The organism is Ruegeria sp. BK1 (assembly GCF_056535645.1).
In genome coordinates, this window is the sequence record NZ_JBQFIS010000001.1 from 57,446 (window position 1) to 113,789 (window position 56,344).

The following is a 56,344-nucleotide window of genomic DNA, read 5'->3' on the forward strand; positions in this document are numbered from 1 at the left end:
GTTCGCCGATTTCACCGGCCCCTTCGTCAGCTTCATCTTCGCACCGTTTCCGGGAACCGGTTTCCCGTGGATCGTAGGTTGGTTGGTGATCGCCGCCACGGTGTTCACAGTTTATTTTGCCTTCGTGCAATTGCGCTTCTTCAGCCACGCGATCAGCCTTGTCAAAGGCGACTACTCCGACCCCAACGATGCAGGCGAGGTCAGCCACTTTCAGGCGCTTGCAACGGCGCTGTCGGGTACAGTCGGCCTTGGAAACATCGCCGGCGTGGCGGTGGCCATCGGTATCGGCGGGCCGGGTGCTACGTTCTGGATGATCGTCGCAGGTCTGCTGGGAATGGCCTCGAAATTCACCGAATGTACGCTGGGTGTGAAGTACCGCAACGAATACGAGGACGGTACCGTTTCGGGCGGTCCGATGTATTACATGTCCAAGGGGTTCAGTGAACTGGGCTTGCCGGGCGGTAAGATTCTGGCCGTTCTGTTCTCGATCTTCTGTATTCTTGGCGCGCTGGGTGGGGGCAATATGTTCCAGGCCAATCAGGCGCACCAGCAGATCGCGGGCATTGTCGGAGACTATCCGGGTTGGATCACAGGTCTGGTCTTTGCGGGTATCGTCTTTGCCGTGATCGTAGGCGGCCTGAAATCCATCGCCAGCGTAACCGAGAAGGTCGTGCCCTTCATGGGTGTCATGTATGTATTGGCCGCGTTGGTCATCATCATCATGCACGCGGATCAGATCGGCTGGGCTTTTGGTCAGATCTTCGCAGGTGCCTTCACCGGTCTCGGCGTGGCTGGCGGCATGGTCGGCGCGCTGATCCAGGGCTTCCGGCGTGCGGCGTTCTCGAACGAAGCAGGCGTGGGTTCTGCGGCGATTGCGCACTCGGCTGTGCGGACCAAGGAACCGATCACAGAGGGCTTTGTGTCACTGCTCGAGCCATTCATCGATACAGTCGTGATCTGTACCATGACTGCGCTTGTGATCATTATCACTCAGCAGCTGATCGTCGATCCGGCAACCGGCAACTACATGCTGAACGAAGCGGGCAATGCGATTGCCACGGTCGATGGCAATACCGGCGTCAGCCTGACCTCAGCGGCGTTCGGCAGTGCGTTTGGCTGGTTCCCGTTCATTCTGGCTATTGCCGTGGTACTGTTTGCCTTCTCGACCATGATCAGCTGGTCCTATTACGGCCTCAAGGCCTGGACCTACCTGTTTGGTGAAGGTCACACCAAAGAGCTGGTCTTCAAGATCATCTTCTGTGTGTTCGTAGTGATCGGTGCGGCGGCCAACCTTGGCCCGGTCATCGACTTCTCGGATGCGGCGATCTTTGCCATGGCGGTTGTGAACGTCTTCGCGCTGTATTTCCTGATGAAGATTGTACGTCAGGAGCTGGCGAGCTATGCGGCCCGGTTGAAAAGCGGCGAAATCCGCAAGTTCGGTCACTAAAACCTTTCACCGGGGCGGCCCGCGTCGCCCCGGTGCCTGACCAGCCGCAAAATAAGCAGATTCTGGTCCAAACCCCCTTGCCAGTATGATCGAACTTGCGTAAACGGCGCTTCTGATCGCGTGACCGGCCGAGATGGCATGCCGAGTCGCGTCTGAAACCGAACCCGAGAATAGGAGACGGAAATGCCTAAGATGAAGACCAAGTCGAGCGCCAAGAAGCGCTTTAAGGTGACTGCGACCGGTAAGGTCCTTGCTGGCCAGGCCGGCAAACGGCACGGAATGATCAAGCGGACCAAGAAATTCATCCGCGACGCCCGTGGCAACACCACCCTGTCCGCCCCCGACGCCAAGATCGTCAAGGGCTACATGCCCTACGACCGCTAAGAGGAGATACCAACATGTCCCGCGTTAAAGGTGGAACCGTAACTCACGCCCGTCACAAGAAGGTCATCAAGGCCGCCAAAGGTTACTATGGCCGCCGCAAGAGCACCTTCAAGGTTGCCCGTCAGGCCGTCGACAAGGCCAACCAGTACGCAACCCGCGACCGTAAGAACCGCAAGCGCAACTTCCGCGCGCTGTGGATCCAGCGCATCAACGCTGCTGTCCGTTCGCACGACGAGGCTCTGACCTATTCCCGCTTCATCAACGGCCTGAACCTGGCCGGTATCGAAGTGGACCGCAAAGTTCTGGCCGACCTGGCCGTGCACGAACCGGAAGCGTTCGGCGCGATCGTCGCCAAAGCTCAGGCCGCTCTGGCTGCCTGATCCTCTGCTACAGAGACAGTGAATGAAAGGCCGTCCCGTTTTGGGGCGGCTTTTTTGTTTGTGCAATTGTCCGAAAGTTGGCTCTGCCCTTCCGGCAGACTTCTTTGTCGGAAAATGCTAGATGTTGAACCACTGTTTAAATTGACAAGTTCGGTGTCGGTAACATGCTTGAGTTTGATGAAGAGACAACCCGCCTTTTAGATAGTGTTTATGAAGGCGCCGACGTAACGCGTCGACGTCGAGGGTCATTTGATGCGCTGAAGCCTGCCCCCGGTGAGGTCATTGCGGACATAGGATGCGGCAACGGCCTATTAACGGCAGAGCTTGCTCGGGCAGTTGGCAGAACCGGTCACGTCACAGGAATTGATCCCAGTTATGCTATGCGGCTTTCGGCCAAAAACAGGTGTCAGACCTATGACTGGATCGAGATCGTTGAAGGTGAAGCCGGGCAACTTCCCGTCAAAGATGTCTCGCTTGATAAGGCCGTTTCAGTACAGGTGTATGAATACCTGGACGATATTCCGGCAGCGGTGGCCGAAGCCTATCGGTGCTTAAAACAAGGGGGACTGCTGGTTATCGGCGATATTCATTTCGACAGTTTGATATGGTTCAGCGAAGATCCCGCTCGGATGGCGCGGATGGTAAGAGCTTGGGATGAGCATTTTGTGGAGAGAGAAGTACCTGCCCTATTGCCTCCAATTCTGACGGATGCTGGTTTTGCAGTAGAGGGCGTGGCGCCAGTCACCATTTGTGATACTCACCTCCGGCCCGATGGGCTGGCCAATATGATGATTGTCCTGATGGAAAAGTTCGCTAAGTCCAAGCGGCTCGTGCCAGAGGCGGAAGCAACTGCCTGGGCGGATGAACAGAGAGCGCTGGCCGTGCAAGGAAAGTTCTTCTTTTCGCTAACTCATTTCGTCGTCAGCAGCCGAAAGCTATAGCGACTTAGCAGTGGAACTGTACTCAGTTGGCTTTATCTCGAGGTGACCACAAAAAAAACCGGTGCCATAGGCACCGGTTTCTGGGCTGTAATCAACTATTAGTCTACCCAAACACACGCCCCAGCGCACCATCGACGGCATCGGTGATCTGGTCGATATCGTCCGGCGTCGCGATCAGCGCAGGCGAGAAACACAGCGTGTTGTTCCGGCCCGGAACCGAGCGGTTGGTGACGCCGATGATCACGCCCTGCGCCATACAGTCGGCGACCACGGCCTGCGCCATCTTTTCGTTCACCGGCTCGCGGCTTGCGCGGTCCGAGACCAGCTCAGCACCAAGGAACAGGCCCTTGCCGCGCACGTCGCCGATGACCTTATGCTTTTCCATCAGCCCCTGCAGGTTGCCCATCATACGCGCGCCCATGTCGGTGCAGTTCTGCAGAAGGTTCTCATCCTCGATGATCCGCATGTTTTCGATCGCTGCCGCCGGGCCTGCGGTGCAGCCGCCAAAGGTCGAGATATCGCGGAAATAGTTCATCGGGTCGTCGGCATTGTCCTTGAACATGTCAAAGATTTCCTCGGTCGTGACCATACAGGCAATCGCCGCATAGCCCGAGGCGACACCCTTGGCCATGGTCACAAAGTCCGGCTTCACGCCATATTGCTGATAGCCGAACCATGTGCCGGTGCGGCCAACACCACAGACAACTTCGTCGATATGCAACAGGATGTCATACTTGTCGCAGATCTCCTGCACGCGCTGCCAATACCCTTCGGGGGCCTCAATCACGCCGCCGCCGGCGGTCACAGGCTCAAGGCACAGGGCACCCACAGTGTCGGGGCCTTCGCGCAGGATGACCTCTTCGATCTGGTCGGCGGCCCATTCGCCGAAATTCTCTTCGGGTGCGCCGTCCAGCTCGTGCTTGCGGTATTCCATGCAATGGGGCACACGCACGAAATCCGGCGCAAAGGGGCCGTATTGCGCGTTGCGCTCGTCCTGACCGCCCGCCGACATCGCCGCCAGGGTCGAGCCGTGATAGTCGCGGTCGCGATACAGAATCTTGGTCTTCTTGCCGCCGTATTTCTTGTGGGCGATCTGACGGACCATTTTGAAGGCTTTCTCATTCGCCTCAGAACCCGAGTTCATATAGTAGACACGGCTCATTCCCGGCATCTTGCTGATCAGTTTTTCCGCAAAGATCGAGCCCGGAATCGACCCGGCCGAGTTGGCGAAATAGCACAGCTTCATCAGCTGGTCGTAGACCGCCTTGCAGATCGATTCGCGGCCATAGCCCACGTTGACCGTCCAGACCCCGCCGGATACGGCATCCAGATGTTCCTTGCCGTTCTGGTCCCAAACGCGCATCCCCTTGCCCTCGACAATGATGCGCGGGTCGTTGGTTTCAAACGGTTTATGCTGGATCAGGTGGTGCCAGATATGGGCGCGGTCGGCCTCGACCACGCGGGAAAGATCGTTTTCGTTGAACGTGCCGTCCATGACATGTCCTTTCGCAAAGTGTGGGTGCGTAAGCGGCGGAGCAGAAGCCCCGGCCCTTGACTATTCGATGGCTCAGATCACCGCGAAAGACCATCGGTAGATAGGGCCAGATTGCACTATCGCGTATTGCCAGTCTATGTCGTATTCATACGGGTTTGTCAGGCGCGCGTCTTTGTGATCAAGTCGCGCGACAGATACTGAGGGAGGATGCGCTGATGACCGCGGCAAATATCTATGAGCGTCATTTGGACAAGGGCAGGGCGAACTACACGCCCCTGTCACCGCTGAGCTTCATCGACCGCACGGCTCAGATCTACCCAGACTACCCGTCCGTCGTTTACGGCGCGCGACGTTATAGCTGGGCGGAAACCTACGCGCGCTGTCGCCGAATGGCCGGTGCTTTGGTTGCGCGGGGGATTGGCAAGGGCGACACCGTATCAATCATCGCGGCTAACATCCCGGAGATGTACGAGGCGCATTTCGGTGTCCCCATGACCGGCGCCGTTCTGAACGCCATCAACACAAGGCTGGATGCCCCGATCATTGCCTTCATCCTGAACCACGCGGAATCCAAAGTACTGCTGGTCGATCCCGAGTTCTCGGGCGTCGTGAAAGAGGCGCTGACGCAGGTCGATCACGATCTGCTGATCATTGATATCGAAGATGACAGCTATGAGGGGGGCGAGAAGCTGGGTGCGCTGACCTATGACGCTCTGCTGGCCGAGGGGGATCTCGAATACGCGTGGTCTCTGCCGGGTGACGAATGGGACGCGATCACGCTGAACTATACCTCTGGTACCACGGGCAACCCCAAGGGGGTTGTCTATCACCACAGGGGTGCGGCCCTGAACGCACAGTCGGACCTGCTGGATTGGGATATGCCCAAGCATTCGACCTATCTGTGGACGTTGCCGATGTTCCACTGCAACGGCTGGTGTTTCCCTTGGGCGATGGCGGCCAATGCAGGCGTCTCGGTCTGTTTGCGCGCGGTGCGGGCCGAGCCGATCTATGCCGCTTTCCGCGACGAAAAAGTCACTCATTTCTGCGGCGCACCCATCGTGCTGAACATGCTGGCCAACGCACCCGAGGCACTCAAGGATTTCGACCAGAAGATCAAGGTGATGACCGCAGGGGCCCCGCCCCCTGCCGCCGTGATTGCGAATATGGAAGGGATGGGGATCGAGGTTACACATGTCTACGGCCTGACCGAAACCTACGGTCCATCGGTCGTCTGCGCCTGGAAAGATGAGTGGAACGAAAAACCGGCCGATGAGCGCGCTGCGCTGAAGGTCCGGCAGGGGGTGCGCTACACGGCACTGTCCGGTCTGATGGTGGCCGACCCTGAAACGCTGGAGCCGGTCCCTTCCGACGGGGAGACCATGGGCGAGATCTTCATGCAGGGCAATGTGGTGATGAAGGGCTATCTCAAGAACCCCGATGCCACCGACAAGGCGTTTAACGGCGGCTGGTTTGCCTCGGGTGACCTGGGGGTGATGCACCCCGACGGCTATATCGCGCTCAAGGACCGGTCCAAGGACATCATTATTTCGGGAGGCGAGAATATCTCATCGGTCGAGGTCGAGGATATCCTCTACAAACACCCCGCTGTGATGGAGGCTGCCGTGGTTGCCCGCCCCGACGAGAAATGGGGTGAGACACCGTGCGCATTTGTCGAACTCAAACCCGATGCACAGACGACTGACGCAGACATCATCGCCTTTTGCCGCGATCACATGGCCCATTTCAAGGCACCCAAAACGGTGGTGTTCGGGCCGCTGCCCAAGACTTCGACGGGAAAGGTGCAAAAGTTCAAGCTGCGCGATCAGGCCAAGGCTCTGGGCTAAGTGCCCGTTCGATCAAAGATCGTCAGGTCCAACGTCAGCATTTCGCCCATCCAGATGGCACGATCCCGGTGATCCTCAAGATGCTGGCCAGTTTCGGGATGCGTAAAGATGGTGAGCCCTTGTCGGTTCAGCATCAGCCATGGAATAACCTGATCAAACGCGTCGGGCGCAAATGCCAGCTGACAGCTCCAGCGCGGATGTGGGCCAACGTTCTTGGCGTGCATTCGGCCGACCTCAACAGGGAACAAGCGGCCCGCCTTTTCGCAAAGCTGTTGCGCGACTGTTTGAGAATGAGCATCGAAATAGACATGGGCGTGATAGCCGGTGATTTCGGGCATAGGGGTCTCCATCATTGCTGAGACGATCTTAATAAACCAGCGTCGCGTCTTTCCCTATCCGCATGGGTACACAGACCCTGTGCAGTCAGTCAGGCGCGTGCCGGTCCGGGTGAGCCTGCGCAAAAGCGGGCAGGTCTGCGCAGGTAGCGTCGACACTCAGGATACGGGGTAGCCCGGTCAGATCGACCTGCCAGCGACGTGCATTATACATCTGCGGGATTAGACACAGATCGGCCAAACCGGGCTGAGTGCCGGTACAATAGGGGGCTTGTTCGAAACCGTTCAGCAATGCTTCGAACGCCAGTAGGCCGGGACGGATGAAATGGCGCATCCAATCGCCCGGCATGCCTTCGGCGCTGCCACTTAATGTCGTTGCGTGGCGTGCGACCGACAGGTTGCAGACCGGATGCAGATCTACGGCGATGGATTGCGCCAATGCCAAAGCCTGCGCGCGAGCCGCTGGCTCGGCAGGCAGCAAGCCCATACCGCGGGTCTGGTCCAGATAGTCGATGATCGCCAACGACTGGGTCAGACGCAGCCCGTCTATCTCAAGAACAGGCACCAGGCCTTGCGGATTGCGGGCCAGATGCACGTCGGACCTGTGATCGCCCGCCACCAGGTCGACCGAAACTGCCTGATACGAAATCCCGGCGAGGTTCAGCGCGATACGCACCCGATAACTGGCCGAGGACCGCCAATAATCATATAGGATCACACTCATCCGGATCTCCCTACTAGATCAATCCCCAGGCAGCGTGGCCGTTTTCAAAGCTTGTGACAACACCTCGGCATCACCGATGTGGTTGGCCAGAACCAAGATCAGCCGCGCATTCAACGCGTCGCTTTCGTCCTTTCCCAGCCCTTCATGCGAGGCTAGCAACTGCGCATAGAAGTCGTCTGCGCTGTCGAAATTGGGGGTGAGGATCAGATCAGCCATCCTGCTTACTCCTTTCCTGTGGCCCGGCGGATCGCCTGCCGGAACGCGTTTTCTTCGAAATTGTCCCGCCGCGCCGCCACATGTTGGTCTGGGCGGATCAGATAGACGGCACTGGTCGCATCGCCCAGATAGCGGCGCTTCAGCTCAAGCGTCAGGTCATCCTTGACCGAAAGTGCGAGTCGTGTGGCCTCGACTCCGTCTTCTTCGATCCGGTCGGGAGCGTCAGCGTCGATGGTCAGCAAAGTGAATTTGCCCGCCAGTTTTGACAACAAGAATTCGTCGCCCAATGGCGCATCAGGGCAGGCCGCGCCGGGGCAGGTCGGGTCCGGCCCGCTAAGCGCATCAGCCGAACTGAGCGACGATCCCTCGTAGGTACACGGCGTACTCAGCCGCCCGGAATTGACCAGCGGGCGTGCGAATTCGTAGTGCTCGCTCAGGTCTAGAACTGCATCGCGCATCAGGCGCGACATCTCGGATTTCGGCGTGATGAAATCGGTCGAGCGGGTAGAGTTCTGGATATTCTCATCCGCTGCCTGCACGCGCTCGCGGCTATAGCTGTCCAGCAGCAGTTCGGGTGCCTGTCCGTCGATGACTAGCTTCAACTTCCAGCACAGATTGTCGGTGTCCTGAATTCCCGAATTCGCCCCGCGCGCGCCAAACGGGCTGACCTGATGGGCGCTGTCCCCTGCAAAGAGCACACGGCCATAGCGGAACCGTTCCAGCCGACGGCATTGGAACGTGTAGATCGAGACCCATTCAAGCTCAAACACCACATCTTCACCCAGCATTGCCTTGAGGCGCGGGATGACGTTTTCGGGGCGTTTCTCGCGCTCTTTGTCGATGTCCCACCCCAGTTGCAGATCGATGCGCCAGACATTGTCGGGCTGTTTGTGCAGCAGTGCAGACTGACCCCGGTTGAAGGGGGGGTCGAACCAGAACCAGCGCTCGGTGGGGAAGTTGGCCTCCATCACCACATCCGCGATCAGGAAATTGTCTTCGAATACCCGCCCGTCAAAATCCAGCCCCAGCATCCGGCGGGTGGGAGAATGCGCGCCATCGCACGCAATCAGCCAGTCGGCTTCGACGTTATAGGGGCCTTCTGGCGTTTCGACCTCAAGTTTAACATGGTCGTCATGGGTGCCGATGGCTTCGACCTTGTTGCGGCCCCGGATTTCGATCGGGGCACCTTCGGCCTGCAAGGCGCGAACGCGGTCGACCAGAATATTCTCAAGATGATATTGTTGCAGGTTCACGAAGGCAGGGTTGGCAAAGCCTTTTTCGGGCAGCAAGTCGAACTCATAAACTTTGCGGTCGTCGAAAAAGACCTTGCCTGCTTCCCATTGAACCCCGGTTTCTGCCATCGGTTTGCCACAGCCCAGCCGGTCGGCAATATCCAATGTACGTTGTGAAAAGCAGATCGCGCGGCTGCCGAAACTGACCTTGTCATTGTCATCCAGCACCACGACCTCGACCCCTTGCTGCGCCAGATCGATGGCGGCGCTCAGGCCAACGGGACCGGCGCCCACAACGATCACCTTGTGGCGCACAGGCGTTGCAGTGTCCTGATCCGGGCTGCGATCATACGCATAAAGGGGTGTTTCGAAGATCTTGTTCATAGGCTCTCTCCCCGGTGCCTTGGCGCGAAACTCCGTGTCTCTGGCGGGACTGGGCCAGAGGGTCTTCCCGAATGGTTCCATCGAAACTCCGGCCGCAAAACGATCTGGATCAAATGCGACGCTATGTCCCTAGGCTTGCAGGGCCTCCCACATCTCCAGATCCCGTTGGGCGGTCCATATGCGCGGCGTGTCAATACCTCGGGCTTCGTCATAGGCGCGGGCGACGTTGAAGGGCAGGCAGTGTTCATAAATCGCGTAATCGGCAAATTTCGGATCACACTCGGCACGTACGGCGTCCCACGCTTCTTTAAGCGATCCTCCACGCGCCGCGACCTTTGCAGCAGGAAGGTAGGTGCTTCCGACGAAATCGCGGGTGTTTTCGATGGCGGCATTGACCATGTTCTTGCCGATCAGAGCGTCACCGCGTCCCGGCGCGATGGCGTCCACGTCGAACCATTTGATCGCATCCAGCGTATCGCCCCAGTCGCCGAAGTGCCCGTCGCCGCAATAGCAGGCCGAGTGGTATTCGACGATGTCGCCTGTGAACATGACATTCTGATCAGCCACATGGATGACGATATCACCCGCCGTATGGGCGCGGCCCAGATGCATCAGGTCGACCCGGCGGTTGCCCAGATAGACCGTCATCGTATCGCTGAAGGTGGTGGTGGGCCACGTCAGGCCGGGGATGCTTTCATGCCCCTCAAAAAGGCGGGGAAAGCGTTGGAATTCGCTGTCCCAATCCTCTTGTCCGCGTTCCACGACCATAGCGCGGGCCATATCCGACATCAGGATTTGCTGCGCTCCGAAGGCGCTGGCCCCAAGCACGCGCACGGCGTGGTAGTGGGTCAACGCCACATGGGTGATCGGTTTGTCGGTGACCGAGCGGACGCAGTCGATGACCTTCTGCGCCAGACGGGGGGTGGCCTGGGCCTCGATGATCATGACGCTGTCATCGCCGATGATGACGCCGGAATTGGGATCGCCCTCGGCGGTGAAGGCATAGAGCCCTTCGCCGATTTCCGTGAAGCTGATCTTTTTTTCGGACATGTCCCCTTGGGACGCGAAAGCCTTGGCCATGTTGGGTTCCTTTTTCCGAGCCGTGTGCGGATTGTGGTGTTGCACCGCCTCCGGCGGCCGTATTTTTGACGAGAAGAAGGGCTGGGTTCACCTTTTATAGGGGTCGTCCAATGCGGGCAGCAGGGTGCCGGTGCAATCTCCGAAGCCGATTGTGTAACCGTCGCCTTTGGCGGATCCGGTTAGGGTCAGAGTGTCGCCGTCCTCGATAAAGCTACGGGTCTCGCCAGTGTCGAGGGTCAGGGGTTCCTTACCGCCCCAGCTGAGTTCCAGAAGTGAGCCGCGCTCGGGTTTTGTGGGGCCAGATATCGTGCCCGATCCCAGTAGGTCGCCGGTGTTCATCGGGCAGCCCGAGGTCGTGTGATGGGCCAGTTGTTGGGCTGCAGAATAGTACATCTGGTTGTAATTCGTACGCGCGATCGTAGTGGCGGGCTTGCCAGCGGGGGCCATCGTAACGGACAGGTCGATGTCATAGAGCATGGGTCCACAATCTTTGAGGTGATCCAGCAGCTCATGTTGGCGGGCTGGGGTGTCACAGCGGAATGGCTCCAGCGCGGCTTTGGTCACGATCCAGGGGCTGATCGAGGTGGCCGTGGCCTTGGCCTGGAAGGGACCCAATGGCTGATATTCCCAGGCCTGGATATCGCGGGCGGACCAATCGTTTAGCAGAACATAACCAAAGATGTTGTCGTCCGCCTCCTGCACCGAGATCGGGCCTTCCGACGGTGTGCCCACAATGGCGCCCATCTCAAGCTCAATGTCAAAGCGGCGGCTGGGCAGGAAGGCCGGGCGGTCATGATCGGGAGACTTCAATTGGCCCCACGGACGACGGATATCCGTGCCCGACACAACAACGGACGAGGCGCGGCCGTTGTAGCCGATGGGAATGTGCAGCCAATTGGGTGGTAGCGCATTTTCGGGCCCGCGGAACATGGTGCCAACATTCTGTGCGTGGTGGCGGCCTGCGTAGAAGTCGGTGTATTCGCTGACTGCGAAAGGCAGGTGCATCTCGGCATCACTTTGAGCCACGAGCAGGGGTTCGACTTGCCCTTGTTCTTCCGATCCGTCGGCCAAAAGACTGTTCAGGCGCGCGCGCAGGGCAGCCCAGACGGCCGGGCCTTGCTCCATCAGTGGGTTCCAAAAGGGCAGGTCAAACAAGGGCTCATCCGTCAGGACGATCAGGCCTTTGGCCTCGGCCGTGGTGATGTCGAGGATCATGTCTCCAATCGCCACTCCGCAGCGCGGTTCACCGTCTTCGGTGGAAAACACACCGTAAGGCAAGTTGTTCAATGGGAACGGATGGTTGGCGGCGTTGGCCGAAGCCACCCAGGAATTCATCAAGGACATTCTTTCTCCAGACCTTTTGTGCAGGTCGAGATTTTTCGTCGAAAAATCTTGGACCCGCGAGGTGTTTATTTTTTGCCGGGTGTTCCGTCGAACTTTTTCTCAAGCGAGGTCCAGCAGTCAATGTAATCATCCTGCAAGGGGGCCTCATTGGCGGCGAATGCCGTTAGGTGCTGCGGAAAACGGGTTTCAAACATGAAGGACATGGTGTTGTCCAACTTGTCCGGGCCGAGGTTGGAATTTGACGCTTTGTCAAACGCTTCGCGGTCCGGCCCGTGGGGCAGCATCATATTGTGCAGGCTCATCCCTCCGGGAACAAATCCCTGTGGCTTGGCGTCATACTGGCCGTAGATATTGCCCATCAGCTCGGACATGACGTTTTTGTGGTACCAGGGCGGGCGGAACGTGTCTTCTGCCACCATCCAGCGTTCGCGGAACAGGACGAAGTCGATATTGGCCGTGCCGGGCTGGCCCGAAGGCGCTGTTAAGACAGTAAAGATCGACGGATCGGGGTGGTCGAACAGGATCGCGCCGACCGGGCAATAGGTGCGCAGGTCATATTTGTAAGGCGCGTAGTTGCCATGCCAGGCGACCACATCCAGCGGGCTTTGCCCGATCTTGGTGGTATGAAACTGGCCGCACCACTTTACGGTGACAGTCGAGGGGACCTCGCGGTCTTCGAACGCCGCCACGGGCGCCTTGAAGTCGCGCGGGTTGGCCATGCAGTTCGCGCCGATCGGACCTCGGCCCGGCAGTTCGAATTTCTGCCCGTAGTTTTCACAGACGAAGCCGCGCGCAGGGCCTTCCAGAACCTCGACCCGGTAGACCAGACCGCGTGGGATGATGGCGATCTCTTTGGGTTCAACGTCAATGATCCCAAGCTCGGTGGCAAAGCGTAGACGGCCTTCCTGAGGGACCACCAACAGCTCGGAATCGGCCGAGAAGAAATAGTCATCCACCATGGAGTCCGTCACCAGATAGATATGGCTGGCCATGCCCACCTGCGTATTGACATCCCCCGCCGTGGTCATGGTGCGCATGCCAGTCAGCCAGGTCAGGCCGTCACCGGAATGGGCAACCGCGTCCCAGCGGTATTGACCCAAGCTGATGACATCCGGGTCAACGCAGGGGGCCGATTTCCAATAGGGCAGGTCGATTTTCTCATATCGATGCGAATGCTTGACCGAGGGGCGAATGCGATAGCACCACGTCCGTTCCGGCGGATTGGCGGTGAATGCCGTACCGCTCAGCTGTTCGCCATAGAGGCCATAATTGCAGCGTTGCGGGCTGTTCATCCCTTGCGGCAGCGCGCCTGGCAAGGCTTCGGTTTCAAAGTCGTTCGCCCAGCCAGGCATATAGCCTTCGTGTGTGCCAACAGAGCTGCTGGCCTGGGTCATCTGATGCGGATCAGCCGGACGGTTCATCCCGTACTCCTCCTGTTTTGCTGCTTGTGGGATAATAGTTGATTTTGTAACTAACAAGCATGACAAAGACAGACACCGCAAAAAATGATGCGTTTGATTTGCAGGATTTCCTGCCCTATCTGCTGAACCGCGCAGCCGAGGAAAGCTCGTTGGAATTTCAGCGTGCCTACAAGGACCGCTACGGGATGTTGCGCACGGAATGGCGTGTGCTGTTTCATCTGGGAAATTATGGTGAGATAACCGCGAAAGAGATCGGGGAAAGAGCGCGTATCCACAAGACCAAGATCAGTCGGGCGGTCAGCAAGCTTGAACTCCGCCGATTCCTGACACGCACGCCCAACGAAAGCGACCGCCGGGTCGAGCATCTGAAACTGACCCCAACGGGCAAGGCTGCCTACCGAGAGCTCTGCGGCATAGCCCGGCAATATGATGCCAAACTGGCCGCAATGTTTGATGAGGATGAAGCCGCCCTGCTGCGCAAGATGCTGCAGAAACTGGCCGAGATGAGGTGAACTCTGGTAATTGTCATCCATTGACCCCAGATGACGTTCAGAGCGGACATAGGAAACAAAGAATGACAGCCCCGGAAAAGAACGCGGCGAAATCAACGGATTTGATCAACTGGATTGTTGCCCGCGGCCTTGAAGGCGCGGACAAAGAAGAATTGCTGGACGGGTATTGTACCCGACTGGTTGAACTTGGCGTGCCTTTGATGCGGTTTCATGCTGCCCAATCGGCCCTGCACCCGGTCTATGGCGGAACCGGCTATAGCTGGTATCAGGGGCAGGGCGGCGACTATCAGAAATTCAAATACTCTGAAGATGTCAGTGAGGATTGGCAGAACAGCCCTTTATACGCGATCCTCAACGAAGACCTCGATTTCGTGCATGAACGGATCGTCGATCAGAACGAACCCAGCCGATATCCTCTGATCAACGACCTGCGCGAGGTCGGTGCGACCGACTATTACGCCACCAGTGTGCCCTTTGACATGCCGACCAACAACATCCCACTCGATGCGAAAAAGGCGGTAGATGGGGTCTTGCTGTCCTGGACCAGCAACGCGCCTGACGGGTTTCAGGACAGCGATCTGGACCTGATCAATACGGCCTTGCCGCATCTGGGGTTGGCGTTGAAATCAGCCTCGAACGCGCGGATATCCAAGGACCTGATGCGCGTCTATCTGGGCCGCGATGCGGGCCGTCGTGTGTTGTCGGGCGAGATCCGACGCGGGTCGTTGCAGCAGATCGACGCGGTGATCTGGAACTTCGATCTTGAGGGATTTACCAGCCTGTCCGAAGAGCTGCCCGGCAACGAGATCATCGACATGCTGAACGACTATCTGGCAGTGGCGGTTGGCGTGGTCCATGACAATGACGGGAATATCCTGAAATTCATGGGCGACGGGCTGATGGCCATGTTCGATGTCGGGGATATTGATGAGGATGCAAGGGCCGCGCTGAAGGCCGTTCCGATGCTGCAATCGCGTATTGAAGAGCTGAACGCTGCGCGAAAAGCCGACGGTCTACCCGTGGCGAATTTCACGCTGGCGCTGCATTCGGGGGAAATCCTCTATGGCAATATCGGGTCCGAAAGCCGTTTGGATTTCACCGTCATCGGCCCAGCGGTAAACCAGACCGCGCGGATCGCAGGGATGCACCGGTCATTGGGCCAGCGTATCCTGATCTCGGACGATGTTGCGCAGGCAGCGCAGCCTTGTGGGCAAGACCTGATCTCGGTCGGGCGCTACATGCTGCGCGGTGTGCCCGAACCGAAAGAGTTGTTTACGGTCTATCGGGCGGGGGGTTAGGTATTGGGGTGCGGCAATACACCTGTCCTTGCTCGTAAGTCGTCGCAGTGATAACCCAGTTGCACGCTCGGCATGCTCGCAGGGCGATGGAGATTTTATGTTTGCGATTGCGGGAAACCGCTGAGTCCTGAACGGAAGGACGACTAAGCCAAATAAAGCCTGTTTATAATTTCTCAGGCTTCCAATGACGTATGGCTCGTGAACAGTCGAAACGACCATAACTGTGAATGACAATGGCACGGGTTCTGCGTCCGCCATATCGATAGCTTTTGCTCGTTTGGCGATACAACGAAAGACGAAGGACCAATGAAAATACGACCAACAATGCGCGACGATGTCGCCGCTTTACAGGAAGTACTTAACGGCACCGAACTTTTCCCAAGTGAGATGCTGCCTGACATGGTGAACAGTTTTCTATCCGATGAAGAAAGCTCTGAAATTTGGCTAACATGCGAAGTGGACGGAAACCCAGTGGGTTTTTGCTACGCAGTCCCAGAAGAGCTTGCAGAAGGGGCATGGAATATGCTCGCCATTGCAGTTTTGCCCACGCAGCAAGGAGGCGGTTTAGGTAGTGCAATCTCAATGCATCTGGAGACCGAGCTTATAGAGCGTGGGCAGCGCATCCTAATAGTTGACACGTCAGGCACGGAAGAGTTCAAGCAGACTCGCGAATTCTACCGAAAGAATGGCTACACCGAGGAAGCCCGTATCAGGGATTTTTGGGCGACAGGAGATGACAAAATCGTCTTCTGGAAGTCCTTAAACTGACTTATCAGGCTGCTGGCCTGTCTTCGGACGGGCCAGTTTCTCTCAGTTGCCTTGACGGAAAAATCAGCTTCGTCCCGCATAGCGGACTTGCGACGGCGACCTAAAAGTCGATCTCAACACCCGGCAGGTTCAACTCTTTCATCATGTCGCGCAATTCCTGTCGCGCAGCGATGTTCGAGATGTTGAGTTGTTTGACCCCGATATCCTTTAGGTCCAGCAGGGTCAGGCCACGGGGGAACAGCTCGCGGAAGATCACACGCTCGGAAAATCCCGAAGCGACGCGGAACCCGATGCGCTGCGACAGCATCTCGATCGCGCGCTGCATCTTTTCCTTGTTGACCATGCGCTGCGTACCGACACGGTTGCGCACGACGACCCAGTCGATCGGTTTCAACCCGGCCTGCGCGCGCAACTGGCGGGCATTCCAGACCATCTCGGAATAGACCGAAGGACCAAGGATTTTCTCACCCTTGGAATCGATCCGCGCCAGCAGGTCAAAGTCGATGAAACTGTCGTTCAGTGGCGTGACAAGCGTATCGGCCAGCGAATGTGCCACCTGGCTGAGGCGGGTATGCGAGCCGGGGCAGTCGATCAGGATGAAGTCACTATCGCTTTCCAATTCGGCCACCGCGGCCGAGAGGCGATGGTCATAGATATTCTCGCCGGGCTTCAGCTTGCTTGCGTCAATCTCGGGCAGGTCGTGGTGGCGCGGGGTCGGCAGGGTCAGGTCCGAATTCTTCAAGAAGTTGGCCCGGTTTTCGAAATACCGTCCCAGACTGCGCTGTCGCAGGTCCAGATCCAGCGTGCTGACTTTGTGTCCCAGTCGGGCCAATGCAGTGGCCACATGCATCGAGACGGTCGATTTGCCTGCGCCGCCCTTCTCGTTCCCCACTACGATAATATGTGCCATGCCTGTATTCCCAAGTCCCGCCGTGTTTGACCACAGTTTGTTGCGTGCCACTATATGTTGTGGAGCGAAGGAAGGGAAGGACCCGAAACGCCATTCTAGGGCGCTGTTGCGAAAACTCAGACCCTGGGCCGAGGGGGCGGTTGCCAAAAGCGGTCCTCTATTTCACTCTTGCTTGAAGAGCTACGCTGGAAGGGCGTGAATTGGAGCAACTTTTCCTGAATGTCCTGAACGTGGTCCTGCCGGTTCTGATCTGCGCCGGGATCGGGTACGTGTTGGCGCTGACAAAAGCACCCTTTGACAATAAGGTCATCGGAGGGGTGGTTTCGCGCGTTGGGTATCCGACCCTGATCATCTCGCATCTTTCGACGACCCAGATCGCGGTTGGCACCTTTCTGGACGTCATGGCCGCCGCAGCGTTGGCGATTGCGGCGTTTGGCATGTTGGGCTTTGTCGCGCTGAAGGCGATGCGCCTGCCGGTTCGGGCGTTCTTGACGCCATTGATGCATGGGAATGTAGGCAATATCGGCCTGCCGATTACTCTGCTGGCGTTGGGCGATGCCGGGATGGCCTATACGATGGGTTTTGTGGTCGTCGTTTTGATCAGCGTTTTTACCCTTGGAATGTGGATCCCGGCCGGAGAGTTCTCGGCCAGAAAGCTTCTCACCTCTCCGGTTATTTATGCTGTCGTCATCTCTCTGATCCTGATGACGACCGGGTACAGCCTGCCGCAACCCGTGGCCAAGTCCTTTGACATCCTCGGTGGGCTGTCGATCCCGCTGATGCTGCTGACGCTGGGCCACACGCTAGCCAGCCTAAGGGTGCAAAGTCTGGGGCGTGCGGTGAGCCTGACCGCATTGCATCTGGGTATGGCATTTGCCATCTCAACGAGCCTCGTCTGGGTCTTTGGGTTTACGGGGGCCGAGCGTGGCGCGGTGATCCTGTGCTGCCTGATGCCGTCCTCGGTGGCGACCTATTTGTTTGTCGACCAGCATCTGCCGGAATACGGCCCTGACGTGGCTGGTTTCATTCTTGTCTCGACCCTGGCAACCATTCTGGTTCTGCCTGTGGCGCTATCCTATTGGATCTGATTGCGCCAGCCCAAAGAAAAAGGCCGCCCCAAGGGACGGCCTTTCGGATCTGATCCGGGTCAGGCTTAGAAGCCCAGACCTTCGTATTTCTTCTTGAACTTCGACACGCGGCCGCCGGCGTCCATCAGGCGCGCGCCGCCACCGGTCCATGCGGGGTGCACGGAGGGGTCGATCTCCAGGGCCAACTGGTCGCCTTCGCTGCCCCAGGTGGATTTCATCTGAATCACGGTGCCATCGGTCAGTTTGACGTCGATGAAGTGGTAGTCGGGATGGATGTCTTTTTTCATCTTTCCGCTCCTTACGCCTCGGCGCCTGCCTTGGGCTTGTAGTTGGTGACTTCGGCGATACGCGCGGATTTACCACGGCGCGAGCGCAGATAGTACAGTTTGGCGCGACGGACGCGGCCACGGCGGACAACGGTGATGCTGTCGATGTTGGTCGAATGCAGCGGGAACACACGCTCCACGCCTTCGCCGAACGAGATTTTGCGGACGGTGAACGAACCGGCGATGCCGCTGCCACCTTTGCGCGCGATGCAGACACCTTCGTAGTTCTGCACACGGGTACGCGACCCTTCGGTCACTTTAAAGCCGACACGGATGGTGTCACCGGCTTTGAAATCGGGGATGTCTTTCCCCAGGGCGGCAATCTGTTCCGCCTCAAGCTGTGCGATCAGGTCCATCGCATTCACTCCTATCTGCTCGTGGTTGGTCCACGAAGTTTGGGCACGGGCTGAGAGCTCTTGGTCTTCACCGGGTTCTGCATGCAGCCCGCCAGAGGTCAGATCGAATGTTCCTTAGTCCGGTTTGTTCGGCCGCGCCCAGACCGAAGAAAGCCAGGCGTCACGACATGGACCAAACCAAAACACCGGAGTCGCATGACGCGGCACCGGATTGCGGTCGTTTAAGGGCATTATGTGCAGGGATCAAGCCCAAAATGCTGTGAAGCGGTGGGATTCCGCCGCCTCAAAACAGCATCGTTGCTTTGATCCGTCGATCAGGCATTCTGAGGGTAATTACAAGAGCAGTCATTTCAAACAGGAACAGAACATGCGCATTGCATTGATGCTTGCTGTCGTGGCTTTTGCCATCCTGTCCTGCGGTCGCAGCAGCCCGCCGCCGCAAGAGGTTGAGGCCAACGCGTTTCTGGGCACGACCTCACCTTCGGTGATCTTCCCGGCTTTTGGCGATGCTGATCCGCACCCGTGGGAGGGGCGCCATCCTGGCCACTATCCGGTGCACGGTCTGGACGTGTCGCGTTGGCAAGGGCCGATTGACTGGCACAAGGCCAAGGCTTCGGGGGTTAGCTTTGTCTTCATCAAGGCGACTGAGGGTGGTGATGTAGCTGATCCGATGTTTGCAAGTCACAGCAGCGGAGCAAAGGCCGCCGGGGTGCCTTGGGGTGCCTATCACTATTTTTATTTCTGCCGCCCAGCTCGCGAGCAGGCGCGGTGGTTCATCCAGAACGTTCCCAAAGGGTCGGACCTGCCGCATGTTCTGGATATGGAGTGGACGCCGCATTCCAAGACCTGCACCCTACGCCCCGATGGCGCGACCGTCCGGGCTGAGGCGAAGAGGTTTCTGGATATTCTCGAACGTCACTACGGGCGGCGTCCGATTGTCTACACCACCGTGGATTTCTACGGCGACACCGACATAGGGCGCCTGCCCAAGACAGAGTTCTGGCTGAGGTCAGTGGCAGGCCACCCCCGCAAGGTCTATCCCAAGGCGGTTTGGCGGTTCTGGCAATATACCGGCACTGGTTTGGTGCCCGGCGTGCAGGGACCCGTGGACATCAACACCTTCAACGGCCCACCCGAGATTTGGGCGCGGTGGAAGAACGGCTAGTCTTCGGACTTTGCTTTGGAGTAGGCGTCCCACAGGTCGGGGCGGCGTTCCTGTGTGATCCGCTCGGACATCTCATGCCGCCAGTTGGCAATACGGCCGTGATGGCCCGACATCAGAATGTCCGGGATCGGACGGCCCTTCCATTCGGCAGGGCGAGTGTATTGCGGGTGTTCCAGCAGGCCCGAGGAGAAGCTCTCTTCCTCAGCCGAGGCCTGATTGCCCAAAACGCCGGGGATCAGCCGCACAGTCGCGTCGATCAGAGCCTGCGCGGCAATCTCACCGCCGGTCATGACGAAATCGCCCAAGGAGACCTCTTGCACGCCGTAATGCTCCAACACCCGCTCATCGACGCCTTCGAACCGGCCACACAGCAGGGTCATACCGTCACAGCGCGCCAGATTCTGCATCATGCGCTGATCCATCCGGCGGCCACGCGGGCTGAGGTAGATCAGCGGCCAATTACCCCGCACCCCCGCCATCGTGTGTTCAATCGCCTCGCCCAGTACATCGGCGCGCAGCACCATGCCAGCGCCGCCACCGGCAGGCGTGTCGTCCACATTGCGGTGCTTTCCGACGCCGAATTGGCGCAGATCGACGGTTTCCAACTGCCAGAGGCCCTCTTGCAGTGCCTTACCCGTCAGGCTCTCGCCCAACACACCGGGAAAAGCTGAAGGGAACAGAGTGATGATCTTAGCCTTCCACACTCCGTGCAGGTCGGGCGTTGGGGTCAGCAACTCACGCGGTTTCAGGGTCGGGCGGATCGCCTTGCGCCCATGAGATTTCGACGGTTTTTCGGTCATGTCGCACCCATCAGCGCCTGCTGCGCCCGTTCAACTACGGCGGCCTTTTGCGCGACCAAGGCGGCTTCGTCCAAACGTGATCTGTTCAGGTTCAGCAATTCCGCCAAAACGTTCTCGGGCAACCGAGTGTTAGATTTGGAGGGCGGAACCAACCGTTGCGCCTTGTCATAGGGTAAGTCCAGATACTCGGCAAAGGGCGCACCCGGCCCGAATTGACGCAATTGCAGTTCCTCCAGCCATTCCGTGGTCACGGTGACCGAGGGCAGTTTCTCACGGATCTGGTCAACGGTCTCTTGCAACGAGGGCAAATGGTCGATGCTGTCGCGGAACGTGTCGAAATCTTGCACCTGCCGCATCCGCTGCAAATCATGCGCCCACAGGCTGCGCAGCCAACCGCCCCGTTGGCGCAAAGACAGGTAAAGCGTGATCTCTACCTCCTGCCCTGAAAACCTCTGGTGGATCGAATCTACCAGACAGGCGGCCAGATCGGGAGCCGCCGCGTAGCCCTGTTCCAGATTGCGACTGGGGCGGAGACCCGCGAAGTTTTCCTCGCTAAGGATCAAGCCGCGCTTTTCTCCAAAATCCAGCGTATCGAGGAAGTCGCGCATCTGGCGACCGAATTCGGACAAAGTGCCAACGGTGCCATAAACGGAATGGTTAGTTGCTGCCCGCGACAATCCCGAATTGCGCGTGCGATAAGGCAGAACCAGCGCGAAATGCGGCCAGATCAATTCGCGGTTGTCGTAGAGGAAGGATTGCGCCGCAGTGGTGCCGGTCTTGTGCAGGCCCAAATGCAGCAGGACGCGGCGCATCAGATCAGCCCTTCGGGCGGGTCGGCGATGATGCGGCCTTGGTCCAGATCGACCGTGGGGACGGCCTCAAGCGTGAAGGGCAGCAGAACGGTGGCCTTCAGCCCCGGCCCGTGCAGTTCCAGCAGGTCGGCAGCGCCGTGGTTTTGCACCGATTTTACCCGGCCCAGCAGGGTGCCGCCGGTGTCATAGACCTCAAGCCCGATCAGGTCGGTGTGATAGAATTCATCATCGGGCAACGAGGGCAGTTGATCACGCCGCGCAAACAGACGCAGACCTTTAAGCGCATCGGCTTGTTCCTTGGTTTCAACTCCGCCCAGACGCGCCGCAAAGCCATTCTTGATCGACCGGGTCAGGACCAGTGGATAGCGTTCTCCACCGGCCTCATCAGTCAGGGGGGAATAGGCTTCGATATCCTCGGGGATGGCGCAATAGCTTTTCAGCCGCACCTCACCGCGCACGCCATATGATCCCGCAATGCTGCCGACGCAGATCAGATCACTCATTTGCCCCATCCGTCATACAAATTCCGTCATCCCATTGCCCGATGCCTTCGCAGGCTTCGCGCTGGTTTGAGCGTTCGAAGAACACGCCGACAATAAAGGCGATCATCAGCAGGATGGGAAGGCGTAATAACCCGAACATGCGCCTATCGCACCTCAATGAGCAGGCTGTCGTCGCGGCATTCCCAGCCGACCTGTTCCAGTTCAGGCGTGTCCGATTGCGTTTCTGGCAGGCCAACGCAGAAATAACCGATCAGGCGCCAATCCTCGGGCACGTCCAGATCGCGCGCCATCTGGTCGGGGTCCAGAATGGACACCCAGCCCAGCCCCAGACCCTCGGCCCGCAAGGCCAGCCAGAACAGGGTGATGGCCGAGACCACGGAATAGCGCCGCATCTCGGGCATCGTGCCTGCGCCCAGACCTTGCCCCTTGTCGGTGGTGTCGTCGCAGAACACGGCCAGTTGCACCGGGGCCTCTTGCATCCCCGACAGTTTCAGGCGGCTGTAGAGCTGCGCCTTTTCGTCGGAATACCCGTCTAATGCCTGCGCATTGGCGGTTTGAAAATTTCGCAGCGCCGCGTCGCGCGCGGGCTGGCTTTTGACGCGGATCACGCGCCAGGGTTCGCTGAGCCCCACCGAAGGGGCCAGCCGAAACGCGTCGAGGCAGCGCGTCAGCACTGCCTCGTCAATCGCGTCGGTGCGAAACCGACGCACATCGCGCCGGAGTCGCAGCAACAGGTCAAACTGCGCGCGAAAATCGTCGGTGAAAGTCTGATCCCGCACGCGCTTTCCTGCTTATTCTTCTGCAGCCGCTTCTTCAGCCGGAGCAGCAGCAGCTTCTGCCGCCTCAGCAGCCTTGGCTGCTTTTTCTTCGGCGCGTTCCTGGGCTTTCTTGCCCGGGGTGCCCTTGTTGGGGTTGTTGCGCTCGGCCTTGTCGCGGGCGCCAGCAGCTTCCAGCATACGAGCGATCCGATCGGTGGGCTGAGCGCCCTGATCCAGCCAGTACTGGATGCGCTCCATGTTCATTTTCACGCGCTCTTCGCTGTCTTTGGGCAGCAGCGGGTTGTAGGTGCCCAGTTTCTCGATGAAACGGCCATCGCGGGGCATACGGCTGTCAGCCGCAACGATGCGATAGAACGGACGTTTTTTCGAGCCGCCGCGGGCGAGACGAATTTTCATTGCCATGGTGGTATCTCCTTAAGATGGCGTGACCGGTCAAGGACCGGGTATTCTATGGGTGGAAACGACGGGTCATTCCTGATGTTTCCGGTGGTGTCGGATGACTTCCTGAATGATGAAATTCAGGAAAGCCTTGGCGAAGTCGGGGTCCAGATCGGCCTCTTTCGCCAGGTCTTCAAGCCGAGCGATCTGCGCAGCCTCGCGCGAGGGATCGGACGGGGGAAGGTCGTGTTGCGCCTTGAGCTTGCCAACGGCCTGCGTGTGCTTGAACCGCTCGCCCAGCGTGTAGACAAGGATCGCGTCCAGCCGGTCGATGCTTTCGCGATGCTCTTTCAGCAGCGTGGCAGCCTGTGCTACGGGATCGGTCATGCGTATGCCTCCATGCCGCCATTCACCAGATCGGCTGGGGCGGGGTGCCGCCAGACCTCGGAAGGGCCGAATTTCGGGTGCTCAAAGTGGTAGTCAAATGCTGCGCCCAGACGTTTGGCGACTGCCTTGCTAGCGTGGTTTTCCGGGTCGATCAGCGAAATCGCCGTGTCCCAGCCCAGCACGTCATAAGCGTGAGTACGTGCGGCCATTGCGGCCTCGGTCGCATAGCCTTTGCCGGTGGCGTGGTTCATTAGCGTCCAACCGACTTCGCGTTCGGGCCAGCTGTGAGGATACCACAGGCCGACATGTCCCACATAGATCCCGGTGTTCTTTTCCTCAACACCCCAAAAGCCATAGCCGCGCATCGCCCAATGGCCCAAAAGCTGCGCAATGAAGCGCCATGTCTCATCAGGTCTTTTGCGGCCACCGAGAATCTTGGCTGCGTCTGATGCGAAAAACTCAGCCTCGGCCTCGAAATCAGCCTCGGACGGCGCGCGGAGGATAAGGCGCTCGGTTTCAAGCCGGGGGATATGATTGGCGATCAGATTCACTTTTTCTTCCCGAACCCGCTAAGCCCCGGAGGCAGGGCCATGCCGCCGCCCATGCCGGGCAGGCCGCCGCGTCCGCCCATGGCCTTGGCCGCCTGTTCCAGCGCCTTGGGGTCCATGCCTGCGGCCATGTCTTCGGGCGAGGGGCCGCCTTTGCCGAACATGCCCTTCATGGCTTGTTTCAGCATCTTGCCTTTGCCCATCTTGCCCATCTTCTTCATCATGTCCGACATCTGCCGGTGCATCTTGAGCAGCTTATTGAGGTCGCTGACCTCCATCCCAGAACCCGCAGCGATCCGTTTCTTGCGGCTGGCTTGCAACAACTGAGGGTTGGCGCGTTCGCGTTTGGTCATCGACTGGATCATGGCGATCTGTTGGCGCAGGATCTTGTCGTCCAGACCGGCCTGATCCATCTGCTTGGCCATTTTACCCATGCCGGGCATCATACCCATCATGCCCTGCATACCGCCCATCTGGATCATCTGTTCCAGCTGCATCTTCAGGTCGTTCATATTGAACTGACCTTTTACCATGCGCTTCATCATGCGCTCGGTCTGTTCGATCTCCATCGTTTCCTGGGCTTTTTCGACCAGGGCAACAATGTCGCCCATGCCCAGAATACGACCGGCGATCCGGTCCGGCTCGAAGGTCTCAAGCGCGTCCATCTTCTCGCCCAGACCGACAAAGCGAATGGGCTTGCCAGTGACCGCGCGCATCGACAGCGCCGCACCGCCACGTCCGTCGCCGTCCATCCGGGTCAGAACTACGCCGGAAATGCCGACCTTGGCGTCGAATTCTTCGGCTACTTCAACAGCGACCTGACCAGTCAGGCCGTCGACCACCAGCAGGGTTTCGCGCGGATCGACCACGTTGCGAACCTGCTCGACCTCATCCATCAGGACTTCGTCGATGTGCAGACGGCCCGCGGTGTCGAGCATGTAGACGTCATAGCCGCCCAAAGTCGCCTGCTGTTTGGCGCGCTTGGCGATATCAACCGGCTTCTGACCGGGCACGATCGGCAGCGTGTCGACGCCTACCTGCGTCCCCAGAACGGCCAGCTGATCCATCGCCGCCGGGCGATAGACGTCCAGCGAGGCCATGAGGACCTTCTTGCCCTCTTTCTCTTTCAGGCGTTTCGCCAGCTTACCGGTCGTGGTCGTCTTACCCGAGCCTTGCAGACCGACCATCAGGATCGGCGCAGGCGGGTTGTCGATCTTCAGCTTGCCGGGGTCTTCTTCACCGCGCAGCGTGTCAACCAGCGCGTCATGCACAATCTTGACGACCTGCTGGCCGGGGGTGATCGACTTGGTGACGGCCTGACCGGTCGCCTGTTCCTGCACCTTCTTGACGAAAGCACGGGCGACGGGCAGCGAGACGTCGGCCTCAAGCAGGGCCACGCGAACCTCACGCAGGGCGGTTTTCACGTCTTCTTCGGACAGCGCGCCCTGTTTGGTCAGCCGGTCAAAGACGCCGGAAAGGCGTTCGGATAGATTTTCAAACATGCCTTCGGCCTCCTTAGCCGGTTATCTGGTGGCGCCTCCTAGATAGGATGCGTCGGTTAAATGCACAAACGCCCCCACGGGCGAAACTCGCTGGTGGGGGGCGATCCCTGAACGACTCAAGGGACCGGAAGATCAGACGCTTCCGGATGTTGCGGCGGGTGTTATCCGAGACGCTGCCGACTGTCAACTCGGGCTTGGGTTCGCAGGGGTGCAGAACGGATGAATGGCTCGAAAACACAAGGATCTGACCCGAGGCGATTCGCGCGCCCTATTTGGTTTTGTTGCGATTTTCGCGACAACATTAACGCAAACTGAACAATGTATTTGCTGTGTGTTCAACAGAAATCTGCATAATCGCGGCATCGATTCTTAACGAAAGTGAGCATTTACCCGAATTCATGCAAAGGGGAAACGCATGACAAAGTCTGCCATCCTGATTGCCGGACCTCGGACCACCGCTGCTAATCGGTCCCGGAATTTGGTTCAGCGTGACGGAAAAACACCGTGCGATAAGACGCGCGGAAACCGCTTTCCTCCGATTAACATTACACTGTCTTCTATCATCGATGAGATGCGGCTTATCGAGGCAAAAAGAAGCGTTCCGGCAAAGTAGAACGCATCAGGACAAGACATACGGAATAGGTACGGTGAAAAAGGGAAAGCCCGCTCAAAATAGAGCGGGCTTTTATCGCGGCTAGAGTGAGAAAAGGTGCGCGATACCTGGTACTGGGCAGAACGTCGTGGGGTTCTGTGAATTTGTTCCGGGCCAGCCAAAGGCTCATGTAGGTGGATGAAATGGCTGGCCCGGCCCCCCATGCCTCCGTGAGTGTAAGGGCACCGAGATCGGTGATTGGTTCTTATTCGACTTCGGATACCTCTTCTTCTTCAAAAGGTTCCTCAACCGGGTCGAGACCCAACATCGCCCTTACGGTCGCTTCGACCTCATCCGTGACGGGTTTGTTCGCCGCGGCCTCCAACGCTTCACGTTCCAGTTCGGGCTGAGCCTCGACCTGTTCCGTCAGGGTGTCGACCGTTTCGACGGCTTCTTCATATTCCTCGGCGTCTGCGAGTTCTGTTTCAAATTCGGACGCGGCCATCTGCGAGGCTTCAAGCGCTTCTTCTGCTTCCATAAGCTCTTGTTCAAGAGCCTCCTTTTCCTCGTCCGGAGCATTTTCAAGTTGCTCAGTCAGATCATCCACAAGCGCTTGATCTTCCACAACTTGTTGCTGAGCATCGGTCAGGTCGTTCTCAATGTCTTCGGTGGGACGAGCAGGAGGTTCCAAGCCATCCAGGAATTCCTGGGCTTCTTCCAGTTCCTCGCTCAGTGCCTGACCGGCCAGAACCGTGTCACGGTAGGTGGCGATGCGACCCACACGTGAATTCGGCGATGCGTTTTGCAGGGCCGTCTCACTGGCGTTGGCGGCGTTCAACGCGCCCAACTCCGACGGGTGCGCACCAAATTCAGCCGAAGCCTTGTTGCCCTTCTTGCGGCCCTTTGGTCGGACGGATTCCTCTACCTCGGTGGTTGAGGTCGTCGTGCTGGCCACGCGGGCGGATTTCTTTTTCGACTTGTTCCCGTTGAACAACTCTTTCAGGGAAAAACCGCCACCGGATTTTTTCCCGGAGCTGTCGGACTTAGTTTTGCCGCGACCGGCATTGCCTTTGGCTTTTGCGCCATCACCTTTGTTGGCGTTGCCATTGCCGCCTTTATCGCCACCATTCCCGTTGCCGCCACCATTCCCGTTGCCGCCGCCATTCCCGTTGCCGCCACCATTCCCGTTGCCGCCACCATTGCCATTTTTGGCATAGGCCGCGTCAGGGACAGCAAGTGTCGTCACGATTGCGGTGGAGCCGACCAAAGCGACTGCGACTGCCGTAGCTTTCAGCAAGATGTTGGTTTTGGTCTTCATATCAGTCCTCACGGGTCATGTGTTTGCATCCATGTTTTCCGGCACGGCAAACGCGCGACAGAATCACCCCACGACCTCATTTGAACTGATGCACCCTGAACACACGAAAAACCGTTTGTTCATCACTGGTTCACATAGAATAAATTAGGCTTTAGACCGTTTCGCGCGAGAACGAGTTGACAGTGATGAGACAGCTTTTGGCGACGGCATTTGTGGCGTCCCTTCTCCTGACCGGAGAAGGGCATTCTGCTGTGCGCGAACTCAAGCAGTCCGAATTGCGGCAAGCGACGCTTGTGGGCGGGGCGATTCGCCTGAAGAAAGTCATAAAGGGCGTTGAGAAAGTTTTTGGCGGCACCCCTGTGGATGCCCGCGCATTTAAGGATGACAAGGTTTACTACCGCATTCTGATGAAAAAACCGAACGGCCGGATCATTAGCGTGATCGTCGATGCTCAGACAGGCGCGGTTATTTCAAACGGGTCCAGTATCGGGCGGCAGATCAAAGAGGCAGCGAAGACTTCACCGGGCAATTCTGCAACGGCCAAGTCCAACGGTGCATCCAATGCCAAGTCCAATAACGGTAACAATAGCAATAACGGCAACCGCGGAAATTCCGGCAACAATGGTGGCGGCAACGGGAATGGTGGCGGCAACGGTGGCGGAAATGGCGGCGGCAACGGTGGCGGAAATGGCGGCGGCAACGGTGGCGGAAATGGCGGCGGCAACGGAAACGGTGGCGGCAAGAAAAACTAGATGAATACGCAACTGAATAGCTGTAAATTCGCGTTATGAGAGTACTTCTGGCAGAAGATGAGCCGCATCTGAGCGCTCAAATCAAGAGATTGCTGAATGCTGAAGGGCGGGTCGTGGACACCGCTCAAAACGGCTTGGAGGCCCTGCATCTGGGGTCGACCGAGCCTTACGATATGATCATTCTCGATATCGGCCTGCCTGAACGCGATGGTATCACAGTTTTGCGGGAATGGCGTGAGGCCGGGGTTTCGACGCCGGTCCTGATCCTGACCGCGCGCGATGGGTGGAGCGATCGGGTCGACGGGCTGGATGCAGGCGCGGATGACTATATGATCAAGCCCTTCCATATGCCTGAACTGGCCGCGCGGGTGCGCGCGATATTGCGCCGGCAAAGCGGACAGCTGAGCGCTGTCATCGAAATGGGCGATGTGGCGTTGGACACAAAGACCGGGCGGGTGACGGTCAAGGATGTGCCGGTGGACCTGACCGCGCAGGAAATCGCGGTTCTGACATATCTGTCGCACAATCGCGGACGGCTGATCTCACGCACCGAACTCTCTGAGCATATCTATGAATATGACGGCGATCGGGATTCAAACACCATTGCGGTTTTCATTACACGCCTGCGCAAAAAGCTGGGATCGGACCTAATCAAGACGGTACGAGGACGCGGCTATATGATTGACACGGACTGATGCTTTCCCTGCGTCAGCGCGCATTGCTGGGGGGGATCGCTTCTGGGGCGGTGTCGGTTGGCGTGGGGACCCTGGCAGTGTTTTCCTACATCAACTCAAGGGTCTCGGACCAGTTTGACACCGCGTTGCGGGATCGCCATACCCAGCTTGTGGTAGGGTTGAGCGTCACGACAGACAATCCCGATGCGCTTGGCAACCTAATGTTCGACCCGGCATATGGCACACCGTTTTCCGGGCGCTATTGGCAGGTCACCGGTAGTGATGGGTCGGTATTTACCTCGGCCTCGTTGTTCGATGAAACGCTGGCCGAGCCCCGGGGCCTTCCCAACGCGCCTACCTTTTGGAACACGCAAGGCCCTGAAGATGAGGCCGTGCGCAGTATCTACCAGGAAATATCTTACGAAGACGGAACGGTCTGGGGTGTCAGCGTGGCTGAAAGCCGCGAGGAATTGATGGGCGAACGCCGCGCGGCCCAGCGGAACCTTCTGCCGGTCTTTACGCTTGTCGGTCTCATCGGGGTGGCTGGGTCGCTTTTCCTGATGTCGGCTATTCTGGGGCCGCTGCGCAAACTACGCACAGATGTGTCCCATCGCTGGGACTCGGATGAGGGGTTGAAGCCGGATGATTACCCCGAAGAAGTCTCGCCGCTGGTTGAAGACCTTAATCAATTGTCGCGACGCAACCGGGACATCGTCTTCGGGTCCCGACGGCAGACCGCTGATCTGGCTCATGCCCTCAAGACCCCGACGGCCATATTGCGCAATGAACTAACCAGTCTTTCCGAACAAGGTGCCACGACAGACACGGCGCAAGAGGCACTGGACCGGATCGATGCGCAGCTCAGCCGCTCACTGGCGCGGATGCGTGCGATGAATACGGCCGAACTGACCCATTCCCGTACGGATCTTTCAAATTCGGTCGACCGTCTTGCGCGCTTGTTCTCGAGAATGACCGAACGGGAAGGCAAACAATTTCAAGTCACTCGCGAAACCGGATTATGGGTGCGCATGGACCCTCAGGATATCGAAGAGGTTCTGGGCAACCTGATGGATAACGCCGTTAAATGGTGTCAGAAGACTGTTCGGGTTGTGGCGCAGGTTAGAAAAGGCAACGTCGAGGTTCTAATCGAGGATGATGGGCCCGGCATCCCCGAGGACAACCGGCGCGAGGCCCTGCGCTCGGGCGGGCGGTTGGACACATCGGTTGCCGGCAGCGGGCTTGGTCTTGCGATTGCGGTCGATCTGCTGAACGCGTATGGGGCAAAACTCGACCTTGGCCGTTCAACGAGCCTGGGCGGGCTGGAGTGTCGTATCGTTATTCCGACGGGCTGGAAAAGACCTTAGATTGCGTCGGTTGGGTGCAATTAGGGCAAACGGCTTTTCTTAAGTAATCTTGGCTCATTCTGATAGCTTGGAGTGGGGCATATGCGGATAACTTTGGACATCATTGAAAAAGGCACGGTCATAGGCGCGGCAATTGCTGCGGTCCTGCCGCTTTATCAATGGTATGATGAACGGTCCGGTCGAGAGTTGGAGCGTGTCTCCAGCTTGGTCATCGGGGGGCAGGCCTGTGCAGAATGGGTTATTTCTCATGATGTGCGGGCCACCGTGGATGTCCTAGAAAATGCGCCTGAGGATGTTGTGACGGCGGCGGTCAACCGCGCGGATTTTGCGTTGAATATGTCAATTTTGTGCGGAAAGCTTCTGGATCATTTGCACATGGGGATGGAGAAACTGGACCTTTCTCGGGCCGAGGAAGAAGCCATGCGCTGGTCCGGTTTTCCGTATGAAGACGAGTACTGAGAGGCCAATTTTCACGGTATTTTTAGGCGTGTGTGTGGGCCGAGTGGAACCGTTGGGCGGCAAGGCCTGACGTGAGGTGTCCGCGATGAAATTTCCAGGCTCGCGACTCGGAGGCCTAAAAATAAGGGAATGTGGCAAGGTTACCCATGGTCACTCGGTCTGTTAATTTTCGGTCAGTGGTCCTCGTGTAAAGCGCCGTTTTCACGGATGTGTGATATCATATTGATTTTAAATATTTTTATTCGAATTCGTGGCAGTTCCGTGTTTTCCACGTCACCCGCGCGTTCATTTTGAGTTAAAAATGGGTTCACCTCCGGTAACCCAAATAGCAACATTACGGCAAAATAGAGACAACTTCTTTGGGCATCTTATTCGCGAATAAGGATGTCTGGAGAAAGAAATGTTTAATCTGAATTCACGGAAGAAAGCCGTTTCAAAAACTCTCCGAAATTCGGTTGCGGATGTTGGTTGGTTTGCGAAACGCGAAGAAGGTGGTTTGACGATTTTCGCGTTGTTTGCCTTTTTTCTATTATTGGCTGCGGCGGGTATTGCCGTCGATGTAATGAATTACGAGCGCGACCGTGCGAAATTGCAGTGGGCTCTGGACAACGCTGTCCTCTCTGCCGCGAGCCTTGAGCAAACGCTCGATCCTGCGCAAGTTGTCGAAGCACATCTGGCGGCATCCGGTTTGGGCGAGTACGCGAGTTCGATTTCTGTCGAAGACAAATATCTGGACCGCACCGTCCGTGCCAGCCTGACATCTGGTTTTGACACCAATTTCATGCGGTTGAGCGGTGTTGAGACGATTTCATTGGGCGTGAATTCCGCCGCGCATGAGGCGGCACCGTGCACCGAGATTTCCATGGTTTTGGACATCTCGGGTAGTATGGGCAACAACGAACGCCTGACCCAAATGCAAACCGCTGCCAAAGCATTTGTCACAAAAACTCTGGAGCATAACGACGACCCAGGCACCGAGTGTGCGACCTCGGTCAGCGTTATCCCGTTTGCGGGTCAAACGAACCCTGGCTCGGTTATGTTCGAATATTTGGGTGGCGAGCGGTTTGGCACGACCACCGACGACGATTTCTTCCCGGAATGGAAGCAGGATATCTCGAACGTCGTGTTCTGGTTTGATACAGACGGCAATGCTGACCCCGATTTTTCCGTCAAGATCGACAGCTTCCCGGACAACGAAACCGATCTGTTCAACAAGGATGACGTCGACACGTACTATCACTATGTCCGGGACTTTATCATCAACAACTCGTCCCAGCTGCCTGAGAGTGCCGAACTGGTGGGTGCATCCATCAAGGGCGGGAAGCAGGAGACGATGTATTACAGCATTGACCGGACAACGACGGTCTATGATGAGGCTTCGGGCCCAACCAAGTTCAATAACGTCGACATCGAGCTTCAGTATTCGGATTTCCACAGCTATGTGGGCAACATTCCGAACAATACCTCGTCTTGCCTGGAAATGACCTATTCGGATTTCCTGAATACAAGCCTGCCTTCAGGTTCGATCGATCAGACGCCCTATTTCGTGAACTGGGAATATGATGAGACGACCCAGAATTGGGGTTGGTGCCCGGAAGACGAAATGAGCATCCAATACGCCCAGAACGATGAAACCAAACTGCACAATTTCATCGACGGTCTGCGCCTGTTCGATGGAACCGGCACCAACTACAGCCTGAAATACGCGCTGGCCCTGCTGGACCCGTCAAGTCAGGATGAGTTTGCCTATCTCAGCAAAGCCGGGGAAGTTCCCTCCGAGTTCGCAGACCGCCCGCTGAGCTGGGATCACGAAAACAGCTCAAAGATCATTGTGATCATGACCGATGGACAAACCACCCCGCAGGTTCGCCCCGCCGATGAGATGGAAGAGGAAAACGGCCTGACGGAGCTGACTGCGCGTCCAAGTGAAGACTCGACCATCGCCTCGTCGCAGCTGACCAACCTGCAACTGTTCCAAGAACAGTGTGAATTGGCCAAAACGAAAGGTGCCGTTGTTTATACCGTCGCGTTCGAAACCACGGAGCAGGCCGCATCCGAGATCAGAACCTGTGCTTCGTCCTGGTCGCACTACTATGAAGTGACCGGTGAAGAGATCATCGACTCCTTCGTGTCGATTGCAGGCTCGATCCAGAAGCTGCGTCTGATCCAATAACCCAATGTGGTCGAGAACGAGAAAGGGCGCCAATACGGCGCCCTTTTTTCGTTCCGCAGGCGGTGCGCGGCGTTAGGTCAGGATAGCCTCGATCTTGTCCAAGGTCGCCTTGTTGACCGCGACGCCTTCGGTTTCGGCGGCAATGCGTTTTGCGCGCCGTCCGTCGCCCGGCAGATGCGCGCCGTCCTGAGAATGGATCGCGCCGACCAATGCACTGATATTTTCGGCAAACATGTCTTGCGCCGCAGCGGCCGGGTCGATGGCGATAAAGAACTGACCGGTCTTGGGAGGCCCCCCAGCTGTGCCCGAGAACGGCGAGGCGTGAATGCCGAGCGTCGCGCCGGTCAGGGCCGCGGCCATGATCTCGGTCAGCAAAGCGATGCCCACTCCTTTGTAGCCCCCCGATGGGGCCATCGAGCCCTTGAGCCCGACATTAGGGTCCGTGGTTGGGTTCCCATCCGCGTCCAGCGCCCAGCCCACAGGGATTGGTTTGCCTTCGCGGGCATGTTTCATGACCTCGCTCTTGGCGATGGTGCTAGCGCTTTGGTCGATCAGAACGGCGGGCTGTCCATCTGTGCCGGGTACCGCGACCGAGAACGGGTTGGTGCCGATAACCGGCTTCGACCCGCCCGATGGCGCGATTGAGGCAGGTGCATTGGTAAAGCCCAACCCAACCAGACCCGCCTGCGCCAACCGGTGCGTGTGATAGCCCAGGACCCCGCAATTATAGCTGTTGCGGATGGCCAAGGCCGCGATGCCCTGTTCCTTGGCGGCTGGGATGAGGGCGTCAAACCCCATGTCAATTGCGCTATGTGCAAACCCTGTTGCCGCGTCAACCGTGATCAGGCCAGAGCGAGGCCGGTCCAAGACGGGCTTTGCGGCACCGTCGACCTTTCCGCATTGCACATGTTCGCAATAGATCGGGATATAGGCCAGACCGTGGCTGGCCACCCCATCCGCTTCGGTTGCCGCCGTGGCAACGGCCAGCGGGCGAGCGTTGGCTTCGGTCGTGCCAGCGGTAACAAGGGCGCGAAAGGCCAGGTCTTCGATTTCGGTCAGGGTCAGAGTGCGGGTTTCCATCGTGTCGCTTTCATCAATCGTTGTCGGACAGGCCAGACCCGGCCCCAAGCAGACGAGAGGCCTCGGTCGCGGGGGCATAGGTGCGGTGGGCAAAACGGTTCAATACGGCCCATGCGGCCGGATCGGGCATCGCGCGTGAGGCGCAGGCAGCGGGTGCGGTCAAGATTCCGCCAAGCGCGACCTTCACCAAAGTGGCGTCGCTGGGCAGCGCTGGGTTCACGGCCAGAGAAGGCCCATCTGTGACGACCTCAACGCCATCCACGGTGATTGTGACGGGCGTTTTCAAATTGCGCGCAATGTTCGCGGCGAATGGCAGCAACAGGGCAGGGGCGGCGACATTGGTCAGTGTGATTTCGCCCGTCCGCAGCGAGCCCATATGGTCGGACAAGGCTGCCCCGGTGGCCAGAGGGCAAAGGATTTCATCCCCGCGCCATTCGTTGCCCGGACATGCCGGGCGGTGCCGGCCCGGCGCATGTGCCAAGCCCCGGTCCAACAGATCGGCCAGAATCTGCGCGCCGTCCAGTCCCGCGGCACATAGCCAGCGGGTGGCCTTTCCGGCCTCTTCGGACAGGCCCCAGCCATAGCCCGCGCCGCGCGTGGCGCGTTTGGCGGTGGCCTCGACCTCGTTTAATGAAAAGCTCATGTCATTGCCCTTGGGTAGACCCAGTGATCAGCGGTATCTGCGGACAGATCCTCAGGGTAGGGGGCACCGGCATACATGCAAATCCGCACCCAACGGTCCGAGCGGGGATCGAAATGCGTGGCACCGAAGAACGAGAGTTTCGCTCGCAGCATGTCGATGGGCATGACATCCGCGCCGATCGTATTGTCGCGTATTTCACCATAGGGTGCGACCTGTCCCATCTGCGCGCGCCGGATCGTGTGGCGATGTTCGGGGTGCTGCGACAGAAACGCGGCAATGGAGGTGGTGTCTGGCCAGTGGGACAGGGCGTAGTAAGCCGTCGCCGCATCGCGGGCCGGGGCCAAGGGTTGTTCGTACTCCGCGATGGGCTCTTCGAACCGTTCGCCCAGACGGGGTTCCAGCTTTTCTTCGGACACGTACCAGGCGCGGGCGCAGTTGGCCTGTGCTTTCCAGTCAAGATCAAGCGCCCAGTCAAAACTCTGTCGGATCAGCGCGCGAACCTGTGCGACGCTCATATTGCCGTCGATCACCTGCGCCCCGGCGTTGCTGTCGGCCATGCAATCGACCAAACCGTCGACCAGATCGCCGTAAGGTTCGAGGATCAGCGAGGCGAGCAATTCCTGCCCCTCTTCACTCAGATGATCTTCGGACCAGCGGATCAGGGCGTCCCAGGGAAGGTTTTCGGTCAGGTCGCGCTGGGCCAGTTCGGCGGTGAGCGTGTCCAGATCAGCCCAGAGCACGGCCAGCTTGTCGATTTGAACGGGATGATCCGAGCGCCACCACGACACCGACAGCTTGCTGCGTTCGAAAATCGCGCGGAACTGCGCGATGCGGTCAGGTGTGGCTTGCGGCACGGACCGCACCCGCGCGATGGCCTCTTCGCGCACCATGATCCAGTTGTTGAACAGCACGGGATGGTTGACGATAAAGGGCGCCATGCCCAGACCGGTCGAATTGCCAATGCCCAGCCATTGCGCAATCGTCGGGTCCAGACTGGCGGTTTGGTTCCCCCCTTTGGCCTGCGCCATGTGCTGCACCAGATCGCGCACGAAGGTGCGGGTCAGATAAACCGACAGCATCTCGGTTTGGAAAGGGGCGCTCAGTTCCGGGCGGTCGGCAGTTTTTTCACGATCAGCCGCCCCGAACTTGCCCGATCCATAAACAGCCGTGGTGCGCATCAGGTAGCCCACCTGATAGATCTGCTCGGGGTCCGGCTGTGTGCCTGCTGCCAGCGCGTCGACCACATGCGCCCAAAGCCGGACCGAACGGTTGGCGCGAGACAGAGACAACTCGCTTTCGCTGATCCGCCCGGCCTCTTGCAAGGGGACGTTTTGAGACAGGCGGTCAATGTCTTCGGTCGTGGGGATGCCATCGAACAGGGTAAATGTGGCGTCCCAAGCCTCGGCTATCACGCGGTCGGAGCGTTGCTCGGGCGGCAGGTCATGAGCGAAAGCAACCAGTGAATAAGCGCGTTCAGGGCCGTGCGCGGTATAGACCGCATGACCCACCCCGTTCGTGTCGATGTCAAAAACGGGCCGGGTAAAACGCCAGTTCTCGCGGGCCATCCGCCGGGTCAATTGCCGCATGAAACTAAGGCGACATTGGTGCAGCGACCCCAATCGCGACAGTCGCATGACCTGCGCGGGGTCTCGGCGTGCAATATCGCGGTGCAGATCGATCATGCGCGTGGTCCGAAGTTTTCAGCAAAGAAACGATACCAGTTGCCGCCCATGATACCTGAGACCTCATCTTCGTTCATACCCACGGAACGTAGCCCGGATTCGATATTCCCAAAATCGCGGTTGTCCTGAAACCAGTTTGGCATGGGCGGAAAACCGGGCGCCGAAGCCGAGCCTTCGCCATAGTCGATTTCTTTCGTCCAGCGCCCGACGCGCATCCACTCGACCACGCTGTCGGGTTGGTCCTGACACAGGTCAGTGCCGATCCCCAGATGTTGGACTCCGTATTTGTCGGCGGTGCGGGCGATCATCTGACAGAAACTATCCCGCGTGCAGGCGGATTTGTCTTTCAGATGATGCGGGTAGACCGAAAAGCCGAGCATCCCGCCATTTTCCGTCACCGCGCGGATCACTGCGTCGCGCTTGTTGCGCAGTGCAGGCGACCAGTCATGCGGATTGGCGTGAGTGATGGCGATGGGACGCTCGGACAGTTCAGCAGCCTCGATTGTGGATCGGTCAGCCGAGTGACTCATATCCACGACAAGGCCGACGCGGTTCATCTCTTTGATCACCTGCTTGCCCATGCGGGTGATGCCGGTATCTTCGGCCTCATAGCAGCCGGTGGCCAGCAGGGATTGGTTGTTATAGGTCAGCTGCATGAACCGGGCACCCAGATCGTGCAGGATTTCGACCAAACCGATATCGTCTTCGATGGGCGAGGGGTTCTGAAAGCCGAAGAACACCGCCGTCCGCCCGGTTTCGCGCGCCGTGTCGATGTCGCTGGCCCACCGACCCTTCATGATCAGGTCGGGGAATTGCTCGAACCAACGGTTCCACTTTTCAAAGTTCAGGACGGTTTCGCGGAAGTTCTCATGATAAGAGATGGTGACGTGGATTGCATCCACGCCACCTTCGCGCAGTTGCCGGAAAATCTTTTCCGACCAGTTGGCATATTGCAGCCCGTCGATACGCATCAGACCGGCGTCCCGGCGCTGATATAGGCGGTTTTGACGGTGGTGTAGAACTCAGCTGCCGCTTTTCCCTGCTCACGCGGGCCATATGAGCTGTCGCCGCGTCCGCCGAAGGGTACGTGATAGTCGGTGCCCGCTGTCGGCAAGTTCACCGTAACTACGCCAGTGCGCGCGTTGCGGCGGAAATGGGTGGCGCGGGCTAGGCTTTGGGTCACGATGCCCGAAGTCAGGCCGAATTTGGTGTCGTTGACGACGCTCAGCGCCTCATCATAGCTGCCGACCTTGATGACGCTGGTTAGCGGCGCGAACATTTCTTCGCGGTTGATGCGCATGTCGTTGGAGGTGTTCAGGAACACTCCGGGCGACATGTAGAACCCGTCATGCGGCATCTCCAACCGCGCGCCGCCACAGGCCAGCTCGGCGCCCTCGGACTTGCCCAGATCGACATAGGCGAGGTTTTCCTGCAACTGCTGCTCGCCGACAACCGGCCCCATCTGGGTGCCGTCCTCCAGCGCGTGACCGACTTTCATCGCTTGCGCACCGGCGACCAGTTTCTCGACGAACGCATCATGGATGCCCGCATGAACCACGAGCCGCGACGAGGCGGTGCATTTCTGCCCCGTGCCGCCAAACGCGCCACCCAGCGCCAGCGTCACAGCCAGATCAAGATCGGCGTCGTCCATGACGGCTAGCGCGTTCTTGGATCCCATCTCCATCTGTACCTTGGTCAGGTTCTGAATGGCCGCTGCCGCAATCCCTTTACCCACCGGCACCGACCCGGTGAATGAAATCGCGTTCACCTTGGGGCTTTCCACCAGACGCTGCCCGATGCTGCGCCCCGAGCCCATCATCAGGCTGAACAGGCCCTTGGGGATGTCCTGACGTTCAATGATCTCGGTCAGGGCTACGGCCGAGGCCGGGGTGATGTTCGCAGGCTTCCATACGACGGCGTTGCCGTAGCACAGCGCTGGTGCAATCTTCCACGAGGCGGTCGCGGTGGGAAAGTTCCATGGGCTGATGATGGCGACAGTGCCCACGGCCTCGCGTCGCACGTCAATCTCAACGCCGGGTCGAACGCTGTCGGCATTCTCACCGATCTGGCGCAGGCACTCAGCGGCGTAGTAGGTAAAGAACTGACCGGCGCGATAGACTTCACCTTTGCCCTCGGCCAGCGGTTTGCCCTCTTCGCGGGACAAAAGCGTGCCCAGCTCTTCCGCGCGGGCCATCAATTCATTGCCGATGGCGTTCAGAACGGCCTGTTTGCGTTCGGGCAGGTAAGCGGCCCATTCGGCCTGCGCCAGACGCGCCTGATCCAGTGTCGCCTCAAGCTGATCCGTGCTGGCCTGCGCAAAGATGCCGACCAGATCGCTCAGATCCGAAGGGTTGCGGTTTTCGATTTCAGAATCACCCGCCAGCCATTCGCCAGCGATCAGGTTCAGTTTGGTCACAATGCGCCCCAGAGCAAAATAAGAGTCGCGCTTAGGATGGCTTTTCCGCCGCATATCAGTCAAATTCAAACGAATGAACAAAAGTTCAGGAAAACTGAAATATGGCACTCAAGATTGAAACCCTTCGTTGTTTCTGCACCGTTGCCCAAACCGGCAATTTGACCGAGGCCGCGGATCGCTTGGGGCGCACGCAGTCGGCGGTATCGATGACATTGAAACAGTTTGAGGACCATCTGGGTCGAAAGCTGTTTGAAGGTGAGCGCAAGAGCCGTTTGTCCCCATTGGGAGCGCAAGTGTTTGAACTGGCGCTGAAACAAGTGCGTCAGTTCGATCAGGCCGTGCAGGACATCGAAGAGGCCGCGATCGCCGAGCAGGGGCTCTTGCGCATTGCCTCGGTGCCGTCGGTTGCGGCTTTGATTTTTCCACGCGTGTTATCGCATCTTGCGCGGCAGTATCCCGGCGTGAAAGTCGATTTGCGCGACACCGATACGCAGCAGGTTCTTGACGCGCTTGTCGAAGGCAGAGCCGATATCGGGATCGCCTCGGGGTATCACGCGTTGAATGGTATTCGCGCGGTGCCGCTGTTGCGGGACCGGTTCGGGCTGGTCTGCTCGGCCGAGCATCCGTTGATCGCGCAAGAGGCGCCGCCGACCCTTGCCCAAATCGCCTCGGTTCCATTCATTCGCAACGCATTGTGCGACCTGATCGAGTCGCCGCAGTTTCACGCCGCGATCGACCGGGCGGGAGTGACCATCCACAACACGCATTCGTTGATTGCGATGGTTCGGACCGGTGATTGGGTGACGGTTTTGCCACAAACGGTGACAGGGTTCATTCCGGAAGCCACCGCATTTCGACTGATCCGCGACTTGCCAGATCACAGGCAGGTATTCCTATATATCCACGAACGATCACGGTTTCCTGACCTGGTTCGCGCGACCGAGAAGATCATTTTGGCGGAAAACGCTTAGCGTCACGTCAACGCTGTGGTTCCCAAGGATAGGGCGTTCCCTATTGGCTGCGGCTGGCCAGTTGTCATTTTTCACGAACAGTGTCAGAAATGTAAAAATGTGATTGATTGGTCAAAGGCGGTACTTTGTGTTTGTGCCCTGCCTGACCGGGAAGTGGGGTATTTTTGGCGACTGCGAACACAATTTCCGGCGTGAACCCACAAGATATCATGACCGCCTTTGCCCAGTACGGATTTCGCAAAACGTCAATGGAAGACATTGCGCGCGCGGTGGGTCTGTCTCGCCAGTCGATCTACAAGAAATTCGGATCGAAGGACGCGTGTTACGCTTGGGCGTTGAGGGCCTATACAGAAGCGTTGTACCAGCATGTTTTCGCGCTGCTCGATCAGGCTGAAAACGCGCCGATGGCTGTAGTGGAAACGGCGCTGATTTCTGTCGTCGGAGATTCGGTCGAATTGGCTGAATCCAGGCACGGGTCCGAGCTGCTCGAGGATGCTCTGGCCGTCGCAAGCGCCCAGCCCGAAAATTGGCCCAGCCTGTATGCCCAGAAGCTGGGGGCATTTATCTTGCGCCACGACCTGGCTGCAACGCCGGAACGGGCGCAGGATCTGGCGCATATTTTGATAACCGCCACACGGGGCGCTTTGGTTGTTGCGTCTTCGCGCGAGGCGTTCGCGCAGGACATTCGCCGAATTCTGCGCGGGGTTTTCGGTGATCCCTAGGCGCGGTTTCGGGCCACGCTTGGGGAATGCTCACGCAGTGGTCAAACTGTTTTGAAACACAATGACTTCCTTACTGCCGCATACTGATTTCCGGTAAAGCGCCGAGGTGTTTGGTGCAGGCGTCTCACTGTGATATGACGTTACGTAAGATACATGTAACCCTGAACTTTTTAGGGCTGTGCAACAAGGGGGAAGGCTATGAAATACATGGGATTTGGAGCAACCATTCTGTTTGCGGCCGGGTTGGTCGTCAGCACTTCAGCCAGTTACGCGCAGACCCGTGAAGAAAGCCATGGCATGGTGTTGCTGCGCGGGTTGCCGACGCTGGATACCCATCACAGCGTTGCCATTGTTGAATTGGACCCGGAATCTGATCGCTTTGGAGAAATTCTCAGCGAGTTTGAGCAACCCGATATCGAGCACCCTCTGCATCACCTTTACTACAGCCCGAATGGCAGGCTGTATTCCACCGGGCTCGATCCGACGTGCAGTCTGGCCGAGATTGGCTTGTCGAGGGACGCTGGCGGTGCGCCGGTGATCGAAGGCATCACCTGTCTGGACACACAGGGCCAGATCGTGGGCGAAGATATCATGTGGGCCAATTCGAACGGGCAGGAATACATGTTTGTTACCTTCATGGGGGGCACCGGAGGTGATGATGGCGGCTCGGTCGGGGTGTTTGATCCGCAAACCAACGCGGTGGTCAAAATCATCGAAGCCCGTAAAAGTCAGGTCGGCGAAGGTGCCCCGTATATCATGTATCCGCATGGCATTTCGGCTTTCGAGGATCGTATGGTGGTGACATCGACCGTGCATCCTGACTTGGCTACTGGTGTTGGGAACGCGTTAACGATCATTGATCTGAACACGTTGGAGCCTATCCAGAACATCACCGTCGAGAATGAAAAGCCGCTGAACTTCCCGTCTTCTCCGGTCGAGGTTCTGTTCGCGCGGCCCGGCATTCACCCCGATATCGAACCGGCCATTCTGGCCAATACAATGTTCGGGTTCGAGACGTGGAAAATCCCCTATGACGCCAAGGCCAAGACCTTTGGCGCGCCCGAGGTCATCTATAGCGGTGTCGCCAATGACACTGCCGTGCCCTTGGAATTCTATGGCACCGAGGATGAGCTGTTCATTTCGCACGCTTTGCCCGGTGTGGTGAAACGGTACGAACTGGGCGCTCTGCCTGAACTGGTGTCCAGCGGCCCCGACATCGTGACCGATCCCGGTGCACATCACATGATCTTTTTCACCTCCGCCTCAGGGCGCGAGTTGATCGCGATTCAGAACAATCTGCTCAATCTGGGCAACGGTGCGGACAATGACCCGACCGATGTGGATTTCATCGCTTCTCTGAACGCGCACACGATTTCGGTGCATGATCTGGAAACCGGTGAACGTATCGGGACGGTCAATTTCAAGGAACGCTACAACAAGGGCGTGGACAACGTTGAGGGTCTGTTTGGTTCGGGCTTTGTGCATCACCACTAACGGATCGGGTGGCCCATGCCTCGGGTGATCGTTCTGCTGGCCGCCGCTGCGATTCTGGTCGCGGCGGGGTGGCTGATCCGGGACTTCATCCGCGATCCGGTGGCGACACCCATCGCCGACTTCTCGGCGCCGTTTGTGTTCGGGCGGTTTGCCGTGCCGCCTGATAACCCGCTGACTCAGGAAGGTTTCGCCTTGGGGCGGCACCTGTTCTACGACCCTATTCTATCCGCGAACAACGAAGTGTCCTGCGCCACTTGCCACATTCAGGCGATGGCTTTCACCGACGGGCGTGCCCGATCTCAGGCCTTATCGGGCGGTGAGCTGGAGTTCAGCGCCATGAGCCTGGTCAATCTGCTTTGGGGGCAGGAGAGGTTCTTTTGGGATGGCCGTGCGACCTCGCTTGAAGAGCAGGCGCTGATGCCGATCCAGCACCCCGAAGAGATGGGGCAGGATATCGACGTGCTGGTTGCAGAGCTGTCCAGCTCGTCTAGCTATCGTCGCATGTTTCGCCGCGCCTATGGTGAAGTCAGCGCCGACAACATCGCCCGGGCGTTGGCCAGTTTCATGCGGATGCTGATCTCGGACAATTCCAAATACGACAAATACCTGCGCGGTGAGGTGCGGCTGAGCGCGCAAGAAGAACATGGGCGCAAATTGTTCATGGCCCATCCCGACACCAAAGTGTCCCTGCGCGGCGGGAATTGCATTGATTGCCACAGTCAGTTCCTGACCTCGGGGTTTCGGGACGCGCTGGACGGGTTCTCGAACAATGGGCTCGACCCAGAGGACGCGCTGGCACCTGGTTTGATGGCGGTCACGGGAAACCCTGCTCACAAAGGGTTCTTCAAGGTTCCAACCCTGCGCAATATTGCCGTGACCGCTCCTTATATGCATGACGGCCGGTTCGAGACGCTGCGAGATGTCATGAATCACTATAATGACGGCATTGTTGTCAGCGACACGCTCAGCCCGTTGATCCTTGAAGCCGATAACGCCCCTGACACCCCGTCGGATACGGTGGGCCTGCGCATGACACCCGAGGAAATCGACGCAATCATCGCTTTTCTACATACGCTGACCGACGAAGTTTTTCTGACCGACCCTGCCTTTTCCAATCCGATTGAAGGAGGCTCATGATGTCCCGCCTGCAAGCCATGTCCGGTTTTGGTCTGTTGGTGTTTCTTGCCATCGGATGGATTGTGTTCGTCCCTGGCCCCAAACGCACGACCGATGTCACCGTCACGCTGCGGGCGACCATGGACGGGGCCCCGCTGACCTTCGACCAGTTCATGTATGACAACCCCGCTGGACCCGGCGCGTTTCGGGTACGAGATTTTCGGTTTTACCTCAGTAATCTGGTTTTGACCTCGGGCGATGAAGAGTTCGTGGAGCCCGACAGCTATTACCTTGCCCGGTTCGACAATGCGGACAGATCTTATGTGATCACTCTGTCCGATGTGCCACTGCGCCGGATCGAGGGACTGCGCTTTTTGATCGGCGTGGACCCGGACGCCAACGGGTCGATCCTTGCGCGGGGCGATCTGGACCCCAACAGCCAGATGGCGTGGAACTGGGAGGTTGGGTATAAATTCGTTCTCTTCGAGGGTGCATTGGATGTGGATGGAGCCATTTCTCCGCTGGTTTATCATGTTGGGTTTTCCGAGAACGCCCGCGAGGTCTCGGTGCTGGTTCCGGCAGACAAGACGCGGGCAGGGGAGACGCAGATAAATCTTGATGTCGATCTGGCCAAACTGTTCGACAACGCGGCGCTGATTGATATGCAAGCCCTGCCGACGGTGAAATTCGACCGCACCGATGCGCGAATGCTGGCAGACAACTACGCGGACATGATCTCGGCATCCTATTAGCGGTTTCGCAGGGTTCGCGGCATAAAGCCAAATTTCCGCCCTTATTAGGTCAGATGATCCGCAAAATCAGGGCGCACAAAGATCTTCATGAAGGTTCAGGGGGTCTTTGCTGTGAAGCGCATCATTGGACATATCGACAGTCAGAAAAGGCGACTCTACGCGATTGCGTTTCTGGCGTTTGCTGCCGGATATGTCCTGTACTCCCATATCGAGGTGACACGTTTCGGGATGCCCCTGCCGGTGTTCACCGGGCTGCTATATATGTCGATGATCGTGTTCGCGACGGCTGTGTCCACGTATTTTCTGCCCAAACTAGCCCGCGTGACAGATGCTGTCGCAGTAACGCGTCTGGGTTTCGCCGTTTGGGTCGCCGGCACACAAAGTTACGAGGTTGCGGCCTCACCCCTGATCGGCGCGACCATTGTGATCGGAGGTGCATTGGTTTTGTTGCAACTGCGTAGCTGGGCCACCTTGGCGGTTCAATCCATGCGGGCAGCTACAGCGGTCGATCAACCAGTTCCTGTTTGGGTTGGCGCCCAGCGTCGGGCATAGTCATGACCCAAGGCGGCACCCCCGCCTGATCTGCACAAATCCTGCACAACATCCGCCGCTGGTTTGCACATCAAGGTGTGACAAGGCGGTATGGAACATAACCGATCTTACCTACTGTGGGCCGGGTTGGCCCTTGCATCCGCCGTATTGGCGATCGAGCCCGTCCTGTGGCTGATCCAAAGCTGGCGCGATCCGTCTTACCAATCCTATGGCGCGCTGTACGGCCTGCTGCTGGCCGGTCTGGTGCTTCTGTCTCTGACAAGTTCTCGCCCGCAGGGGCCGGACCGGCGCGGGCGGGTCTTTGCCGTCTTCCTGGGTGCGGCCTGCGTTCGCTTGGGGGGGCAGGTGCTGGCCGTCAATATCCTCAGCGCATTGGCTCTGGCGTTGGATGTCTTTGCGTTGGCCGTTTTCCTGCGACTGGATCAGCGACGCATTGCGCTGTCGCCCATGTGGTTGGCGGCGCTGTTTCTGTTCTGCCTGCCGCTTGGACCGATCCTTGAGCGGGTGGCAGGGTTTCCGTTGCAGGTGATGTCCGCCCACGTGGCGTGCGCAATGCTGTCGCCCGTTTTCCCGGACCTGCTATGCGAAGGAGTTCGGCTGCGTGTGGGTGGCGTGGATGTTCTGGTCGATCTGCCCTGCTCGGGCGCGGTGGGGCTGTTGCAGCTTGTCAGCCTTTGGGCCTGCCTGAATGCGCTCTACCGTCCGGCACTTTTGCCTGCGCTGGGCGGAGGTCTGTTGATCGCAGCGGCAACGGTGCTGGGCAATGGCCTGCGCATCACCCTGCTGGCGGCGGGACTGGCGCAAGGGACCGACACGATGGCTCCTACGTTGCACAGCCTTATCGGGCTGGGGACACTGGCGCTGGTCGCCTTGACCATTGTGCTGCTGTACCGTCCGAAACCGGCCCGGCTCAGCCCCGCGCGGATCACGACGTTTTCCCTGCCGCGCGTCCTGCATTTCCCAGCGGTTGTATCGGCGTTGGGTCTGTCTCTGGCAATCATCAGCGCGCCGCGTGCGCCCGTCGATCAATCGGCACCCGTGCCCCCGACCGAGCTGCCCGGTCAATTGCTTGGGCATCCCGCGCAAGAGGTCGCACTCTCTGACGTTGAACGCGCCTATTTCGCCACCTATGGCGGCACGGCGCGCAAGGTGCAGTTCGGCCCGATGGGGGTGAATGTAGTGCGGACCACATCCCCACTTCGCCACCTACATTCGCCGGCCACCTGCCTGCTTGGTATGGGCTACCAAGTGCGGTTTCTAGGCACCCGGTTCGATCCTCTGCCCAGCTCGGTTTACGAAGCAACGGGCCCAGACGGGCAGGTCTGGACCGTCGCAGTCAGCTTTGTCTCGGGCGATGGTCAGCGCACGGCAGGTGTGGGCGAAGCCGTCTGGAGTTGGCTGAACGGCTCATCCCGCGAATGGCGCTCGATCCAGCGCATTACCCCGAAATCCATGTCAGATCCGGACCGCGCCGCCTATGAGGCTGCGGTTCTGGCCGCCCTTGATTTGTAACCCTTGCTCAGGAGATCCAAATGCGTGCCCTTTTCCCAGTGATGATCCTACTTTTCTGGCCGATGATCGCGACGGCCAAACCCGACCCCGCCGACGTGGCCGGGCGCGTTGTCGTTCACGCAGGCGACCGGGTGTTTGATCTGCCCCTGCTGGACAGCGCCCTGCATGTCACCGTTCAGGGCGATATGGCGACAGTTGAACTGCGGCAGACGTTCCAGAACCCAGCGATGGTTCCGGTCGAGGCCGAATACCTGTTCCCCCTTAATCAAAAAGCCGCCGTTTACGGGATGGAGATGCGCGTAGGCGATGAGTTGGTACGCGCCGTGATCCGTGAAAAAGCACAGGCCGAGGCAGAGTTCGATCAGGCCGCGTCCGAGGGCAAGGCGGCTGCGCTGTTGACCCAGCACCGCCCCAACATGTTCACGCAGAGGATTGCCAACCTGATGCCGGGGCGTCCGGTCGAGGTAACGTTGCGCTACGTCCAGATGGTGCCCAAGATCGACGGCCAGCATGAGATGGTGATCCCTCTGATCGTCGGCCCGCGCTATCAAAGCCCGCTAGACACTCCTCGGCCTGAACTGGCCAGTGCCGAGGACATTCCGCTGAAAAATGCCACGTGGTCCGTCAGTCTGGTTCCTGCCTATCCTCCGGTCGCGGGGCTAGACCTGCCCGATACTGTGACGTCCGAGCGGGTCGCGCTGAATGTCTCTCTGATCGCCGGGGTTGAGCTTTCGGGGTTTCACAGCCCGACCCATCCGCTGCTGATCGATCAGGAGCAAGACAGCCTGACTGCCCGGTTTGCCGAAGGCAAAGTCATGGACAACCGCGATCTGGTGCTGCGCTATACGCTGGGTGGGGCGGAGTTGCAGGCGGCAACCCTGTCCCATCATGACGAGCGCGGTGGCTTCCTTTCGGTTTTGATCGAACCCCCGGCGGTCCCGGACGAGGCCACAGCAACCCCGCGCGAATTGGTCTTTGTGCTGGACACCTCCGGCTCGATGGGCGGGGAGCCGATGAAGGCCAGTAAACGTTTCATGGATGCTGCCTTGCAAGGGCTGCGGGAGGGGGATCATTTCCGCATCATCCCGTTTTCCAACACGGCGCGGCATTTTTCGAACACATCGACCCCGGCAACCCCGTCGAATATCCGCAAGGGACGCGATTTTGTGCACGGCCTGTCTACGGGGGGCGGGACCGAGATCGACAATGCGGTTCGCGCTGCCTTTGCGACCGACACGCCCGAGGGCGCGATCCGCATCGTGGTCTTTCTGTCCGACGGCTATATCGGCAATGAAGCGCGAGTCCTGAAAACCATTCGCGATCAGATCGGTCCAGCCCGAATCTATGCGTTCGGGGTGGGCAACGCCGTGAACCGCTATCTTCTGGACGCCATGGCGGAAGAGGGGCGCGGCTATTCCCGCTATGTCGCGCTGGACGAAGACGCGCTTGAGGTGGCCGAAACTCTGGCCGCGAACCTCAAATCCCCTTTGCTGACCGACTTACAGATCGACTGGGGCGGATTGGAGGTACAGGACGTCACACCCGCCCGTTTGCCTGATCTGTTTGCGGGCAATGGCCTTCGTGTGATGGCACGCTACGATGGCGCTTTTGAGGGCGATATCACGTTGAAAGGTTTGGTGCAGGGGCGCCCCGCGCAGATGCCGGTCAAGCTGTCACTGACCGAAACCGAAGGCGATGCCGCATTGCCGCTGATCTGGGCACGTGACCGGATCGGCGTGCTGGAACGGCAGATCGCGGTCGGGGACCGCGCCGGACAGGCGGATGCCGAGATCACACGTCTGGGGCTGGCCTATTCGCTGCAAACCCGGAACACCTCATTCGTGGCCGTGTCGCAGCAAATCGTCAATGACAGCGGGCAGATGGCTGTGCAGGCCGATGTCCCATTGCCGATGGTGTCCGGTGTGACAGCCGCGGCCTATCCCTCGCAGGGCTTCGCCGGGTCATCCTCGCCCGAGCCGCAGGCGATTTTGGGTCTGATCATGGTCGCGGCCATGACCGTATTGGGTCTGCGTCCTCGGCAGGCGCGACGGGTATGAGGTCGCTAATCATGCAGGTTGATATGGACATCGCCCGGATCGCTTGTCAGAACCTTCTTATGGAAGCGCATATCCTGATTGTTGATGATGATCCCAAGATCCGCGATGTGATCCGCATCGCCCTGAAAGGGGCGGGTATGCGCACAACCGAAGCCGCGAACGGGCAGGCTGCGCTGACCCATGTCGGACGTGAATCGATCGATCTGGTGCTGCTGGATATCGGAATGCCTCAGATGGATGGGTTTGAATGCTGCAAGGCCATTCGGGCGCGATCGGATCTGCCGATCCTGTTCCTGACCGCACAAGATGACGAAATCGACCGGGTTCTGGGATTTCAACTGGGCGCCGATGATTTTGTCGCCAAACCCTTTAGCCCGCGCGAACTGGTGCTGCGGATCAAGGCAATCCTGTCCCGTGGTCGCCGCTCGGCCTCGCGCCCTTTGCGCACCGGCGGGCTGGAGCTGGACATGGCCGGTCACACCTGCCGCATCGAGACCACGCCGGTCGATCTGACGGCGACCGAATTTCAGTTGCTGTATTCTCTGGCAGAGCGTCCCGATCAGGTGCATGACCGAAATGCGCTCGCCCAAAAACTGTATGGGACGGGCACGCAATTATCCGGGCGCACGATTGATAGCCACGTGCGTAACATTCGGGCCAAAGCGTCTCAGGTCGGGTGCGCCGATATCATCCAGACGGTCCACGGCGTCGGTATCAAGCTGGGCGCATGTACGTGCGACGGATAGGCGCGATCCGCCGAAAATGGCGCCCGTCGATGGCGTTTGTCGTTGCGCTGGTCTGTGTAGCTTTGGTCTCAATACCGCTGGCGGCCATGATGACGGTGCAGCTAACCTCGAACCAGTTTGTGCGGGAAACCGAACAGGTGCTGCTGAAACAGGCTGCAGTCTACGCCGAGATTTATCGCACCCGCTTTCAGGCCATGGACGGACCCGAGATCGGCCCCGAACTTGCGCCCGAAATGCAAGAGTTTTGGGCCGCCGAGGTCCGCCCCATACGGGCCCAGATCAACGTGCGCCGCGACCGGGTTCTTCCGCCACTGCCGGAGGGACCAAAGGTCGGGGCGATATCCGATCCGCGTCATGAAACAGTTTTGCCGGGCATGGCCGAGCTGGCCCGGTCTGCGGGCAAGAGCACACTGGCCGGGGTGATTTTTCTGGACCATCAGGGGCAGGGCACCGGCGAGGCGGGGTTGCGTGCTTTCGCCGATTTGGCCGAAGTGCAGCAAGCATTGACTGGTCGTGTCGGTACGGCGTTGCGGGCGCGTGCAGATGAATTTGACCGCCATCCGCTGACCTCGATCAGTAGGGATACGGGGTTTCGGGTGTTCGTGGCCTATCCCGTTCTGGCACAGAATCGTGTGATCGGGGTTGTGCTGCTGTCCCGCACGCCGCTGAACCTCAGCAAATTTCTGTACCGCGAACGAGACGCGCTGATCACAATGGCGCTGTTCACGCTTAGCGGTGCTGCATTGATCGGATGGCTTTTGCACCGACTGATGTCCCGTCCGGTTCGGGGCCTGCGGGATGAGGCGCGCCGAGTGGCCTCGGGGGATACCCCTGTCTCGGACCCGCTTGCACAATACGGGATGCGGGAACTGGCCGATCTTGGTGAAAGCATGTTGTCGATGGCCGATACGTTGCAGGCCCGATCACGCGAGATTGCGATTTATACCGATCACGTGACGCATGAACTGAAATCCCCAGTCACCTCGATCGCTGGAGCCGCCGAGCTTTTGTCCGAACCTGCCCTGTCGCCGGAAGATCGCGCAGGGCTGCTGGACAATATCCAGACCGAAGCTGTGCGCATGAACACTCTGCTGGGCCAGTTGCGTGAGCTGAGTAAATTGCGGCAAGCCCCGAAATCGGGTCCGGGCCTGTTGCCTGACATGCTGCCCACTGTAGACGGGCTGGAAGTTCGCATTGCCGAGGGGCAGGATGCGCTGCTGCCATTATCGCAAGAGCACGGGCGGGTTGTTTTGCTGCACATGGCTCAGAATGCGAAGTCTCACGGCGCTACCGAGGTGGTCTTGTCTTATTCTGATAGTGTCCTGCGGGTTCTGGATAACGGTGAAGGGATTTCACAACACGACGCGGAAAGGCTAACCGAGCCTTTCTTCACAACGCGTCGCGAAGAAGGCGGCACTGGGATGGGTCTTGCGATCGTTGCCGCGATCCTCGAAGGCTATGGGGCCACGCTGAAGGTTGAGCCTTCAGACATGGGGTCTGAATTCCGTATCGAATTTGCGGAAAGTAGGCCAAACAGGCAGGAATGTTGATTGTAGAACTCGCCACGGGCGAAGAGCAGGAGCCCATACGCAAAGTTTTGGCAAAATTTGGGTAATAGCTTTGGTCGTACTGAACCGGGGATATATTGAAGAACACCGCGAACTGTCGATGGTCGGAAAAGGAAATTTGAAGTAGGTGCCTAATTGGGCTTCGCATTCGGATTGGCCCTATTTGACCCATAAAAGGCTTCTAAGGTATTCAGTAAACGCAATCTGCAAGGCCCAATGACGCGAGTCGCGCTTGCAATCACTAATATTGGTGTGGATTTCTTGATTTCTTCGAGACGAGGCCGGGCAACTAGACCTAGGAAGCCAACAGGGTGACGTTTACAGGAGTTCGTTGAAATCACGCCAGATGTTGAATGTCACAGCTACTAATTTTTGCGCGCGACATCAGCGGCGCATTGCGCTGGACGGCTTTCCAGCTCGTGCAACCAAGACTTTTTGTTTGGGGGTAAAATAGCAGCTATTCCGATTGCAATCGAAGACGATGTTCTGATCCTGCCCAGCGGCACCAATGACACGCTCTATATCGCGTTTGATGGAGTCGACAATAACGACAAGCTGCGGATCAACAACTTCCAGACGCTGACAACAATCGAAGTCGATGACTTTTATTTGGACTTTACCTTGGCGGCAGGGGAAGACGCCTTGGATGGCGCCGACCCAACCGGTGGCTGTGAAGTGGCAGACGGAAGCCCGGCAAGCTTGACGATACCCGGGGATGGCAACGACGAAGATTCCGTCTTCTCAATTGTTTAAGGCAAAATCCAATGAGGCGGTCAGTTTGCACCGGCTGCCTCTACTCGACGATCTAAAAAAGGCCCCGCCGACAGTTTTTTTGAATCGTGCATTCGGGAATTTGGGGGTGATTTGCGGTGTTTGTGGTGCTGATCGTCGCACCAAGCGGAACAATGCAAACCGTTTTTAAAAAATTATCCGCAAATTTGGATCAAAAAACAGCCGAAAACGGAGAAAGTTCACGGATTAACATTGGGTTAATTTGGCCCCCGGTAAATTGCAGGTGTAGTTGTTAATGAGTTGAGCATGGTTAAGCTGAACAAATATCTGACAGAGCTGTTTCCGGTCGAATGGAAGTCTTCTATTCCGGGATTGAAAACGACCGGAGACGGCTCTTCTAAGTCCATCCGGCAAGGGCTGGAACTGGCTGTTCCTCCATGTGTTTTCTTTCTGTTGCTGGCCTATTGCCTGCACAAAGCCAGTGTTGAAAACTACGTTTCCGTTCTGATGTGATGCATCCAGTCCGCTTTGGGCTGGTAGCCAAGCCTAAGTGATTTGTCACCGACGGACAAAGATCACGCCGCGGCTTTCTCGGCTTTTTCCATTTCCTTAATGATAAGCACGCGCAGGATTTCGCGGAACTTATCCATGTTCCGTTTGAGCAAGGTTTCCATCAACGAACTACCCAGGCCAGCGTCCATTAAGAATTTCGCCGCAGCCTTGCCCAATTTGACGTTGTCCTCGCCCATAAGCTCTTTGGGGCCGCTTTTGAGCCATGGCAGAAGCAGTTTCTCAAGTTCCATTTTGCTAAGAACCTTCAGCATTGCTGACGTTCCAAGCTGGGTTGCAAAACGGCGCAATGCCAGAGGCAGCAGACGCTCGGGCGCGACCGAACGGATATAGACTTCAAGGCCAAGCTGCCCGCCGCGTTTTTCCAGAACCTTGGCCGCTATCTTCAATTCGGCGTTGATTATGCCCTTGGGCACGAGTCTGGGTGCCGCGCGTTCCGACCACGTTTTCAAAAAGGCCGGGCTAAGGGCACTGGTTGTGATATAGGGGCGCGCAAGCTTGACTACCCCACCCACGATCAACCCTGCAGCAGCCCCGGTGATCGCATTCTTCACCATTCTTTCGCTGATTTCTTTTGTCGACATCTGCTTTTCGCCTGCGATTTCACGGCCAATGGCGTCGTAGCCGTCAAAGGCCAACCCTGTAACGGTGGCGGCTGTGGCGTTCAGAACGATCCCTGCGCCCAACCCGGCCGGAGGGCAGGCGGTCAGAATAAGTGCGCAGGTCGCGAACTCACCCGCCGCTCGCACATATCCCGCCTGTTTGATCTTTTTCGCCGTGGCATCAATCAGCCCATGAACCCATGCGATGACGGCATTGTTGTAATTCACGACAGCCGCGTCGCAGGCGACCAGGGCTTTCTTGAACCCCTTGTAGTCGCGCCCGCTGACGGTTTTGGCCAATGTTTTGTAGGCCGCCGCTGCTTTGGTGTAGTAGGGGCGCGGATCTTCGGCGCGGCTTACCGCGTTGATGAACGTGTAGACATAGCGCTGTTGGTTGTTGATCTCGATCTGGGCATTGTGACGATCACAGGCAGCATAAAAATTGATCCGCTGATGTTCCAGCGCGCGGTCCATTACGCGATGGACCTCTTTGACCGTAGCTTTGTAACCGCGTTCATCCAGCAGAACATTGCGCTTACCGTCCGAGACCACATAAGCCTTTGTTTTCGGGTTAAGAACCCAGACGACTTCTCCCTTTTTGAGCGCTTCACCTTTCTTCAGACGCACCGAGACTTTCTTGTTCTTGGAATATTTCAGGATCGCGTTTTGATCCTTGATTTTGTATTGCTTTACGATCGAGGCCAGCGTGTCGCCGTCCTTTGCCTTATGCGAAATCCAAATCACGAAGCGTTCCTCTCCAATCCAGCTGGCAAAATGGGATCAGAGGGCAACTTCCCACCATCCTCCTGCGGGTGCATGCACAACCAAGCCGCCACTGAGCCGATCTGCCGTTCAATAGCGGTAAGCTATGTGGTCCAAGTGTCCGGGTTGTGTCGCATGTTGTATCAATTGTATCAGCCGTGCCGACTGCCCCGACTGCCCCTTGTCGTTTATGAATTGGTGCCCGTAGTTGCCTTGGCGCGCGGGGCAATGGATGGCGCGTATCCCACCCAAGTTTTGAACGCTCGGGTAAAGTTGGCCATGTCGCTATACCCCAGCCTGTGGGCGATCTCGGTCAAGCCCAAATCCGTATCGCGCAACAAGCTTAAGGCGCGGCGATGACGGACCTTGCTCAGCAATTTTCGAAAGGACTGCCCTTCAAGCGTCAGGCGCCGTTGAAGAGTGCGCTTACTCATGCTCATGCGACGTGCAACGGAGTCCAGTTCAGGGGTGCTTTCAAACATATCCAGCAGGATGCAGGCCTCCAACGCGATAATGAAGTCGCTGCCGGGCGCTGTCATTTTTGCCTGAACATCCGCCCATCATATCGACGCCCCAGCCATGCTGTGTGGCAATGGCGGCGTATCCAACTCAATAGCGGTCAGCGGCAGGGACAGCGCCGAGCGGCCGTAAAGCGGCTGACACTGCAACAAATCGCGCAATTCATCCCCTTGGCCTCGGTCGGGGTAGTCAATTTCGATCCACCGCGGTCGCCAGCTGGGACCAAGGAAGCGTCGGACAAATCCCAGCATCAATGGGATGTTGTGGTCGCTGTGGGCGCAGATGGGGACGTCATCACCGCGCGGGACGAAATAGCGCATGATTCCGCCGCTGCGCATTTCAACCAACCAAACGCGGGGGCCGTTCTGGAACAGGGGCATGGCCCGCGCAAGACGATGAATCCCTTGACGCAACGTAGGGGCCTGACCGGCAAATTCGAACCACGGACCAATTTCCGCCCCGGACATGCCAAGCCCGACATGCAATCCGAAAAACGGGTGGCCCGACACGCGTTCAGCCTCGGCAAAAACACCGACCATTGCCGATAGCGGGATTCGCACAAACCGATCGTTCAGCACATCAATCGGAATGTTGGCCCGTTCAAAGACTCGCTCAACCGCTGCCGGTCCGGCGCAGCTTTGCAGCCGGTCCGGCAAATGTCCCATCCCGGCTGCGGTCGTGGGGGCGGTTTTTAGTTTTGACATCGTTAATGCTGATTTTATCTATGTATTACTTTGGAGGCGGAGCAAATTATTGAGGTATATAAATTTTTGCACGGCTCTGGCGTGAAATGTGCTATCACTTGATACGCGTGGACAGGATGTAAGTTGTCATCACACAGCCCGAGGCGTCTTGGGCAGCCGGGGGGCGTGACATCGTATCCATGTCCACAAGCCGAAGGCACTACCCCCGGTTATTTCGAGTTCAGGGAGACAAACATTGCTTTTATTCCGACAATTAGTCAAACGGGCCGCCCGTCCGCTCAGCGGTGGGGTTCTGGCGCTGGCCGCTCTGGGCGCGCCGGTGTTGGCCCAGGGCGCGAACGACACGCCGAATTTCCTGGTCATCTGGGGCGACGATATCGGGTATTGGAACATCAGCGCCTATAATCAGGGCATGATGGGGTATGAAACCCCCAATATCGACCGGATTGCCAATGAAGGGATGTTGTTCACGCACAGCTACGGGGAACAGTCCTGTACCGCAGGGCGTGCGGCCTTCGTCACGGGTCAGTCAGGGTTTCGCACAGGTCTGCTGAAAGTGGGTCTGCCGGGGGCCAAGGAAGGCATGTCGCCGAAAGATCCCAGCATTGCCGAATACATGCGCTCCAAGGGGTATATGACCGGGCAATATGGCAAGAACCATCTGGGTGATCTGGACGAACACCTGCCCACCAACCACGGATTTGATGAGTTCTTCGGCAACCTCTATCACCTGAACGCCGAAGAAGAGCCTGAAAACGAGGATTATCCCAAAGATCCGGCCTTCCGCGAACAGTTCGGCCCGCGCGGTGTGATCCGGTCATCAGCGGACGGTTCGGTCGAGGATACCGGCCCGCTGACCCGCAAACGGATGGAGACCATAGATGAGGAAGTCACAGCCGGGGCACTGGACTTCATGCAGCGCGCCCATGATCAGGGTAAGCCGTTCTTCCTGTGGTACAACACCACGCGGATGCATATCCACACGCATCTCAAGGAAGAAAGTCAGGGCGTGACCGGGCTGGGCGTCTATCCTGATGGCATGGTCGAACATGACGGCATGGTCGGCCAGATGCTGGACAAGCTGGACGAGCTGGGCATCGCCGACAACACCGTCGTGATGTATTCCACCGATAACGGGGCCGAGGTGTTCTCGTGGCCCGATGGCGGCACCACGCCGTTCCGGGGTGAAAAGAACGACAACTGGGAAGGCGGCTATCGCGTTCCGATGATGATCAAATGGCCCGGCGTGATCGAACCCGGCCGCAAATCCAATCAGGTCATCAGCCATCTGGACTGGTTCCCCACCTTCATGTCCGCCCTTGGCGATCCCGACATGAAGGAACGGATGCTGACCGAAGCTCCCTTTGGCGAGGAAAACGAGCCCGTCCATCTGGATGGTTATGACTTCATGCCCTATTTCCGAGGGGAAACTGAGGTCGGCCCGCGGCGCGAGTTCATCTATTTCTCGGATGGCGGCGATCTGGTGAACCTGCGCTATAACCGCTGGAAAGTGGTCTTTGCCGAACAGCGCGCCCATGGGTTCGACGTCTGGCAGGAACCGCTGACCTTCTTGCGTCTGCCCAAGATCATCGACCTGTATTCCGACCCGTTCGAACGGGCGCAGGACGAATCCATCGGCTATTCCCGCTGGCGTCTGGACCGCACCTATCTGCTCGTACCCGCGCAGGCCATTGTGGCGCAGTTCCTTGGCACGTTCCAGGACTACCCGCCACGTCAGGAACCGGCCAGCTTCTCAATTGATCAGGTCCTGAGAAGCCTGCAAACAGCCGGCAGTCAGTAACGGCCTAGACCGGACAAAACTTCATGGCGCGGAGCGATGCCGCGCCATTTTCGCACCAAAAGAGATTTCTCATGAAACGCTATGTTTTTGCCGTGGCTGCCTTGCCGTTTGGTTCTTTTCCCGCGCTGGCCGATCCGCTGGCGTCCTGGAACGACACCGCCACAAAAGCCGCCATTATCGACTTTGTCGAACGGGTGAGCGATCCGAACTCTTCCGATTTCGTCCCCGAAGAGGCCCGCATTGCGACCTTTGACAATGACGGCACGCTGTGGGGTGAACAGCCGGTTTATTTTCAGCTTATCTACGCACTCGACCGCCTGAAGGAAAAGGCTGAGGCGGACCCGTCGATCCTGACCTCGGATGTCCTAAAGGCTGCCGCTGCAGGCGATATGGCCGCCGTCGCCGACGGGGGAGAGGCTGGTTTAATGGAAATCCTGAACGTCTCGCATTCGGATGTATCCGTCGATGCGTTTCAGGCCGATGTCGCAGACTGGATCGCCACTGCCCGACACCCGGACACGAACCGGCCATACAACGAGATGATCTATGCGCCCATGCTGGAACTGCTGGATTACCTCGAGGCCGAAGGGTTTCAGACGTGGATCGTGTCGGGTGGCGGCATCCACTTCATGCGCGCCTTTGCCAGCGAAAC

58 protein-coding genes (2 of these 58 cut by a window edge) are annotated in these 56,344 nt (G+C 58.2%); 29 read left to right on the plus strand and 29 right to left on the minus strand.

The annotated features are described in order from the left end of the window. The 4 genes from ACR3E7_RS00285 to ACR3E7_RS00300 form a co-directional block, all read left to right on the plus strand. Positions 1–1,447 carry the 3' portion of an alanine/glycine:cation symporter family protein gene (locus ACR3E7_RS00285; protein ID WP_170787128.1) on the plus strand. Its footprint begins 104 nt before the window's first position, so 1,447 of the gene's 1,551 nt are visible here — the last part of the coding sequence; the start codon falls outside the window, past its left edge; it ends in the stop codon at positions 1,445–1,447. A gap of 183 nt (positions 1,448–1,630) precedes the next feature. Then, positions 1,631–1,831 (plus strand): 50S ribosomal protein L35, encoded by a 201-nt coding sequence (gene rpmI, locus ACR3E7_RS00290; protein WP_010443552.1) that lies wholly within the window; start codon positions 1,631–1,633, stop codon positions 1,829–1,831. 14 nt (positions 1,832–1,845) lie between these two features. Further along, positions 1,846–2,211 carry a 50S ribosomal protein L20 gene (rplT, locus tag ACR3E7_RS00295; protein ID WP_008756009.1) on the plus strand — a complete coding sequence of 122 codons (366 nt, stop codon included), beginning with the start codon at positions 1,846–1,848 and terminating at the stop codon, positions 2,209–2,211. A gap of 164 nt (positions 2,212–2,375) precedes the next feature. Further along, on the plus strand, positions 2,376–3,152 hold the full coding sequence (locus ACR3E7_RS00300) for a methyltransferase domain-containing protein (RefSeq protein WP_480505520.1): 777 nt from the start codon (positions 2,376–2,378) through the stop codon (positions 3,150–3,152). 103 nt (positions 3,153–3,255) lie between these two features. On the opposite strand, the gene ACR3E7_RS00305 is transcribed toward ACR3E7_RS00300, so the two are convergent. Then, positions 3,256–4,647, minus strand: coding sequence for an aminotransferase family protein (locus ACR3E7_RS00305; protein ID WP_480505522.1), 1,392 nt, complete (start codon positions 4,645–4,647; stop codon positions 3,256–3,258). Between the two features lie 215 nt (positions 4,648–4,862). On the opposite strand from ACR3E7_RS00305, the gene ACR3E7_RS00310 reads away from it, so the two are divergent. Next, positions 4,863–6,491: an acyl-CoA synthetase gene (locus ACR3E7_RS00310; RefSeq protein ID WP_480505524.1), complete on the plus strand. Its 1,629-nt coding sequence runs from the start codon at positions 4,863–4,865 to the stop codon at positions 6,489–6,491. On the opposite strand, the gene ACR3E7_RS00315 is transcribed toward ACR3E7_RS00310, so the two are convergent. The 7 genes from ACR3E7_RS00315 to hmgA form a co-directional block, all read right to left on the minus strand. Further along, positions 6,488–6,829 carry a DOPA 4,5-dioxygenase family protein gene (locus ACR3E7_RS00315; RefSeq protein WP_170791410.1) on the minus strand — a complete coding sequence of 114 codons (342 nt, stop codon included), beginning with the start codon at positions 6,827–6,829 and terminating at the stop codon, positions 6,488–6,490. The two genes, ACR3E7_RS00310 and ACR3E7_RS00315, sit on opposite strands and share 4 nt — an antisense overlap. Before the next feature lie 85 nt (positions 6,830–6,914). Then, positions 6,915–7,550, minus strand: a complete 636-nt coding sequence (gene maiA / locus ACR3E7_RS00320; protein ID WP_170791412.1) for a maleylacetoacetate isomerase — start codon at positions 7,548–7,550, stop codon at positions 6,915–6,917. An 18-nt stretch (positions 7,551–7,568) separates the two neighbouring features. Next, a complete protein-coding gene (locus ACR3E7_RS00325; protein ID WP_170775163.1) occupies positions 7,569–7,766 on the minus strand; it encodes a DUF2783 domain-containing protein in 198 nt (65 codons plus the stop codon). A 5-nt stretch (positions 7,767–7,771) separates the two neighbouring features. Continuing rightward, positions 7,772–9,382 (minus strand): FAD-dependent oxidoreductase, encoded by a 1,611-nt coding sequence (locus tag ACR3E7_RS00330; protein ID WP_480505527.1) that lies wholly within the window; start codon positions 9,380–9,382, stop codon positions 7,772–7,774. A 129-nt stretch (positions 9,383–9,511) separates the two neighbouring features. Continuing rightward, on the minus strand, positions 9,512–10,462 hold the full coding sequence (locus ACR3E7_RS00335; RefSeq protein WP_170787143.1) for an MBL fold metallo-hydrolase: 951 nt from the start codon (positions 10,460–10,462) through the stop codon (positions 9,512–9,514). A gap of 87 nt (positions 10,463–10,549) precedes the next feature. After that, positions 10,550–11,806, minus strand: a complete 1,257-nt coding sequence (gene fahA, locus ACR3E7_RS00340; RefSeq protein ID WP_480505529.1) for a fumarylacetoacetase — start codon at positions 11,804–11,806, stop codon at positions 10,550–10,552. Positions 11,807–11,871: 65 nt separating this feature from the next. After that, positions 11,872–13,227: a homogentisate 1,2-dioxygenase gene (gene hmgA / locus ACR3E7_RS00345; protein ID WP_480505531.1), complete on the minus strand. Its 1,356-nt coding sequence runs from the start codon at positions 13,225–13,227 to the stop codon at positions 11,872–11,874. Between the two features lie 59 nt (positions 13,228–13,286). Between hmgA and ACR3E7_RS00350 the strand changes: the two genes are divergently transcribed. The 3 genes from ACR3E7_RS00350 to ACR3E7_RS00360 all read left to right on the plus strand — a co-directional run bounded on the left by ACR3E7_RS00350 (position 13,287) and on the right by ACR3E7_RS00360 (position 15,805). Next, positions 13,287–13,739 (plus strand): MarR family winged helix-turn-helix transcriptional regulator, encoded by a 453-nt coding sequence (locus ACR3E7_RS00350; RefSeq protein ID WP_170791422.1) that lies wholly within the window; start codon positions 13,287–13,289, stop codon positions 13,737–13,739. A gap of 62 nt (positions 13,740–13,801) precedes the next feature. Continuing rightward, entirely contained in the window at positions 13,802–15,037 is a 1,236-nt protein-coding gene (locus tag ACR3E7_RS00355; protein ID WP_170787151.1) for an adenylate/guanylate cyclase domain-containing protein, read from the plus strand. A 324-nt stretch (positions 15,038–15,361) separates the two neighbouring features. Beyond that, positions 15,362–15,805: a GNAT family N-acetyltransferase gene (locus ACR3E7_RS00360; RefSeq protein ID WP_480505534.1), complete on the plus strand. Its 444-nt coding sequence runs from the start codon at positions 15,362–15,364 to the stop codon at positions 15,803–15,805. 100 nt (positions 15,806–15,905) lie between these two features. On the opposite strand, the gene ACR3E7_RS00365 is transcribed toward ACR3E7_RS00360, so the two are convergent. Next, complete coding sequence (locus tag ACR3E7_RS00365) at positions 15,906–16,715, minus strand: division plane positioning ATPase MipZ (RefSeq protein WP_170775140.1); 810 nt, start codon at positions 16,713–16,715, stop codon at positions 15,906–15,908. Between the two features lie 200 nt (positions 16,716–16,915). Here ACR3E7_RS00365 and ACR3E7_RS00370 point away from each other — a divergent pair, with 200 nt between their 5' ends. Continuing rightward, positions 16,916–17,803: an AEC family transporter gene (locus ACR3E7_RS00370; RefSeq protein ID WP_480505536.1), complete on the plus strand. Its 888-nt coding sequence runs from the start codon at positions 16,916–16,918 to the stop codon at positions 17,801–17,803. A gap of 65 nt (positions 17,804–17,868) precedes the next feature. Here ACR3E7_RS00370 and rpmE read toward each other — a convergent pair whose 3' ends face one another. Together rpmE and rplS are read right to left on the minus strand one after the other, a co-directional pair. After that, a complete protein-coding gene (gene rpmE, locus ACR3E7_RS00375; RefSeq protein WP_170775136.1) occupies positions 17,869–18,090 on the minus strand; it encodes a 50S ribosomal protein L31 in 222 nt (73 codons plus the stop codon). Positions 18,091–18,101: 11 nt separating this feature from the next. Next, a complete protein-coding gene (rplS, locus tag ACR3E7_RS00380) occupies positions 18,102–18,485 on the minus strand; it encodes a 50S ribosomal protein L19 (protein WP_170328369.1) in 384 nt (127 codons plus the stop codon). A gap of 367 nt (positions 18,486–18,852) precedes the next feature. On the opposite strand from rplS, the gene ACR3E7_RS00385 reads away from it, so the two are divergent. After that, positions 18,853–19,650 (plus strand): glycoside hydrolase family 25 protein, encoded by a 798-nt coding sequence (locus ACR3E7_RS00385; protein WP_480505538.1) that lies wholly within the window; start codon positions 18,853–18,855, stop codon positions 19,648–19,650. On the opposite strand, the gene trmD is transcribed toward ACR3E7_RS00385, so the two are convergent. The 10 genes from trmD to ACR3E7_RS00435 form a co-directional block, all read right to left on the minus strand. Further along, on the minus strand, positions 19,647–20,450 hold the full coding sequence (trmD, locus tag ACR3E7_RS00390; RefSeq protein WP_170356101.1) for a tRNA (guanosine(37)-N1)-methyltransferase TrmD: 804 nt from the start codon (positions 20,448–20,450) through the stop codon (positions 19,647–19,649). The two genes, ACR3E7_RS00385 and trmD, sit on opposite strands and share 4 nt — an antisense overlap. Further along, positions 20,447–21,262, minus strand: coding sequence for a hypothetical protein (locus ACR3E7_RS00395; protein ID WP_480505540.1), 816 nt, complete (start codon positions 21,260–21,262; stop codon positions 20,447–20,449). Before ACR3E7_RS00395 ends, trmD begins: the two co-directional genes overlap by 4 nt. Beyond that, positions 21,262–21,765, minus strand: coding sequence for a ribosome maturation factor RimM (gene rimM, locus ACR3E7_RS00400; protein WP_170754989.1), 504 nt, complete (start codon positions 21,763–21,765; stop codon positions 21,262–21,264). The genes ACR3E7_RS00395 and rimM overlap by 1 nt, the downstream gene beginning before the upstream one ends. Continuing rightward, entirely contained in the window at positions 21,758–21,904 is a 147-nt protein-coding gene (locus ACR3E7_RS00405; protein ID WP_480505542.1) for a hypothetical protein, read from the minus strand. The genes rimM and ACR3E7_RS00405 overlap by 8 nt, the downstream gene beginning before the upstream one ends. A gap of 4 nt (positions 21,905–21,908) precedes the next feature. Beyond that, entirely contained in the window at positions 21,909–22,544 is a 636-nt protein-coding gene (gene bluB / locus ACR3E7_RS00410) for a 5,6-dimethylbenzimidazole synthase (protein WP_480505544.1), read from the minus strand. A 12-nt stretch (positions 22,545–22,556) separates the two neighbouring features. Further along, positions 22,557–22,946: a 30S ribosomal protein S16 gene (rpsP, locus tag ACR3E7_RS00415; protein ID WP_010437590.1), complete on the minus strand. Its 390-nt coding sequence runs from the start codon at positions 22,944–22,946 to the stop codon at positions 22,557–22,559. A 66-nt stretch (positions 22,947–23,012) separates the two neighbouring features. Continuing rightward, positions 23,013–23,309, minus strand: a complete 297-nt coding sequence (locus ACR3E7_RS00420; RefSeq protein WP_170791436.1) for a chorismate mutase — start codon at positions 23,307–23,309, stop codon at positions 23,013–23,015. Then, entirely contained in the window at positions 23,306–23,860 is a 555-nt protein-coding gene (locus tag ACR3E7_RS00425) for a GNAT family N-acetyltransferase (RefSeq protein ID WP_480505546.1), read from the minus strand. The genes ACR3E7_RS00420 and ACR3E7_RS00425 overlap by 4 nt, the downstream gene beginning before the upstream one ends. Beyond that, complete coding sequence (ffh, locus tag ACR3E7_RS00430; protein WP_480505548.1) at positions 23,857–25,359, minus strand: signal recognition particle protein; 1,503 nt, start codon at positions 25,357–25,359, stop codon at positions 23,857–23,859. Before ffh ends, ACR3E7_RS00425 begins: the two co-directional genes overlap by 4 nt. Positions 25,360–26,216: 857 nt before the next feature. Beyond that, positions 26,217–27,269 carry a hypothetical protein gene (locus tag ACR3E7_RS00435; protein ID WP_480505550.1) on the minus strand — a complete coding sequence of 351 codons (1,053 nt, stop codon included), beginning with the start codon at positions 27,267–27,269 and terminating at the stop codon, positions 26,217–26,219. Between the two features lie 185 nt (positions 27,270–27,454). On the opposite strand from ACR3E7_RS00435, the gene ACR3E7_RS00440 reads away from it, so the two are divergent. From ACR3E7_RS00440 to ACR3E7_RS00460, 5 genes are all read left to right on the plus strand, one after another. Beyond that, positions 27,455–28,021: a PepSY domain-containing protein gene (locus ACR3E7_RS00440; RefSeq protein ID WP_480505552.1), complete on the plus strand. Its 567-nt coding sequence runs from the start codon at positions 27,455–27,457 to the stop codon at positions 28,019–28,021. Positions 28,022–28,056: 35 nt separating this feature from the next. Further along, positions 28,057–28,716 (plus strand): response regulator transcription factor, encoded by a 660-nt coding sequence (locus tag ACR3E7_RS00445; protein WP_170787167.1) that lies wholly within the window; start codon positions 28,057–28,059, stop codon positions 28,714–28,716. Continuing rightward, positions 28,716–30,059, plus strand: coding sequence for a sensor histidine kinase (locus ACR3E7_RS00450; protein WP_480505554.1), 1,344 nt, complete (start codon positions 28,716–28,718; stop codon positions 30,057–30,059). The genes ACR3E7_RS00445 and ACR3E7_RS00450 overlap by 1 nt, the downstream gene beginning before the upstream one ends. 81 nt (positions 30,060–30,140) lie before the next feature. Beyond that, positions 30,141–30,518, plus strand: a complete 378-nt coding sequence (locus ACR3E7_RS00455) for a hypothetical protein (protein WP_170791446.1) — start codon at positions 30,141–30,143, stop codon at positions 30,516–30,518. 400 nt (positions 30,519–30,918) lie between these two features. Continuing rightward, entirely contained in the window at positions 30,919–32,691 is a 1,773-nt protein-coding gene (locus ACR3E7_RS00460) for a pilus assembly protein TadG-related protein (RefSeq protein WP_480505556.1), read from the plus strand. 72 nt (positions 32,692–32,763) lie between these two features. Here the strand turns inward: ACR3E7_RS00460 and ACR3E7_RS00465 are convergent, their stop codons facing one another. The 5 genes from ACR3E7_RS00465 to ACR3E7_RS00485 are packed head-to-tail and all read right to left on the minus strand — an operon-like array spanning position 32,764 to position 38,566. Further along, positions 32,764–33,771 (minus strand): Ldh family oxidoreductase, encoded by a 1,008-nt coding sequence (locus ACR3E7_RS00465; protein WP_480505558.1) that lies wholly within the window; start codon positions 33,769–33,771, stop codon positions 32,764–32,766. A gap of 13 nt (positions 33,772–33,784) precedes the next feature. Then, positions 33,785–34,414: a DUF3726 domain-containing protein gene (locus ACR3E7_RS00470; RefSeq protein ID WP_480505560.1), complete on the minus strand. Its 630-nt coding sequence runs from the start codon at positions 34,412–34,414 to the stop codon at positions 33,785–33,787. After that, positions 34,411–36,096, minus strand: a complete 1,686-nt coding sequence (locus ACR3E7_RS00475) for a hypothetical protein (protein ID WP_480505562.1) — start codon at positions 36,094–36,096, stop codon at positions 34,411–34,413. The genes ACR3E7_RS00470 and ACR3E7_RS00475 overlap by 4 nt, the downstream gene beginning before the upstream one ends. Then, complete coding sequence (locus ACR3E7_RS00480; protein WP_480505564.1) at positions 36,093–37,067, minus strand: membrane dipeptidase; 975 nt, start codon at positions 37,065–37,067, stop codon at positions 36,093–36,095. Before ACR3E7_RS00480 ends, ACR3E7_RS00475 begins: the two co-directional genes overlap by 4 nt. Continuing rightward, a complete protein-coding gene (locus ACR3E7_RS00485) occupies positions 37,067–38,566 on the minus strand; it encodes an aldehyde dehydrogenase family protein (RefSeq protein WP_480505566.1) in 1,500 nt (499 codons plus the stop codon). The genes ACR3E7_RS00480 and ACR3E7_RS00485 overlap by 1 nt, the downstream gene beginning before the upstream one ends. A 47-nt stretch (positions 38,567–38,613) precedes the next feature. Here ACR3E7_RS00485 and ACR3E7_RS00490 point away from each other — a divergent pair, with 47 nt between their 5' ends. The 12 genes from ACR3E7_RS00490 (at position 38,614) to ACR3E7_RS00545 (ending at position 51,247) form a co-directional block, all read left to right on the plus strand. After that, positions 38,614–39,483 (plus strand): LysR family transcriptional regulator, encoded by an 870-nt coding sequence (locus tag ACR3E7_RS00490; protein WP_170787185.1) that lies wholly within the window; start codon positions 38,614–38,616, stop codon positions 39,481–39,483. 209 nt (positions 39,484–39,692) lie between these two features. Then, on the plus strand, positions 39,693–40,205 hold the full coding sequence (locus ACR3E7_RS00495; protein ID WP_480505568.1) for a TetR/AcrR family transcriptional regulator: 513 nt from the start codon (positions 39,693–39,695) through the stop codon (positions 40,203–40,205). 198 nt (positions 40,206–40,403) lie between these two features. After that, the gene (locus ACR3E7_RS00500) at positions 40,404–41,699 is read left to right on the plus strand and encodes a hypothetical protein (protein ID WP_480505570.1); all 1,296 of its coding nucleotides are present in this window, start codon (positions 40,404–40,406) and stop codon (positions 41,697–41,699) included. Between the two features lie 15 nt (positions 41,700–41,714). Further along, positions 41,715–42,836, plus strand: a complete 1,122-nt coding sequence (locus ACR3E7_RS00505) for a cytochrome-c peroxidase (protein ID WP_480505572.1) — start codon at positions 41,715–41,717, stop codon at positions 42,834–42,836. Then, positions 42,836–43,567, plus strand: coding sequence for an MbnP family protein (locus tag ACR3E7_RS00510; protein ID WP_480505574.1), 732 nt, complete (start codon positions 42,836–42,838; stop codon positions 43,565–43,567). Before ACR3E7_RS00505 ends, ACR3E7_RS00510 begins: the two co-directional genes overlap by 1 nt. Before the next feature lie 111 nt (positions 43,568–43,678). Then, the gene (locus tag ACR3E7_RS00515) at positions 43,679–44,119 is read left to right on the plus strand and encodes a hypothetical protein (protein WP_480505576.1); all 441 of its coding nucleotides are present in this window, start codon (positions 43,679–43,681) and stop codon (positions 44,117–44,119) included. 90 nt (positions 44,120–44,209) lie between these two features. Continuing rightward, on the plus strand, positions 44,210–45,631 hold the full coding sequence (xrtT, locus tag ACR3E7_RS00520; protein WP_480505578.1) for an exosortase T: 1,422 nt from the start codon (positions 44,210–44,212) through the stop codon (positions 45,629–45,631). A gap of 20 nt (positions 45,632–45,651) precedes the next feature. After that, entirely contained in the window at positions 45,652–47,688 is a 2,037-nt protein-coding gene (locus ACR3E7_RS00525) for a VIT and vWA domain-containing protein (RefSeq protein ID WP_480505580.1), read from the plus strand. A gap of 11 nt (positions 47,689–47,699) precedes the next feature. Beyond that, complete coding sequence (locus ACR3E7_RS00530) at positions 47,700–48,434, plus strand: response regulator transcription factor (RefSeq protein ID WP_480505582.1); 735 nt, start codon at positions 47,700–47,702, stop codon at positions 48,432–48,434. Between the two features lie 29 nt (positions 48,435–48,463). After that, the gene (locus tag ACR3E7_RS00535; RefSeq protein ID WP_480505584.1) at positions 48,464–49,984 is read left to right on the plus strand and encodes an ATP-binding protein; all 1,521 of its coding nucleotides are present in this window, start codon (positions 48,464–48,466) and stop codon (positions 49,982–49,984) included. A gap of 453 nt (positions 49,985–50,437) precedes the next feature. Next, entirely contained in the window at positions 50,438–50,755 is a 318-nt protein-coding gene (locus ACR3E7_RS00540; protein WP_480505586.1) for a hypothetical protein, read from the plus strand. 285 nt (positions 50,756–51,040) lie between these two features. Beyond that, positions 51,041–51,247: a hypothetical protein gene (locus ACR3E7_RS00545; protein WP_480505588.1), complete on the plus strand. Its 207-nt coding sequence runs from the start codon at positions 51,041–51,043 to the stop codon at positions 51,245–51,247. 62 nt (positions 51,248–51,309) lie between these two features. Here the strand turns inward: ACR3E7_RS00545 and ACR3E7_RS00550 are convergent, their stop codons facing one another. From ACR3E7_RS00550 to ACR3E7_RS00560, 3 genes are all read right to left on the minus strand, one after another. Beyond that, on the minus strand, positions 51,310–52,650 hold the full coding sequence (locus ACR3E7_RS00550; protein WP_170775072.1) for a hypothetical protein: 1,341 nt from the start codon (positions 52,648–52,650) through the stop codon (positions 51,310–51,312). Positions 52,651–52,856: 206 nt separating this feature from the next. Continuing rightward, positions 52,857–53,207 carry a helix-turn-helix transcriptional regulator gene (locus tag ACR3E7_RS00555; protein ID WP_480505590.1) on the minus strand — a complete coding sequence of 117 codons (351 nt, stop codon included), beginning with the start codon at positions 53,205–53,207 and terminating at the stop codon, positions 52,857–52,859. A gap of 21 nt (positions 53,208–53,228) precedes the next feature. Further along, positions 53,229–53,891: an AraC family transcriptional regulator ligand-binding domain-containing protein gene (locus ACR3E7_RS00560; protein ID WP_480505593.1), complete on the minus strand. Its 663-nt coding sequence runs from the start codon at positions 53,889–53,891 to the stop codon at positions 53,229–53,231. A 235-nt stretch (positions 53,892–54,126) separates the two neighbouring features. Between ACR3E7_RS00560 and ACR3E7_RS00565 the strand changes: the two genes are divergently transcribed. After that, a complete protein-coding gene (locus tag ACR3E7_RS00565) occupies positions 54,127–55,692 on the plus strand; it encodes an arylsulfatase (protein ID WP_480505595.1) in 1,566 nt (521 codons plus the stop codon). 71 nt (positions 55,693–55,763) lie between these two features. Then, positions 55,764–56,344 carry the 5' portion of an HAD family hydrolase gene (locus ACR3E7_RS00570; RefSeq protein ID WP_480505597.1) on the plus strand. It continues 391 nt past the right edge of the window, so 581 of the gene's 972 nt are visible here — the first part of the coding sequence; the start codon lies at positions 55,764–55,766; the stop codon falls past the right edge of the window.

Coding starts and splice junctions, on each gene's coding strand:
- ACR3E7_RS00355 (WP_170787151.1), top strand. CDS start 13,802: ATGACAGCCCCGGAAAAGAACGCGGCGAAATCAACGGATTTGATCAAC.
- ACR3E7_RS00480 (WP_480505564.1), bottom strand. CDS start 37,067: ATGCGTATCGACGGGCTGCAATATGCCAACTGGTCGGAAAAGATTTTC.
- rplS (WP_170328369.1), bottom strand. CDS start 18,485: ATGGACCTGATCGCACAGCTTGAGGCGGAACAGATTGCCGCCCTGGGG.
- rpmI (WP_010443552.1), top strand. CDS start 1,631: ATGCCTAAGATGAAGACCAAGTCGAGCGCCAAGAAGCGCTTTAAGGTG.
- ACR3E7_RS00500 (WP_480505570.1), top strand. CDS start 40,404: ATGAAATACATGGGATTTGGAGCAACCATTCTGTTTGCGGCCGGGTTG.
- rpsP (WP_010437590.1), bottom strand. CDS start 22,946: ATGGCAATGAAAATTCGTCTCGCCCGCGGCGGCTCGAAAAAACGTCCG.
- ACR3E7_RS00445 (WP_170787167.1), top strand. CDS start 28,057: ATGAGAGTACTTCTGGCAGAAGATGAGCCGCATCTGAGCGCTCAAATC.
- ACR3E7_RS00315 (WP_170791410.1), bottom strand. CDS start 6,829: ATGCCCGAAATCACCGGCTATCACGCCCATGTCTATTTCGATGCTCAT.
- ACR3E7_RS00385 (WP_480505538.1), top strand. CDS start 18,853: ATGCGCATTGCATTGATGCTTGCTGTCGTGGCTTTTGCCATCCTGTCC.
- ACR3E7_RS00395 (WP_480505540.1), bottom strand. CDS start 21,262: ATGCGCCGCGTCCTGCTGCATTTGGGCCTGCACAAGACCGGCACCACT.
- maiA (WP_170791412.1), bottom strand. CDS start 7,550: ATGAGTGTGATCCTATATGATTATTGGCGGTCCTCGGCCAGTTATCGG.
- ACR3E7_RS00305 (WP_480505522.1), bottom strand. CDS start 4,647: ATGGACGGCACGTTCAACGAAAACGATCTTTCCCGCGTGGTCGAGGCC.
- rpmE (WP_170775136.1), bottom strand. CDS start 18,090: ATGAAAAAAGACATCCATCCCGACTACCACTTCATCGACGTCAAACTG.
- ACR3E7_RS00435 (WP_480505550.1), bottom strand. CDS start 27,269: ATGAAGACCAAAACCAACATCTTGCTGAAAGCTACGGCAGTCGCAGTC.
- ACR3E7_RS00450 (WP_480505554.1), top strand. CDS start 28,716: ATGCTTTCCCTGCGTCAGCGCGCATTGCTGGGGGGGATCGCTTCTGGG.
- ACR3E7_RS00460 (WP_480505556.1), top strand. CDS start 30,919: ATGTTTAATCTGAATTCACGGAAGAAAGCCGTTTCAAAAACTCTCCGA.
- ACR3E7_RS00465 (WP_480505558.1), bottom strand. CDS start 33,771: ATGGAAACCCGCACTCTGACCCTGACCGAAATCGAAGACCTGGCCTTT.
- ACR3E7_RS00525 (WP_480505580.1), top strand. CDS start 45,652: ATGCGTGCCCTTTTCCCAGTGATGATCCTACTTTTCTGGCCGATGATC.
- ACR3E7_RS00300 (WP_480505520.1), top strand. CDS start 2,376: ATGCTTGAGTTTGATGAAGAGACAACCCGCCTTTTAGATAGTGTTTAT.
- ACR3E7_RS00350 (WP_170791422.1), top strand. CDS start 13,287: ATGACAAAGACAGACACCGCAAAAAATGATGCGTTTGATTTGCAGGAT.
- ACR3E7_RS00510 (WP_480505574.1), top strand. CDS start 42,836: ATGTCCCGCCTGCAAGCCATGTCCGGTTTTGGTCTGTTGGTGTTTCTT.
- ACR3E7_RS00560 (WP_480505593.1), bottom strand. CDS start 53,891: ATGTCAAAACTAAAAACCGCCCCCACGACCGCAGCCGGGATGGGACAT.
- ACR3E7_RS00495 (WP_480505568.1), top strand. CDS start 39,693: ATGACCGCCTTTGCCCAGTACGGATTTCGCAAAACGTCAATGGAAGAC.
- ACR3E7_RS00405 (WP_480505542.1), bottom strand. CDS start 21,904: ATGTTCGGGTTATTACGCCTTCCCATCCTGCTGATGATCGCCTTTATT.
- ACR3E7_RS00440 (WP_480505552.1), top strand. CDS start 27,455: ATGAGACAGCTTTTGGCGACGGCATTTGTGGCGTCCCTTCTCCTGACC.
- trmD (WP_170356101.1), bottom strand. CDS start 20,450: ATGACCGAAAAACCGTCGAAATCTCATGGGCGCAAGGCGATCCGCCCG.
- ACR3E7_RS00365 (WP_170775140.1), bottom strand. CDS start 16,715: ATGGCACATATTATCGTAGTGGGGAACGAGAAGGGCGGCGCAGGCAAA.
- ACR3E7_RS00470 (WP_480505560.1), bottom strand. CDS start 34,414: ATGAGCTTTTCATTAAACGAGGTCGAGGCCACCGCCAAACGCGCCACG.
- ACR3E7_RS00485 (WP_480505566.1), bottom strand. CDS start 38,566: ATGCGGCGGAAAAGCCATCCTAAGCGCGACTCTTATTTTGCTCTGGGG.
- ACR3E7_RS00325 (WP_170775163.1), bottom strand. CDS start 7,766: ATGGCTGATCTGATCCTCACCCCCAATTTCGACAGCGCAGACGACTTC.
- rplT (WP_008756009.1), top strand. CDS start 1,846: ATGTCCCGCGTTAAAGGTGGAACCGTAACTCACGCCCGTCACAAGAAG.
- ACR3E7_RS00330 (WP_480505527.1), bottom strand. CDS start 9,382: ATGAACAAGATCTTCGAAACACCCCTTTATGCGTATGATCGCAGCCCG.
- ACR3E7_RS00310 (WP_480505524.1), top strand. CDS start 4,863: ATGACCGCGGCAAATATCTATGAGCGTCATTTGGACAAGGGCAGGGCG.
- ACR3E7_RS00335 (WP_170787143.1), bottom strand. CDS start 10,462: ATGGCCAAGGCTTTCGCGTCCCAAGGGGACATGTCCGAAAAAAAGATC.
- ACR3E7_RS00475 (WP_480505562.1), bottom strand. CDS start 36,096: ATGATCGATCTGCACCGCGATATTGCACGCCGAGACCCCGCGCAGGTC.
- hmgA (WP_480505531.1), bottom strand. CDS start 13,227: ATGAACCGTCCGGCTGATCCGCATCAGATGACCCAGGCCAGCAGCTCT.
- ACR3E7_RS00360 (WP_480505534.1), top strand. CDS start 15,362: ATGCGCGACGATGTCGCCGCTTTACAGGAAGTACTTAACGGCACCGAA.
- fahA (WP_480505529.1), bottom strand. CDS start 11,806: ATGTCCTTGATGAATTCCTGGGTGGCTTCGGCCAACGCCGCCAACCAT.
- ACR3E7_RS00490 (WP_170787185.1), top strand. CDS start 38,614: ATGGCACTCAAGATTGAAACCCTTCGTTGTTTCTGCACCGTTGCCCAA.
- ACR3E7_RS00530 (WP_480505582.1), top strand. CDS start 47,700: ATGCAGGTTGATATGGACATCGCCCGGATCGCTTGTCAGAACCTTCTT.
- rimM (WP_170754989.1), bottom strand. CDS start 21,765: ATGAGTGATCTGATCTGCGTCGGCAGCATTGCGGGATCATATGGCGTG.
- ACR3E7_RS00535 (WP_480505584.1), top strand. CDS start 48,464: ATGGCGTTTGTCGTTGCGCTGGTCTGTGTAGCTTTGGTCTCAATACCG.
- ACR3E7_RS00545 (WP_480505588.1), top strand. CDS start 51,041: ATGGTTAAGCTGAACAAATATCTGACAGAGCTGTTTCCGGTCGAATGG.
- ffh (WP_480505548.1), bottom strand. CDS start 25,359: ATGTTTGAAAATCTATCCGAACGCCTTTCCGGCGTCTTTGACCGGCTG.
- ACR3E7_RS00420 (WP_170791436.1), bottom strand. CDS start 23,309: ATGACCGATCCCGTAGCACAGGCTGCCACGCTGCTGAAAGAGCATCGC.
- ACR3E7_RS00505 (WP_480505572.1), top strand. CDS start 41,715: ATGCCTCGGGTGATCGTTCTGCTGGCCGCCGCTGCGATTCTGGTCGCG.
- ACR3E7_RS00455 (WP_170791446.1), top strand. CDS start 30,141: ATGCGGATAACTTTGGACATCATTGAAAAAGGCACGGTCATAGGCGCG.
- ACR3E7_RS00555 (WP_480505590.1), bottom strand. CDS start 53,207: ATGACAGCGCCCGGCAGCGACTTCATTATCGCGTTGGAGGCCTGCATC.
- xrtT (WP_480505578.1), top strand. CDS start 44,210: ATGGAACATAACCGATCTTACCTACTGTGGGCCGGGTTGGCCCTTGCA.